Origin of the sequence: Mesorhizobium sp. M0317, assembly GCF_040321555.1 — a bacterium.
Classification (GTDB): Bacteria; Pseudomonadota; Alphaproteobacteria; order Rhizobiales; family Rhizobiaceae; genus Mesorhizobium.
Map to the genome: position 1 here is coordinate 1 of NZ_JAMYRV010000020.1, position 57,671 is coordinate 57,671.

Here is a 57,671-nt window from a genome sequence, read left to right on the forward strand (position 1 = left end):
AGCACTTCGTGCAATCCATCCGGGTTCGAAAGCAAAATGTCTTTGACGGCAGCGCTGGCGGTCTTAACTTCAGTCTTGGTCATGGCGGCGTTCCTTCGCGGGAATCAGTGACGTGAACAATCACCAGCCTGCCATGACCGCCCCCTCTCAGCGAATTTGCAGAACTCTCAGCACACTACCGACATCGCTTTGGATTGGTAGCCATTTCGGCGCTGAAGTCGGTTGGTGGCGGGCTCAGAATTTCCCTTGTCCCTGCCGTTGATTCTGGCAGCTGCACATGGAGGGCTGGCGACGCTATTCGGGCATGGCTCTACCTGAGCGATGCCTATGTGCCGCCGAAGCGCAAGAAACCGCCGCGGGACATGCCAGTCTCGCCAGCGCTAGTTAGGGTTGCCGGCGCGGATCTAGCGTTTCGTCGGCTTTGGCGTGATGTCCTGCGACCCGCGCCTTGTCGCCATTTTTCGCGAGAACACCAGATTTTGCCTTGTCCTTACTGGTCGGCAACTCTGGACCGCAGCGGCCGACGGCGCCGGGCGCCAGTGGCAGATCGGTCGTGGCCTTCAACGGCAAGCACTGCATGCGCGCGGGCATGACTTCTTCGTTGCCGTAGCAATCGCAATCGGCTGCCCAACGGCAGTGCCTGGCCGCTACGCGCCACTGAAGAATTGTTCCTCTCAAGCCTCTTGGCTGGAAAAGGGCTTCCGCAAGTTCAACAACAACGCGCAAAGCCCGTATTGGCTCACATCCAAACAATCGCACATAGTGCTCCTGCGCCATCTCGGTCGCGTTTTCGCATCTTGGGTGTGTGCGGCGCGTCTCGGCGAAGGGCTATGGAGAATTCGTATTTCGTTCCTTCGCCGCCTTGAATGAGACAAAGGGTTTCATGGCTGTCAGAAAACGACACGTACCAACCCGCTCAAGATGATCCATATGCGCCGCGATGATAGATCAACGCCGGGCCAGGCTCTCCGCTCACCACATGTCGGACGGTGCCGAGGATCAGCGCATGGCTGTGACGAATGATGGTGTCCTCGACCGTGCAGTCTACCGCGGCAAGCGCACCTTCGAGCGCCAATGCGCCGCTTGCAAGGGTGGACCAGCGTGCACCCTCGTAGCGAGCCTGCCCCTTGAGGCCGCCTCGACCAGCAAAACGGTCGGCAATCGCAATCTGGTCGGCGCGCAGCACATTCACGCAGAAGTGCCGATGCCGGCTGATGGCTGCCCATGTCGACGAACTCAGGTTGATGCTGACGACCATTACCTCCGGTTCGACCGACAGGGAATGGGCGGTGGTAATTGTTGCGCCTGTCCGCTCGTCGCCAATGCCTGCGGTGACCACGGACACGGCTCCGGCCAGGTGTCGCATCGCAAATTTCAGGGGGATCCGGGTTTCATCCGGCAGAATGCGTTCGGTTAGTGTCATCTGGATAGCCTCATCGTGTTTGCACCTTCACGACGCCCTGCGACGCAACGCCGTCTGGTATCCCAACCATTGGTGAATTTCGGTGGCGATGCTCTCGGCATGGGCGGTGACTTCAGGGATGCCCATCAGCTCGCCGACGCTGCCGCGCGCCAGCGGTCCGCTGATGAAAATAGTGTCGGCCGGGTGACCTGACTTACCGACCGCGCGGCCGTGGCTGTCGGTGTCGAGACCAAGGCCGGTTGGGTCAAGACGGACCAGGCCCAGATGTCCAAGGGCGGCAATCGCCGTGTTGGTGCGAAGAATGTCGGCATGCGCCGGCCCGGTCGTCACGATCACGCTGTCGAACGTCTCAACGATGAGATCGTGTCGGCGCCTTGACCGCTGTGTGACGCGGATACGTCCGTCGGCCTCTTCGGCCTCGACAATCGATCCGGCGCGATAAGCGAGCGTCCCCTCGTCAAGGCGGCGATCCAGCACGACTGCTACCTGTGGCGCGATGCGGAAACGATGCACGTCCCAGAGTGCGCGAAGATGGCGCACCACGCGGCGCTGCTCGGCGAGCGGCAAGGCCTGCCAGATCAACTGCCCCTGACGCCGGACAGCGTCGAGGACCGGATACCAGTCTTCGCCCTGTCGCGTCGCTGCCGCGATCGTGGCCCGGATGCGCCTGAGCAGCACCGTGGCGCTGCATAAAGGCAGGCTGGTGAAGTCGCCTATCGGGTCGCCCTGCATGGCGGCCTGCACATGCGAGCGATAGCCATGGCGCGACAGTGCCGTGATGCGGCCGCGATGACCTCTACGGTCGAGGGCTGCAATGACGTCCGCCGAGGTCAGACCGGTGCCAACAATGAGAACACGGTCGTCGCGGCCGATCGCCTGCAGCCGTTCGAGATCGTAGGGATTGGCCACCAATCCGGCGACTGAGGCCACGCTGCGCAGCGGCGCCGGGAGGGCCGGCAATGGATGCGTCGCGGCGATCACCACAGCATCGGCGGAAAGCGTTGCGCCATCGGACAGGACAAGCCGGTAGCCCTCGCCACTGCGCTCGACCCAAGCAACTTCGGCCCTGACATGGCGGATCGCCTTGCTTTGCAGGAAGGGCTGCAGGTGGGATTCGACATAGCGGCCGAAGACCCGACGCTGCGGGTAAATCGCGCCGCTGGCGGCGATGGCCTGCGTATCGTCCAGAATAGCGCCGGTCTGCTCCAGCCAGTCGGAAAAATGGCCCTCCTCACCTGAGATCAGCGTCATCCTGGACGCCCGCACGTTGATGCGGTGCGAGGGATCGGCCGTCGAATAGGCCAGACCATAGCCGAGCGCCTCGCGCGGTTCGACGACCACGATATCGGCTGCATCGGCGGGCAGCAGCCGCGCCAGGTGAAACGCGGTTGCGGCGCCGGAAAAGCCGCCGCCAATGATGGCGACCGTCAGTTTCCCAGCCCTGCGGGAAGCGCTCAAGACTGGCTCGCGCGCAGCGCCGATGGTCGATGATCTCCGGCCACCGTTTCGCCGAACGGTCCCATGTTCACCGTCGTCGGCCGGGTCGAGATTTCGTGATCGAGCGGCAGCAGCGGCAGCACCAGTTCGCCGAAGCGATAGGCTTCCTCCAGATGCGGATAGCCGGACAGGATGAAGGTATCGATGCCAATCCTTCGGTATTCGTCGATCCGTTCTGCCACGGTCGCCGCGTCACCGACCAAGGCGGTGCCGGCGCCGCCGCGCACGAGGCCAACGCCGGCCCAAAGGTTCGGGCTGATTTCGAGCTTGTCGCGGCTGCCGCCATGCAACCGGCTCATGCGCGACTGGCCAACCGAATCCATGCGGGCGAAAACCTTCTGTGCCTCGGCGATCGTCTTGTCGTCGAGGCGGCTGATCAGCCGATCGGCATCGGCCCAGGCCTCGTCATTGGTCTCGCGAACGATGACATGCAATCGGATGCCAAAGCTCACTTCGCGGCCGGCCTTTTCGGCAAGGCCGCGCACATGCTCGACCTTGGCGGCGACGTCCGCCGGCGGCTCGCCCCAGGTGAGGTATTTGTCGATCTGCTCGGCGGCGACCGCATTGGCCGCGTCCGACGAGCCGCCGAAATAGAGCGGCGGGTGCGGCGTCTGCACCGGCGGGAACAGCAACCTGCCATCTTCGATGTGGAAATGCTTGCCTTCGAAGGCTACGGTTTCGCCGCTGAGCACGGCCTTGTAGATGTCGAGGAATTCCCGCGTCACCTCATAACGCTCGTCATGGCTGAGGAATATGCCATCGCCCTTGTTCTCGACCGGATCGCCGCCCGTGACCACGTTGATCAGCAAGCGCCCGCCCGAAATGCGGTCGAGCGTCGAGGTCATGCGCGCGGCAAGCGTCGGCGACTGCAGCCCTGGACGGACCGCAACGAGAAAGCGAAGTCGTTGCGTCAGCGGCGCCAACGCCGACGCCACCACCCAGCTGTCTTCGCAACTGCGCCCGGTCGGCAGCAGCGCGCCATAATAGCCGATGGCGTCGGCCGCCTTGGCGACCTGGGTGAGATAGGGCAGGTCGACCGCCCTGCCGCCCTCGGAGGTGCCGAGATAGCGGCTGTCGCCATGGGTGGGCAAGAACCACAGGACCTTGATCCTGTCGGGGGTGGCAGTGCTCATGAATAGTCCTTTGTGACTTTACGGCGTTCCCGCTCAGCTCCAGGCGTGGAGGGGCGGGTTGACCTCGTTCAGGTAATAGTTGCCGAGGATCGCGTATTTCCAGCGCACCGGATCGTGCAGCGTGTGGGTGCGGGCATTGCGCCAGTGGCGGTCGAGATTGTGCTCGGCCAGCGTGGATCGCGTGCCGGCAAGTTCGAACAGTTTGTTGGTGGCGTTTATGGCGATCTCGGTGGTGAGGATCTTGGATTCGGCGACCGCGATCTGCGCTTCCGCGACCGTCTTCGCGTTAGGATCGGCCACGGCGCGGTCGACCGCAAGGCCGGCCTTTTCCAGAATAGCCTCGGCCGCATTGGCGCGCAGGCGAAGGTCGCCGATCGCCTGGATCGTATAGGGATCCTGCCAGGCATGATCGACGCCGCTGTCGATCCACGCGCGCGACCTGGTACGCACGAAGCTGACCGTCTCGTCGATCGCCGCCTTGGCGATGCCGAGATCGACCGCCGCCTGGATGATCTGGAAGATGGGTCCGTCGGCTGTCGGTTTGTCGTACCCCTTGTAGCCGGGGACGAGATGCGTCTTCGCCACCTTCACATTGTCGAGCAGGACCGTGCCGGAGAGCGTCGTCTTCTGGCCGAAGCTCGACCAGTCATCGATGACGGTCAGTCCGGGCGCGCCGCGATCGGCGATGGCATACCAGGCGCGCCCCTCGTCATCGAGCGCCACAATCGGCACCAGATGGGCGAGCAGGGCGCCGCTTGAATAGAATTTCTGGCCGTTGACCACGACATGGTCACCGGCATCGACGAACTTGGTCTCGAAGTCGGCGGCACGCTTGGAGCCGAACTCGGAAAACGCGTTGCCAAAGCGCGTGCCGGACAGTGCCTCGGCGAAGAGCAGCTTTTTCTGCGCCTCGTCCGAAACCGTGCGGATGGCGGCGACCACGCCGAGATGGTTCTGCGGAATCTGGCCAAGCGAGGGATCAGCCGTCGAGATGATGGTGATCACCTTCGACAGCGTCACATAGGACACCTCCGGCCCCCCATAGGCCTTCGGCACATTGATCGACCACAAGCCGCTCTGCGAAAACGCATCGAGCTCTTCCTTCGGCCAGATGCGCTCGCGGTCCCGCTTCGACGCTTCCCTGGCGAATTCAATGGCAAGTTTTTCGGCGATGGCGATCGCCTCGGCATCGGTCTTGATGATATGCGCCTTGGCCGACGGGCGCTCCACTGGAGGCACGGCGACGCGCGCGTCGGACGGCTGCTTGGATTGGATGGTCATGCTGCAGTCTCCTGGGGGAAGTGTTGCGATGGAAGCGGCGCGCCGCCGAGATAATAGGTCTTGATGTCGTCGCGCTGGCGCAGGTCGGCAGCCGACCCTTCCAGCACGCTTTTGCCGTTTTCGAGGACGGTGGCACGATCAGCATATTTCAGCGCCACCGCCGAATTCTGCTCGGCGACAAGGATCGAAAGATCTTCGTCCCGATTGAGCCGCTTCAAGGCGCTGAAGATCTCGTCGACGATCAGCGGCGCGAGCCCCATCGAGGGCTCGTCGAGCACGAAGAGTTTCGGCCGCGACATCAGTCCGCGACCGATCGCCGTCATCTGCTGCTCGCCGCCGGAGGTGAGGCCGGACCGCGTGCGCCGTTTCTCGAGAAGCCTCGGAAACAGCGCGTAGACACGCTCAAGGTCGGCCTTCACGCCAACGCGCGAGGATGAACGCCCGAGCGCCCCGGTCAGAAGGTTCTCCTCGACCGTCAGCGAGCGAAAGCAGTGCCGGGCCTCGAGAACCTGGACCAGGCCCTTGCGGACGAGGTGCGAGGGACTTGCCCTAGAAACATCCTCGCCATCGAAAATGATCCGGCCGGCAGTGACGGAGCCGCGCTCTGCCGGCAGAAGATTGGATGCGGCGCGCAACAGCGTCGTCTTGCCGGCGCCGTTGGAGCCGAGCAACGCCACGATCTCGCCCTTGCCGACCGAGAGGTCGACGCCATGCAGGGCGGCGATGGCGCCTTTGTAGACGGCCTCGACGCGGCTGATCGACAGGATCGGATTTTCCGGGCTGGACATCGATAACTCCGCTGCGAAGATGGATGGCACGGCCGGCCCGCGGGCCGGCCGTGAGCTCTTCAAACTCAGTTGCTGACCACCGCATCGGCGTCTTCGGCCGTGCGGATCTTGAGGCCCTTTTCCTTGGCATAGGCCTCGGACGACTTCTCGATGATCGGGCGCAGCAGCTTCCAGTCCGGCGCGATCCAGTCGGACACGACGTTCCACTTCTTGCCGTCCCACTGCTGGAAGGTCACGTAGCCATCACCCTCGTGATTGTCCCAGGAGACGTTGATCGAGTGGAACAGGTCCTTGGCACCGAGTGCCTCGACGCGCGCCGGGTCGAGCTTGAGATGTTCGAAGCCCCAGCGAACCTCGTCGCCGGTCAGCGTGCGATTGCCGAACGTGGCCTGGGCGATGCGGATGGCTTCGACATTGAGGATGCCGTTGACGATGCCGAGATTGTGGTAGACCGAGCCGATGCGGCTCTTGTCCTCGAGATTGCCCTTGCCGGCGTCGTAGACCGTCTTGACGATCTCCTTGACGACCGGATAGTCGGCGCCAGACGCCTGGGTGGTGATGGCGGTGTAGCCCTTGGCGGCGTCGCCGGCGGGGATGACGTCCTCTTCGGAGTTGGACCAGACATTGCCGACGATATGATCGGCCGGGAAGCCGGTCTTCTGCGCGGTCTTGAGCGCAACCGGGTTCATCACGCCCCAGCCGCGCAGCACGACATAGTCGGGACGATCGCGACGGATCGTCAGCCACTGCGCCTGCTGCTCGTTGCCCGGATGGGGAACTTCAATCTGCGACAGCTCGAAGCCGTATTTCTGCGACAGCAGCTCATAGATAGGGATCGTCTCCTTGCCGTAGGGCGAGCCGTGATAGAGCACGACGATCTTCTTGCCCTTGAGCTTATCGAGGCCGCCTTCCTTGGAGGCGATGTAGTTCACGATGCCCGACGTTTCGCTGTAGGGGTTGAGCAGCAGCGGGAAGACGTAAGGGAATACCCGGCCGTCGGTGGTGTCGGTGCGGCCGTGGTTGATGGTGATCAGCGGCACCTTGTCATCGGTGATGCGGTCGATCATGGCATAGGCGATGCCGACCGAGAGCGGGTTCCAGGCCGCGATGCCGGGATTGCTCTTCAACCGCTCGTAGACCTCGACGCCCTTCTCAACTTCGTACTGGGTTTCGCCCTCGCTCCAGGTCAGCTTGACGCCATTGACGCCGCCGTCGCGGATGTTGATCAGGTTGAGATAGTCGATGAAGCCGCCAAAGAAGCCGGTGCCGCCGGCGGCATATGGGCCAACGCGGTAGCTCTGCAGCGGGAAATATTGTTCGTCGGCATGCACGGCTGTCGCGCCGAGCACGAAAGCGGTGGCGATCGCCGCTTTCTTGAGGTGATTGAAGAAGGTCATGAGTTGCGTCTCCTGAGGTGAGTCCGTGAGAGAATGTCGAGCGGCGCTCAGCTGGACCTTGAGCCGATCCGTCGTTTCAGGCGGTCGAAGAGGGCCGACAGCCCGTTCGGTTCCGCGATGAGGAAAATGATGATGAGCGCGCCAAGCACAATGCGCTGGCTCATGTCGAGCACACCAGAATCGAACAGGCCGCCGAACACGAAGGCGCCGAGCCGAGACAGAACGAGCGGGAAGACGACGATGAATGCGGCGCCCAGAAACGCACCGCCTATCGAAGCCAGCCCGCCGATGATGATGATGAACAGGATCTGAAACGAGCGGTCTAGATTGAAGCCGGCCGGCTCGACCGTGCGCAGATAGGTGAAGGCCCACAGCACGCCGGCGACGCCGATGATGAAGGATGAAATGGCGAAGGCCAGCAGCTTGGTCCGCAGCACCGGCACGCCAATGACGCGCGCGGCGGTTTCATTGTCGCGCACGGCAATGAAGTTGCGGCCGGTCGCGCTGTTGACCAGCCGCCAAACCAGCGCCGTCAGCACGATGACGGTGGTGACGGAAAGCAAATAGCGTCCGGTGGCGCCGTCGAGCGAAAACCCGGCTACGGCAAGGTGCGGTGCAGAAATCACCCCGGACGGATTGTCGTTGGAGAACCAGCCGAACTTGGTCAGCGCCCACTGCACGAAAAACTGGGCGGCAAGCGTCGAGACAGCGAGATAGAAGCCGCGCAGGCGCAGGCTCGGCAATCCGAAGATGACGCCGATGCCGGCGGCCGAAATTCCGGCCAGGATCATGGTCGCCGCCAGCGGCAGTCCTTCGACCCGCAGGTTGAAATTGTAGGCAGCGAAGGCGCCTACCGCCATGAAGGCGGAAGAGCCAAGCGAAAGCTGGCCGCAATAGCCGGTCAAGAGGTTGAGGCCGACTGCCGCCAGGCTGAGCGCAAGGAACGGCAGCAGGATCGCCTCGACCAGATAGCTCGACGCAAAGGCCGGGACCAGGCCGTAGACGACGACGATCGCCACGGCCGGCAAAGCTAATTTCCGGGCGAAGCTCAGCCAGTCGATTGGAGCCCTTGCGGCATCGAGCGCTTGCACGGCCATGGTCAGACCCTTTCGACGGTTTTCTGGCCAAACAGGCCGGAGGGGCGCACCAGTAGGACAACCAGCGCCAGCGCATAGGCGAACCAGCCTTCGATGCCGCCGCCGACGAAGGGTCCGAGATAGACCTCAGCGAGCTTTTCGCTGGCGCCGATGACGAGGCCGCCGACGATGGCGCCAAGGATGGAATCGAAGCCGCCAAGCACCAGCACCGGCAGCGCCTTCAACACGATCAGCGATAGCGAGAACTGGACGCCGAGGCGTGCGCCCCACAGCAGTCCCGCGACCAGCGCCACGAAGCCTGCAGCCGTCCACACCGTTCCCCAGATCCGCGGCAGCCGCAGCCCGACGGCAAGTGCCGCGAACTGATCGTCGGCGACGGCGCGAAAAGCCAGCCCGATCCGCGTCCAGTAGAAGAATGCGCTCAAGCCGGCCACCATCGCCGCGGCAATGCCGGCCGCGAGCAGATCGAACGACGAGATGAGGATGCCGCCGACCTCGAAAGGCGTGTCGTCGATGCCGAGATCGAGCCCGTGCACCTGCGTTCCCCAGATCAGCTGGGCTGCACCCTCGATGATGTAGGACAGGCCAAGCGTGGCCATGAACAGTGTCATCGGCGAGCGGTTCACCAGCGGCCTGAGCACGGTTCGCTCGATGGTGAAACCCAGCGCGACCATGACTGCGAAGGTGATGAGCAGCGCAAGCGCAAACGGGATGCCGCGTTCGACCAGGCTGACAAAGGTGAGTGCCGCAAACAGCACCATCGACCCTTGCGCGAAGTTCAGCACACCCGACGTCTTGTAGATCAGCACGAAGCCGATGGCGACGAGCGAATACATGACTCCCGACAACAGGCCGCCGACCAGCACTTCGACAACGAAGAGAAAATCATAGTAGCTCATCAGATGCCCTCGCCATCCTCGCCCTCGGCGGTGCCGAGATAGGCCCGGATCACGTCCGGATCGGCGCGCACTTCGGCCGGCGTGCCGTCGGCGATCTTGCGGCCGTAATCGAGCACGGCGACGCGGTCGGATAGGCCCATGACGACCCCGATGTCGTGCTCGATCAGGATGATGGTGACGCCATGCCGGTCGCGCGCGGCGCGCACGAACCCGGCCATCTCGGCTTTCTCGGTCGCCGTCATGCCCGCCATCGGTTCGTCGAGCAGCAGGATCTTCGGCTCGGCAACCAGCGCTCGCGCCAGTTCGACCCGCTTCTGCAAGCCGTAGGGCAGCGTCGCGACCAGCTGATCGGCGACCGTTTCCAGATGCAGGAAGGCGATTGTCTGGTCGACCTTTTCGGCAATCGCAGCGTCTTCGCGCCTGGCGCGTGGCAGGCCGGCAATATGTTCGACAAAACTGGCGCGCCTGGTGTGGACGCGGCCCGACGCGATGTTGTCGCGCACCGAAAGCCCGGGAAAGAGCGCCAGGTTCTGGAAGGTGCGCGCGACGCCCAGACGTGCCAGACGGTTCGCGGGCACACGGGAGAATGACTGGCCGGCGATCGCGATCTTGCCGTGGTCGGCGTGATAGAGGCCGCTGATGATGTTGATCAGCGAGGATTTGCCTGCGCCGTTGGGGCCGATCACGGCGCGGATTTCGCCGCTCTTGACCTCGAGATCGACATCGCTCAGCGCCGTGACGCCGCCGAACGAAATGCCAATCCCGCTCAGGATCAGGATCGCATCGACCTTTGCCGACAGGCGCGCCGGGCGCGTGTCCGTGAGTGGACCAGCGCCAGCAAGAATGCCGGGGATTTCGGGCGCACGCTCGTATGCGGCGGCTCCCAGCGAAGCACCAATCATGACACGTTCCTGATTTTGGAGGAGTGCGCGGCCCGCAGGCCGCGCCCTGGCCTATTCGGCGGCGACAAGCTCCCTGTCACGCGCCGCTTCCAGTTCGCGCACCAGCGGGATGATGCGCTTGCCGAAGAACTCGACCTCTTCCTGGAAATGCAGGAAGCCGAGCAGGATCAGATCGGCGCCGGCATCCTTCAGCTTGAGGATGCGTTCGGCGATCTGTTCCGGCGTGCCAATCAGATTGCTGCGGAAGCCGTCATTGTATTGCACCAGATCCTCAAGGGACGACTTCGCCCAGTTGCCCTCGCCTTCCGGCGAGGCCTTGCCGGCATTCTTGACCTGGTCGGCAAAGCCCTGCACCGCTTCGGGATTGGCCTTGGCGACGATCTCGTCCAGCACGGCGCGTGCTTCCGCCTCGGTTTCGCGAGCAATGGCAAAGGCGTTGACGCCGATCTTCACCTTGTGGCCATTCGCCTTCGCCTTGGCCTGGATATCGTCGACCTGCTTCCTGATCTCTTCGGGCGTGTTGCCGTTGGTGAAATACCAGTCGGACACCCGCGAAGCCATGTCACGCGCGGCGCGCGACGAGCCGCCCTGGAAGATCTCGGGCTGCGGATCGATCGGCTTCGGCTTCATCGAGTAGTTGGTGAAGCGATAGAAGTCGCCCTTCAGCGTAAAATTGTCCTCGGTCCAGATGCCGCGCAACGCGCGGATGAACTCCTCCGAGCGGCGGTAGCGCTCGTCATGGTCGAGCCACATCTCGCCGATGGCGGCGAACTCGCCACGGAACCAGCCGCTGACGACATTGACGGCCACGCGGCCATTGGTCAGGTGGTTGATGGTGGCGATCTGCTTGGCCGCCAGCGCCGGGTTCCATGGACCGGGCAAGACGGCGGCAATCACTTTCAGCGTTGTGGTGGCGGCCAGCAGTGCGTGGCTGAACGACACGGATTCGTGCTGGTTGTCGGCGCCGTAGCCGGCGGTGAAGCGGATCTGGCTCAGTGCGTAGTCGAAGCCGTTGGCCTCTGCGATCTGGGCGAGCTTGCGGTTGTAGTCGATGTCCCAACCGGTCCGCTGCTCGATGTTGGAGATGACCAGGCCGCCGGAGACGTTCGGAACCCAGTAGGCGAATTTCAGGCCGTCGGAATGAGACGTCATGTCGTTGTTCCCTTTTTGGTTGGCTCAGCCGACGCGCGCTGCGGCGGCGGCATTTGCATGGTTGGAATTGAGCAGTGAAACCGCTTCGGATGCGGCCCGTGAAATGCGTTCGCGTATCGCCTCGCCGACGATTTCGGCGCCGATGAAATCGTCGGGCGCCCCATAGACGCCGGTCGGTACGGTGACGGCGCCGAAAAAGCCGAATAATGGCCGCAACTGATGTTCGAGAACCAGGCCATGGTATGGACTTCCGCCTGTCGCCGCGAGAAGCACGGTCTTGCCGGCGAGCGCGCGATAGTCGACGAGGTCGAACAGGTGCTTGAGGGCGCCGGTGTAGGAAGCCCGATAGACAGGCGTTCCGACCACGAGCAGATCGGCCTTCTCGACACGCTGGATAATCGCTTCGCCGGACGCGCCGAGGGCGCCACGGGACAGTCCGACAAAAAGCGAAGGCGCCGCCTCGGTGATTTCGATCAGGCCCGTGTCTGCCGGGACGCGCAGCGCCACGTCCTTGACCAGCGCGTTCACCACCGCGGTTGTGCGCGATGGCGTGCTTACGCCGCCGGATATTCCGAGAACCGATAGCCTTGCCAACTCATCAATCTCCCAGACCCTGCATGCGCATCGGTCATTTCCAAACCGGGGCAGACGATATTCGACAAAATCTATAGAGATAAGGAACGACGTTTCGATTTTTCGCCTTTGGCGAGAAAAATCCGGTTCTGCTAATGTGCGGTAGCAACGTCCATCTGGCGATGGCCGGGAAGGATCAAAACGGCTCGCAGTCATCTATCGACATTTTTGAAAGCGCCGATGCCTTTGGGCAATAAGGTTCGTGCCATGATGCCTGGCGTCGCCGTCGCGCAATACTACGAAACGGCTTCCCTTGCCGGCGACATCACTAGTTTCTGGGTGCCCAATCGGGATTGTCTCTTTCCATGGTGCGCGACATTGGCTTTAGGATTAGCCGCAGCGACAGTTGGGACACACGCATCCTTGTGGACGCTCGCCAGGCGGTACAGGAAAACCGAAAGAAGGCCTATGCTTGTGGGCTGCTGCCAGGCTGACTGGCTGACTGACAAAATGGCTCAGCGTATGAGCGCGACGACGTCCAGCAGCGCTGGACGGCTGGACGGCGCCAGTTGCTCGCGATCGACACGGGCAAGCTCTATGGCGGGCGTGGGGATTTCCTGCCGGTGGCCGAGGCGATAGCCTAGCAGATTCGTCACCGCCTATATCACCCACGGCGTCAATGACGGCCCAGGAATCTGGTGGGCTTTTCTGCTGGGTCAGGTGTTGAATGTGGGCCGATCGTACGTCCGCGATCAATCCGCCGCAGCTCGGCGGCCTTGACCACCCGTTGCAGCCCGCCGACGTCACGAAATGACGGACGGGCACCAGGAAGTCCCACGGGTTGCCTCTTCACGCCAGCACGCCTGTGCCACCGTCGCTGCCTAAGAGGCGGCGACGGTGGCCGCTTGAAGCAGAACCCGCGCGCCGGTAACCGCGTGGGCAGGCTCCACATATTCCGCCTCGTTGTGGCTCAGCCCGTCACGGCACGGCACAAAGATCATCACGGCAGGCGCCACCCGGGCGAGGAACAGCGCGTCATGGAATGCACCCGAGATCATCTGTTTGTGCGGCAGCTTTAGGCTATTGGCGGCCTCCTCGACGGTTTTGACCATATCGGGAGAGAATGCCGCCCCCGGCATGTCGAACGACCGACTGATCGTTACCGTGCAATGCTGAGCTTCTGCCTCCGCCGCGCACACCTGGCGCAGTTCTGCTTCGATGGCATCGAGCCGCTCTACCCGCGGATGCCTGATATCGACGGCGAAGACCACAGACTGCGGTATGGCGTTGATCGATCCCGGCTGGGCGGTCACCCGGCCCACCGTCAGCCTTGCCCTGCTGTCGAACGGCATGATCGTCGTCTGGAGCCTGTGAATCGCGGCAACGGCCGCGACCATCGGATCCCTACGGTAGGCGAGGCCGGTTGTACCGGCGTGACCGGCGGCGCCCTCAATGCAGACCTCCAGCCAGCGCGTACCTTGCACGGCTGTGACGATACCGATCGGAAACCGCTCCTTTTCCAGCGATGGTCCCTGTTCGATATGCAGCTCGATGTAGCCGGATATCGGCATGCCGAGGGGGCGAAGGGTTGCCTCTGGCAAGGCGGAGATCGTTGCCCCGAGCTCCTCTGCGAGGGACGCACCGTCGCTGCCGACTATGGACCGCCATGCGCAAATGTCGGCTCCGGTGAAGGCCATGGAGCCCATGACACCCGGCGTAAACCGGCTGCCCTCTTCATTGGCCCAGGCGACGACCTCGATCGGCATCCGAGTCTCGGCCCTCGCGTCCTCCAGCGCTTCGAGCGCCTCGAAGGCGGAAAGCGTGCCGAGCGCTCCATCGAAGCGCCCGCCGGTCGGCTGGCTGTCGAGGTGGCTGCCGATAAGCAGCGGCGGCAGGGTGGCATCCGTGCCCTCGCGGCGGATGAAAAGGTTTGCCATGGCGTCCTGGAAAACCGCGAAGCCGCGCGCGAGCGCCAATTCCGCCAACAGGCGCCGGGCGCCGCGATCCTCAATGCTGAACGCCTGTCGGTTTACGCCACCGGCTGGCGTCGCGCCGATCCGGGCGAAGGCATCGAGCCGGCCCAGCAGCCGCTCGCCGTCGATCTCCGGCACTGAAGTCACCGCTTGAGGCCGCGGATGAAGGCCTTCACCCGTTGCGGATCGACCTGATTCCACCACACTCCATCATGTTTCAGCGAGCTGGCGACAATGACGCCGTCGACGATGTCCAAGATATCGTTGGCGTTGTCGGGTGTCACCCCGCTGCCGACAAGCGTCGGCAGTCCGGCGGCGTCCTTGATCATCCTGATGTAGCTGAGGTCGGCGGCGTGGCCAGTGCGCTGGCCGGTGGCGATCACCGCGTCGGCATCGAAGAACACGAGGTCCTTGACCTGCTCCTCGATCGGCCGGTCGCCGACGATGGCGTGGGCGCCATGCTTGACATGCGCGTCGGCGAAGATGCGGATGCCGTTGGCCCGAAGCCTAGCGCGGAAACGCATGGCGCGCGCCGCTTCGCCTTCGATAAAGCCCTCGTTGGCGACATAGGCGTTGGCCCATTGATTGACGCGCACGAAGGAAGCACCGGAGGCACTGGCGATCGAAAGCGCGGGAATGGAGGCATTGGCAAGCACATTGATGCCGATCGGCCGGCCGAGTTCTCTGCGGATCCGGTCTGAGACGACAGACATGTAGGCGGAGGTTTCCGGCCCGATATCATCCGGCTTGGAAAACGGCACGTCACCATGGTTTTCGGCGATCACGCCGTCACACCCTCCCTGCAAATAGGCTTTGGCGTCGTCGAGGCCGCGCTGATAGATGGCCTCGATCGCCTCGCCATCGTAGCGCGGCGCACCCGGCAAGGGTGCAAGGTGAACAACGCCGATCACCACCTTGCTCCTGCCGAAGATCGACTGCAGCACATCATCCGCGACCTGGCCAATGGGTTTGGAGTTAGGGGAATTTGTCATGCGGTTTTCGCTTCCGTCGTTTCCATAAGCACTTTCATTTCCCGTCTGTCGGGGCAGGAACCGAGCGTGCCGGCGCGCCCGACCGAGATGGCTGCGGCGCGGACCGCAATCCGCGCTGCCGCGGGGAGCTCCATGCCGGCCGCAAGGCAACCAGCGAGGCAACCGCAAAAGACGTCGCCCGCGCCGCTGGTGTCTAGCACGGCCACGCTGGGCGCCGCGATCCGGTCGATCCGTCCTTCGCCATCGGCGACAAGGCAGCCGAGTGCGCCAAGCGTCACGATGGCAGCGCCGGCGCCCTGACGGATCAAGTCGCGGGCCGCCATGGCAGGGTCGCCAGCCCCGGTCAGTTGCGCCGCTTCGCCCGCGTTGGCGATGACGACGCTGACGTCGCTCAAGCCCGGTGTGTGGTCGGCCGCAAGCGGGCTCGGATTGAAGATCGTCATCGCTCCCGCGCCGCGCGCCACCTTCAGGCAAGTGGCCGTCATATCCGGAGCCAGATTGCCCTGAAATACCACGATATCGCCGCGTTCGATCGCTCGGGTAAAACCGCTGTCGGCCATAGGATTGTACGCGGCGGCGCAACTGGCTCCGGTGACGATCAGGTTCTCGCCCCGCGCATCGACCATGATCGTTGACCGATCGCTGGGCAGTGGCAGTACCGCCAGATGGCTGGCATCGAGATCGCGGCTCAACTGCTCTGCGATCCAGGCTCCGGCGGGATCGTTGCCGATCGCGGCACGGAAGCGAACATCGGCTCCGGTGCGCGCCGCGGCCACCGCCTGGTTCGCACCCTTGCCGCCAAGTCCGTCAGCATGTTCCGATGCGTTCAGCGTCTCGCCTGCCGCCGGAAACCGGTCCAACTGAAAGGTTGTATCGACGCAAACATTACCGACGACATGGACGCGCATGGCTAATCCCTGGCCGTTGCCCAGCCTAGCATCTGTTCGAACAACGTCTTGTAGCCATTCCAGGCGATGAAGCCCGGCGGCAGCCAGTGCGGGCCGACATCCGACGTCCAGGCGACGGTGCGGCCCTGGCCATATTTGCCGGTCACCAGCAGCGGCAGCGAACGGTAGTCGGAAGAGACGGTGGCGAGAACTTCCGCGCCGTCCTTGACCGTGACCTCGTTGAAGCCAAGCAGGATTGGCCAATCCTTGCCGAGGCCCTTGAGGATCGGATGGGTCTGCGGGCCGACGACGACCGGCGCATAGCCTTCTGGAACCTCGACACGGTCGTCCACCGGCAGGCAGATGACCGGCAAAACGTCCTCAACCGGCGTCTTGTGATAGCGCGCGCCACCATTGATGCCTTGGAAGCTGTAATACCCGCCGAACATCAACAGGCCGCCGCCATTGCCGACATAGTCGCGCAACAGGCGCAGCCGGTTCGGCGTCGGTTTGGAGTGGATCCAGGTATCGGGGTGAAGCAGCAGCGTGTTGGCTCCAAGATCGGAGAGCACGACCGCGTCATAGGCCGAAAGCGCTTCCATGGTCTGCGGGAAATTCCGCTGTGCCTCATGCGCCGGCATGAAGGTGACGTCGAATAGGCTGTCCTTCAGCGCGGCCAGCAACTCATCGGCACCGGTGTGATAGGTCACGGTGGGAAACTGATCGAAGCCTTTGATGTGGGTCGCGGTCGAGACCCAGGACTCGCCTGCGAGAAGAACCTTCCTCCTGGACATGTAGTCTCCCTATCTTGTTTTGGAGCCGCGGCTGAGGCCCTCGGCGAACACAGTCTTTGGATTGTCGATGAGCATCGTGTCGATTGCCGACTGCCCGACACCATGGCGCTTCAGTCTCGGCACGAAATGCTTGAGGATGAAGCCGTAGCCGAAACCGCCGAAGCGGGTCAGCATGATCTTGAGAAAGACGTCCTGCGACAGCAGAATCCTGTCGAGCAGTCCCATGTCGATCAGCGAGCGGATCGCCTGCGCATTCTGCTCGTCGGACGGCGATTGCGCGTCCTGGTCGGCATAATAGAAATCCATGCCGATCATGTCGTATTCCAGGAAGGCGCCACGCGCGGCGAGGCTTTGCTGGTAGGCAAGATCGTTGTGGCTGGGGTTCATGTGGCAAAGCACCGTATGCCGGAGATCGGCGCCTTCTGTCTCGACCACGTCAAGCACATCATGCGCCAGCCGCTCCCAGCCGGGCAGATGGATCGTCAGCGGCACGCCGGTCATCTTGGCCGCACGGGCGGAGGCCCGCAGCGACTTGCGCTCCTCGTCGGTAAAATCCTTGCTGACGCCAACCTCGCCGATGATGCCGGCAATGATTTCGGGCTGCGCCGACCCGCCGCCGACATCATTGACGAGGAATTCGGTGACATCGTCGACGTCCATCGCTTTCAGCCAGTCGGGGTGGGTGTGTTGCAGATAGAAGCCAGTGCCCATGACGATGCGCAGTCCCGACGCGCGGGCAATGCGCGCCAGCTTCGCCGGATCGCGGCCAATGCCGATATTGGTTGCATCGACCACGGTATGGCCGCCGAGCGCCCGGTACTTCGCCAGTTCCGACAGCGCCAGGTCGCTGTCGTCGAGCGAGACGTTGTCGCGGTTCATGTAGGGGTTCATCCGCAACTCGCCGATGATCTCCATGCTGACCGGCTGCTCGGCGATCTTCTTCTCGTCGGGATGGCAAGGGCATTTCCACGATGTCGCGCCATCGAGCAGGATATGCTCGTGCATCAGCGTCACGCCCATATCGGCGATCGCAACCGGGCCGGTGACGGTCATCACCGTGCCGGAGCGAACACCGATCGGCGCCCGTTCCCTTGGCTTGTCGTCGAACAGATGATCCATGTCAGCGGCTCCGCGTTGCGCCCTTGAACAGGCGGAAATTCAGCCAGATGGCAACGAGGATGATTGTGCCGGTAACGATCGGCGTCAGGAATGGGGACATGTGCGCCAGGATCAAGCCGTTGCCGATGACCGCGACGGTCAACGCGCCGAGCACAGTGCCGATGATCGTACCGCGCCCGCCGAACAGACTGGTGCCGCCAAGCACCACGGCGGCGATGACATCGAGCTCGAAACCCTGGCCGGCATTCGACGAGCCGGAACCGAGCCGGGCGGCGAGGATGATGCCGGCCACCGCCGCCGCCATGCCCGACAGGATGTAGACGAAGAGCGTCATGAAGCGCGTATCGACACCGGCTCGGCGCACGGCCTCTGTATTGGCGCCGATGCCGGTGACATAGCGGCCGAACGGCGTCTGGTTGAAGGCGAGATAGGCAATGATCAGCACGACAAGGGCGAGCAGCGCCGGTACCGGCACGCCGAGAAACCAGGCCCTGCCGATGTTGACGAAGAAGCTGGTCGGTTCGACCGGGATCGAATAGCCGCCGGTGATCAGCAACGCCACGCCGCGGATGACGGAGAGCCCGGCAAGGGTGACGATGAAGGGCGGTATCCGCTCGTAGGCGATGAAGAAGCCGTGCAAGGCGCCGATCGCAGCACCAAGCGCCAGCATGGCGATGACGACCAGCGGCCATGGCAGGTCGGCCTGCAGGAAAACCGCCGACAGCGTTGCCGTCAGCGCCAGCACGGAGCCGACCGAGAGGTCGATGCCGCCGGTGGTGATGACGAAGGTCATCGCGGCCGCAACGATCAGCAGCGGCGCCGACTGGCGCGCGATGTTGAGCAGATTGGGCGTCGTCAGGAAGGAACCGGTGATCAGCGAGAAGACCGCGCAGACGACGATGAAGAACAGCGCAATCGAGACGACGCTGCCATTGGCTAACGCCACATCCTTCCACGTGCTGTTGTGAGCGCGTTTGGGCGAGGCGCCAACACCGGCGGAGGTAACGTTCATGGTTGGACCCCCTCATCGCGGCTTGCGCGGGCCGAGCGCGCGGTGAATTTGCGGCCGACGATCAGGTTGACGACCTCCTCGATGCTGGTCTCGCCGATCTTGCGCTCGGCGACATTGCGGCCTTCGTACATGACCTGGATACGATCGCAGACCAGGAACAGATCCTGCAGCCGATGGGTGATGAGGATGACGCTGACGCCCCGGGCGCTGACGGCGCGGATGAGTTCCAGAACCGCCTCCACTTCCGCCACCGCAAGGGCGGCCGTCGGCTCGTCCATGATCAGCACCGACGGATCGAAGGAAGCGGCGCGGCCGATGGCGATCGACTGGCGCTGGCCACCGGAGAGGTTTTCGACCTTGAGCCTGGTGTCGGTGATGACGATGCCGAGCCGGTCGAGCATCTGGCGCGTCTCGCCATGCATGCGCTTGTTGTCGAGAAAGGGGACGCCGAGAACGCGGCGACGCGGCTCGCGGCCGAGGAAGAGATTGCCCGCCACATCCACCGTGTCGCAGAGCGAAAGGTCCTGGTAGACCATCTCCACCCGCGCGGCGCGGGCATCGGCCGGCGACGAGAAAGACGCCGCCTTGCCATCGATCTCGATGGTGCCGGCATCAGGAATGACCGCACCGGACAGCACCTTGCTCAAGGTGGATTTGCCGGCGCCATTGTCGCCGACCAGACCGAGCACTTCGCCAGGCTTCAGGTTCAGCGAGACATCGTCCAGCGTCTGGATAGGGCCGTACCGTTTGGAAATACCGGTCATCCTGACGCGGTAGGTCTCGCCATCGCTCATCATGGTTCCAATTCTCTGGGCGCGACATGTTCAATCGGTCGCCGGGCCGCGCAGGCAACCCTCGGGTCAATGCGCAGCCCAGCGGTCCGGGGAGGATACTACTTGAACATGTCCTTGAACTGGCCGACATTTTCCTTGGTCACGATGGTGATCGGAACGTTGATGATCGGGTCGATCTTCTCGCCCTTCTTGAGCTTGACGAAAGCTTCGATGGCAGCCTTGCCTTCACCGGCCGGATCCTGCTGGACGACAGCGACCACCCAGCCCTCTTCGAGACCCTGCACCGCCGACTTGGTCAGGTCCCAGCCGAACACCTTGACGTCGCCCGTACGGACCTGGCTGGAGACGGCGGAAACCGCGCCGAGCAGAGCCGGCTCGCCGGTCGCGTAAAGCGTCGTCATGTCAGGATTGGCGGTCATCAGGTTTTCGGAGGCGGACAGGGCGACGTCCTGGACGTTCTGGCCGTCGACCGTGTCGAGGAAGGTGACCTTCTGGCCGCTGTCGGTGACAGCCTTCTTGAAGCCGTCGAGGCGCTGGTTCTGGATAAACGAATTGAGCGCGCCAACGACGCCGATCTTGGCGGTGCCGCTCAGCTTAGTCTTCACGTATTCGGCGTAGAACTTGCCGATATCCTCGCCTGCCTTCGTGTTGTCAACGCCGACGAAGGCGACGTTGTCGCCATTTGGGATCTGCGCGTCAATGGCGATGACCGGAATGCCGGCGGCTTTGGCCGCGGTGATGGCCGGCTTCACACCGTTGACATCGATGGCGACGAGAATGATGCCGTCGACCTTCTGGGTGATGTAGTTCTCGATGGCGTCGTTCTGCGCGCTTGGTACATTGTTGGCGTTGAAGATGACGAGGTCCACGCCGGCAGCCTTTGCGGCAGCCGTTGCGCCGTCATTGATCTGGTTGAAGAACAGGGCCTGCTGGTTGATGGTCACCAGCGCATAGGTCTCGGCCATGGCGGAAGCAGAGCCGAGGGCGAGGGTCATGGCGATGGCTGCGGCGCAGCCTGAAAGGATCTTGGTAAGACGCATTCCGGTTCCCCTTGGTTTTCTCGAAAAGGCCCTTGATCGGGCTCACCTGGCGCCTGAGCGCAGAGCATATTTCAAGATGCTTGATTTCTTGTCAAGTGACTTGAATTGGCATCAACGAAGAGAAATGAGGGGCTCGCCCGATCAGAATGTTGCCGGCGTGTTCACCCAGAAAATGCTGGCGCGTTCGTCGCCGACATTGCGGTACCAGTGCGGCAGTTCGGAATTGAAGACGAAGGAATCGCCGGCCGACAGGCGAAACGTCTTTTCGCCGACCATCAATTCGATCGCACCTTCCAGGAGGTAGCCGACTTCCTCGCCAGCGTGCTGGATCGGGCCGGCGCTCTCACCTCCCGCCTCGATGTGATGGATGTTGCACTGCAGGAGATGGCCGGGCGAATACGGAATGACGCGCTCGAGCGAAATGCCTTCGCCGCGCCGAAGCGGATCGAGCGCGATCAACGGCCGCGATCCAGCCCGAAAGACGATCCCTTCCTCACCATCGGATTCCTCGAACATCCAGCCAATGTTGGTGCCAAGCACCTCGACAAGCCGGTGCAGCATGGGAAGCGAGGGCGAGACCTTGCCGTTCTCGACCTTGGAAAGCAGGCTTTCAGAGCAGTTCGCGGCGGCAGCTAGCGCCTTCAAGGTCAGCCCACGCGTCTGCCGGGAGAGTTTCAACCGTATGCCGAGCCGCAGAAGGCTGGTGGCGGTCGAGCGCTCGTCGCCGCCCTTGCTGTTTTGGGTGTCCATCTTGTTCATTTGGGGACGCGAACATCTCCGCTGGTTGGGCTGACTCGTAAAACTGATCCCAGGCGTTGTCCATCCTGTGAAAAACGGACGATGCATCCAATCGACTCGGCTGGGCTTTTCAAAACCATCATCCCCGACCAAACGCTACGACGCCTTCGTGATTCATTGCGGTTGAAAGGAGACCGCGATGGGCAAGCCGCTCCGCTTGAGTTGCGTCAGCGCGTTGTGCGTATGTCGATGAGGGGCATGGTCACCGCGAGGCAGCGCGCCATTTCCGCGTTTCGCCTCGCTTGTCAACAAGACGCACTCTGCCAAGCTCTCGGCGATATCTGCCACCTGTTCGAGCCAGCTGAATGCAGAAACTTCTTCAAGGTTGCCGGATACGAGGCTAATTAATCGTGACACGCTTTAGCTGAGCGTGAGCAAGGACGGAGGCTGGTTCAACCCATCGGGACGGCGGCGACCACCCATCTCCTGAAGCCGCAGATCGGCCGGCTGCCGAACGGCATCGATCTCTCCAACAGCGTCGAGAACGAGTATCTGTGCCTTAAGCTACTGCAAGCGTTTGGCGTTTCCGCCGCCCAGGCGCAGATCGCTGACTTACCGATGGTGATGTGGCGGGTGCTCCGATCGTGCGCTCGACCCTCTGCAGGATCGTGTCGAGCGGCTCGGCGACCAGAATCTCGGCAAGCGGCCGATAAACGAACCCCAGCGATTCGGCGCGCTTGATCGCTTGGCGGTATCGGGCGCGCGCCCCGTGTGGATTTTCGCCCAGCATCAAAGCGCAACCAGGACGAAGCGTTCGCCAAAGTTTTCCAGTGAATTCAAACACTTATCGGGAAAGTCGGTGGTACCGTTGGCTGGGATCGAACCAGCGACCTCCGGATCCACAATCCGGCGCTCTAACCATCTGAGCTACAACGGCACGTTCGCCTGAGCCAGATCGTGGTGAAAATTCATTCTCCGAGATCCGCTCTGTCGTTCGGCGATGCGTCCAATACGGTCTATCAGAGACTAATTCAAGGCCTTTGATAAGGCAAAGCCGGTCTGCCAACAGACGCCCGTTTCTTCGCAAAAGAAAAAGGCCGGCGGGAGGAGGTGCCGGCCTTTTCCTGTTACGAGCCAGCGGGAGGAGGTGCTGGCTGGTCACCCCGGAGAGCAGAGGGAGGAGGTTCCACTCGCCGGGTATTCATTTGGACAACTCTATCGCACACCTATTTGTCTGACGAAATGCGACGTTTTGATGCATCGCAGAGTTGTGCGCAATTATTAGGCGGCCTTGATGTCCTTCAGGGCCTTCTCGAAAGCGGTCTTGACCGGCTTGGAGACGTCTTCGGCAGCCTTCGAAGCAACAGCCTGGAAGTCCTTGGCCTGCTCGACCGTGGTCTCGACGCGCTTGCGCAGGAAGGCGGTCTGCAGTTCGACCACTTCCGACAGCGACTTGGCGCCGATGAGGGCCTCGAGATGCGAGAAGCCGGCTTCGGCATTGGCGCGCAGAGCGGCGATGGTCTTGAGCGACAGGTCGCTGGAAACGGTCTTGGCAGTCTCGAAGGTCGATTCCAGGACTTTCTGGGTCTCTTCGGCGCCGGTCTTCAGCTTGGAGTAGGCTTCCTTCGACTGCTCGACGCCCTTTTCGGCGAAAGCGCGGATCTGGTCGGTTGCCTTGGAAGCGTCGAAGCTCGGGAATTCGACGTTTTCGATGGTCTCAGCGGTCTTGGCCTTGGTCATTTTCCATCCTTTCGGGGTAGCGGCTTTGACAAAAAGCCGTCTCGTTCATGTATGATGGCAATATAGCGGTTTTTTTGTGCGATGCAATATCTTTGTTGCAGTGCACCATAAATTTCTTCCCATGCGTCACCCAAGAGGTTATCCAGGGACATTCCGAGAGCTGTTAACCAAGTGGCCAGAGATTCCACCTGCTTCCCGCCATGGCTTGTGGACCTTCGCCGCGCGGGCTTTTATTAACAAAGCGTTAACTGCAAATTGCCCGCCTTGTAGGTTCGCCAAGAGGGGTTCGCCAAGAGGTTACACCGAAAGGGTCCGCCAAGCGCATGCCTTCCGAGAACTACTCTTTCCTCGATGTCGCCGTGCTTGATGCGGTTCGCCAGCGCTTCGCCGCCGGCGACGCGATCGCGATTCTGTCGGCCGACCTCGAACAGGTGATCTGGGCCAACGGCCCGGGCGCTGCGGTGTTCGGCTATCCCGATATCGAGGCCATCATCGGCGCCTCGGCTCAGCTGCCGCTGATCGCCAGGCGTCAGATCATGGCGACCGCGGGCTTCCCGCAGATCGGCAGCGACCGCGCCATTACGGTACGGCTGGCGACCGGCATCACCAGCCGCGCCGTCGGCTTCCTGGCCAGTGCGGTGACTATGCCGGACGGCGAAAGCGCCATTATGCTGGTGGTGCCGGCAGCGCAGGCCGGCTCGCGCAGTGCTGCCGACATTGCGGCCCGCGCGATCAGCGGCTTTACCGAAGACGGCCATTTCATCGCCTTTGTCGACGCCGCCGGCACTGTCGAAGCGGCTTCGGATGGCTTTGGCGCGCTCGCCATCCGGCCTGAGACGCTGGCCGCGCTTGTCGCCGACGTGGCGAGCCAGGGCGACCGCATCGTCAAGCGGCTGGTCCCCGGCGGCGCCACGTCCTATCCGGCCGGCTTCGCGCGCCTGACCGAGTCCAGGCATCTGCTGGTGGTCATCGACGAGGATCAGCTCGGTGAGGAAAATCCTGTCGGCGAGCTGGATGCCGAACCTGCTGCAACGCAGGTCGACGATGGCCCGGCGCAAGCCGCCGCGGAGAACGCGGTAACGGTGGATGCGGTGGCTGACCACCCCACCGCAAGCGGGAATCAGGGCGCCCCACTCGCGGCCGCGCCTGATGTCGGGGAGACAGGTCCGGCTGCCACCAAGCATGATGCTTCGGCGTCAACCGATACAAAGGCGGACCATCGCGAGCAGACGACCTGCCGCGAGCAGGCGGCGAATGACAGCGCGCCGGCGCAACATGATCATTGGTACTTCCATGCCGGCGAAGAGCCGCAGGCGGGCGAGCCGGACAGCCCGGCGCAGGCCGAGCCGGACTCTGTTTCCCCGGCCGAGAGTGCGCAGTTGGACAGCAGTGCCGCTGCGCCCGCCCTGCCGTCTGACGCAGCCCCACCGGCTGCGCCTCCCGCCAAACGTGAGATCGACCGCTCGGCGCCGCCGCTGCGCTTCGTCTGGCGCACCGACGCCGAGGGCAAGTTCAGCGCGCTGTCGCCGGAATTCGGCGACATTGTCGGCAAAGCCGCCGCCGACGTGATCGGCCGCCGCTTCAAGGACGTCGCGACAATTTTCGGCCTCGACGCCTCGGGCGAGATCGCCGGCCTGCTTGAACGGCGCGACACCTGGTCGGGCCGCTCGGTACTGTGGCCGGTTGCCGGCTCCGACCTGAAGATACCGGTCGATCTGGCAGCACTGCCTGTCTATGGCCGCAGCCGCGCCTTCGAAGGTTTTCGTGGTTTCGGCGTCGCCCGCGCCGGCGATGCGGTGGTCGATCCGGAAGCAATCGGCATGGCGCTGGTCCCCAATGGCGCGCCAGCGGCAGCAGCTGAGCCGGCCCCGGAACAGCCCGTGGCGGAAGCTCCCAAGGCGGCCGATCCGTTCGAGGGCGAAGTGCCGGCACTGACCATCGTGCCGAAGCAGGAACGTCGTTTTGCCGACAAGGTCATCCGGCTGGCCGAGCATCGGCAGCCCGCCAACGACAAGCAGCCGACAAGCGAGAGGGGCCTGTCGACGCTGGAGCGCAGCGCTTTCCGCGAAATCGGCGAGCGGCTGAAGAAGGACAATCCCCCGCCGGAGCAGCCGGAGACTGCCAAGCAGGCCGAACCGGCCAATCCGGATCAGGTAATGCCAGACCAGGCCAAGGCAGATGAGCCCAAGCCGGATCATGTCGAGGCGGACCAGCCTGAAACAGCCGCGCCAGCCCGACAACCCGCCGAGGTCTCGAGTCCGGACAAAGCCGGCCTGGCTGCCGTGGCTGAACCATCGGCAGCCGCACCCGAAAGCGAAACGGCTGAGGCCGAACCGCCGGAAAGCGATGCCGAGGACGAAAAGGACCTGACGCGGCTTGACGGCGAGCAGCCGGACGACGGCCTTGCGGACAGCGAAGCAGGCGAGGCGAAGGCGCCGACAGTGTCGCGCTCCCTGCTCGACTATGCCGATCCCGAACCAGGCTCCGTCACCGAAGACAGTACGGAAGCAACGTCGTCCAACGACGAACTTGCGCCGGCTTCCGAACCGGATGATACGCAAGCCCAAGAGATCGTCGAGGCCGCAGAGCCACAGCCGGTTGTTGCCGAGACGCCGGCCAATGCCGGTGAAGACGACAGCATGACGTCGGCCGACTTCCGCGATGCCGAGGACAATGAGGATTGGGCGCCGTCCGACGAGGCGACCGATTCCGCCGTGGAAGACGGGGACAAGGCCGGCGATGCGGACACAGTGCCGGCAGAACCACAGCGCCTGAAAGTGCCGCCGCTCAAGCTTGAGGGGTTCATGCCTTCGGCATTCTCGGCCGGAGATGAACACAAGGCCCCTGACACGTCGATCCTCGGCAAGCTGCCGGTGCCGCTGCTCATCCATTCGGGCGACGAGCTTCATTACGCCAATGAGGAATTCCTCGGCCTGACCGGCTATGACACGCTTGAGGACCTGAGCGACGCCGGCGGGCTCGACGCGCTGTTTGCCGATCCCTATTCAGAAACGGCCGGCGAAAGCGACCACACACTCAAACTGAAGACGCGCGAGGGCCAGGAATTTCCGATCGAAGCCATTTTGCGTTCGGTGCCGTGGCGCGCCGGCAAGGCGCTGATGCTGGTGGTGCGACGTACCGGCGACAACGAGCCGCCGATGGTTGCGCATCTCGCAGCCGAGGAGCAGACGCAGCCCGATGTCTCCGAACTCAAAGCGCGCATTGCCGAGATGCGCACCATCATCGACACCGCGACCGATGGTGTGGTGTTGATCGGCCGCGACGGCGACATCCGCTCGATCAGCCGGCCGGCCGAGGCGCTGTTCGGCTTCGACAGCGACGACGTCACCGGTAAACCGTTCGCCTCGCTGTTTGCCATCGAAAGCCAGCGCGCGGCGCGCGACTATCTGAACGGCCTGTCCGAGCCCGGCGTGGCGAGTGTGATGAACGATGGCCGCGAGGTGATCGGGCGCGAGGCGCAAGGGCGCTTCATCCCGCTGTTCATGACCATCGGCAAGCTGCCCAATGACAGCGGCTTCTGCGCCGTGGTGCGCGACATCACGCAGTGGAAGCGGGCCGAAGAGGATCTGACCCAGGCGCGCGCGGTGGCCGAGCGCGCCTCCTCGCAGAAGACCGATTTCCTCGCCCGCATCAGCCACGAGATCCGCACGCCGCTCAACGCCATTATCGGCTTTTCCGAGCTGATGGTGGACGAGAAGTTCGGCCCGGTAGCCAATGACCGCTACCGCGACTATCTCAGAGACATCAACCGCTCGGGCAACCATGTGCTCGATCTCGTCAATGACCTCCTCGACATTTCGAAGATCGAGGCCGGCCAGCAGGAAATGGACTACGAGGCGGTGTCGCTCAACGATACGCTGGCGGAGACGGTGGCGATGATGCAGCCGCAGGCCAACCGCGAGCGTGTCATCATCCGCTCCAGCTTCGCCTCGCGACTGCCGGAAGTCGTCGCCGACCTCAGAAGCGTGCGCCAGATCGCGCTCAACATCCTGTCCAATGCCATTCGCTATACGCAAGCCGGCGGACAGGTGATCGTGTCGACCGCCTATGAAACCTCCGGCGACGTTGTCATGCGGGTGCGCGATACCGGCATTGGCATGAGCCATGCCGAGATCGAGCAGGCGCTTAAGCCATTCAAGCAGATCAATGCGCTGAAGCGCGGGCGTGGCGACGGCACCGGTCTCGGCCTGCCGCTGACCAAGGCGATGGTGGAAGCCAACCGCGCCCGCTTCACCATCACCTCGACGCCGGGCGAAGGGACGCTGGTCGAGGTCGCCTTCCCGTCGACGCGGGTGCTGGCCGAATAGGGCCGGCCATTCCCGGGCGAGAATCCCGGACAAAGAAAAGGCGTCCAACAGGACGCCTTAAATGGGATTTGCTGTCACAACGGGGGCTTGAGCGAATCTGATCCTCAGGGGACGAGGAGCGGGATTTCTCCCTCAAGTTACGTGCGACTATCGACGCCGGGCCTTAACAACTCCTTACCGGCCGTCCAAAAAATTTACGAATGTGTACCACTCATGAAATCTAGGTAAATTCGACCGACATATCTGGTTAACCATCCCGGCCGCGTCAATCAGCCAGCTGCGGCAGGTTCCTGAACAGCTCCAGCGCCTCTGGATTGGCCAACGCTTCCTTGTTCTTGATGGCGCGGCCATGCACCACGTCGCGCACTGCAAGCTCGGTGATCTTGCCCGATTTTGTGCGCGGAATGTCGCTGACGGCGACGATCCTTGCCGGCACGTGGCGCGGGCTGGCGCCGCTGCGGATCTTGGAACGAATGCGCTTTTCCAGATCCTCGTCCAGCGTCACGCCGGCGGCCAGCCGCACGAACAGCACGACGCGGACGTCATTGTCGAAATCCTGACCGATGCACAGCGCCTCAAGGATCTCCGGCATCTGTTCGACCTGATTGTAGATCTCCGCCGTGCCGATGCGCACACCGCCCGGATTGAGCGTCGCGTCGGAACGGCCGTGGATGATCATGCCGCCATGCGCGGTCCATTCGGCGAAGTCGCCGTGGCACCAGACATTGTCGAAGCGCTCGAAATAGGCGGCCTGGTATTTCTTGCCCTCAGGATCGTTCCAGAAGCCGATCGGCATCGACGGGAACGCTTTTGTGCAGACCAGCTCACCCTTTTGCTCGCGGATCGGCTTGCCGTCATCGTCCCATACATCGACGGCAAGGCCGAGGCCGGGACCCTGGATCTCGCCGGTCCAGACCGGTTGCGTCGGTACGCCGAGCACGAAACAGGAGACGATGTCGGTGCCGCCGGAAACCGAGGCGAGATGTACGTCTTTCTTGATGCCGTCATAGACGAAGCGGAAATCCTCCGGCGACAACGGTGAGCCGGTGGAGGAAATAGCCCGCACACTCGACAGATCATGGCTGCGGATCGGCTTGAGCCCGGCCTTGCGTACGGAATCGATGAATTTGGCCGAGGTGCCGAAAAAGGTCATCTTATCGGCATCTGCGAAGCTGAACAGCACATTGCCGTCGGGGTGGAAGGGCGAGCCGTCATAGAGCAGCAGCGTGGCGCCCGAGGCCAGGCCCGCCACCAGCCAGTTCCACATCATCCAGCCGCAGGTGGTGAAGTAGAAGAAGCGGTCGCCTTCAACGAGCCCGGCATGCAGCCGGTGTTCCTTGACGTGCTGGACCAGCGTGCCGCCGGCCGAATGGACGATGCATTTGGGAATGCCGGTGGTACCTGACGAAAACAGGATGTAGAGCGGATGCGCAAACGGCAGCCGCTCGAACGTGACCGCTTTGGCGGCAAAGGGTGACAGCGCCTCTTCGAGCGCCACGGCCTTGTCGATGACCGCGGCGATGTCACGCGACGTACCGAGATAGTCGACGATCAGGACCTTGGCTACTGTTTCGAGCTTCGCTGCAACGGCAGCGATCTTGTCGGCGACCTCGATTGCCTTGCCATTGTACCAATAGCCATCCGGCGCAATGAATATGACCGGCTCGATCTGGCCGAAACGGTCGAGCACGCCCTGCTCGCCGAAATCGGGGGAACAGGACGACCAGACCGCGCCGATGGAGGCGGCCGCCAGCATGGCGGCGACGGTTTCCGGCATGTTGGGCATCATCGCCGCGATGCGGTCGCCCTTTTTCACCTTGAGCGACAGGAAAAGCTGCTGAAAGCGCGAGGTCAGCTGGTGCAGTTCGCTCCACGACAGCCGCCGCTCGATCTTGTCCTCGCCGCGAAAGACGATCGCGTCACCGGAACCGGTCTTCTTCAGCAGGTTCTCGGCGAAGTTCAGCGTCGCTTCGGGAAAGAACGATGCGCCGGGCATCTTGTCGCCATCGACGAGCACCGGCCCATCGGTCCCTTTGTCGCCGACAATGCCGCAAAAGTCCCACAGCAGGCTCCAGAAGCCTTCGCGATCCTCGACCGACCAGCGGTGCAGGTCGGCGTAGGAGGCGAAGGATGTGCCGCTTTTGGCCGCTGCTGCCTTCATGAACGCGGTCAGTGGTGCTGCGTCGATCTGGTCTTGCGTCGGGGTCCAGAGCGGTGCTTCGGCAGCCATTATCGATCCTCCTTGAAGCCCGTCGCGTCGCAAGATAGATATGCTTTTGTTTTGATGCACGTCGTTGTCCCGGAACCGCTGCACTCTTCCGGGCGACATGCACTAGCCTCAGCTTTACAGGCGCGCTGTCCCAAAAACGCCGCGCCTCGTAGCAGGCTGAAGCTGCATCGCTTATGCCTACCACCGTGCGGCAGAGCAAGATTTTGTTCCGCTAAACTCGGTCATGTGTGCGCAATTGCCATCGCCGGGCCATAAAGACTTGAAATGCCTCAGCCCTAAGTCGTAGTGACGACTGGAAGGCGTGGTGACAACTGGCGGTTACACCCGTCAGGCGATTTTTATCGGAATGAAAGCAACCGGGGCAATATGCCATCACCTTTGATCCGGCGCGGAATATGGGCGATCGGCGTTGCCGTGCTCGTCATCGCGCTGGTCGTCGCCGCTCTGCCGCTGATTGCCTCGACCCGGATCGTGCGCGATCGCATTGCCTGGGAGATGAGCGCGTGGAGCGGATTCAGGGTCACCATCGCCGGTTCGCCGCGCATCGAGGTGTGGCCGAAGTTCCGCGCCATATTGAGCGACGTCACGCTGTCGCAGTGGACCGAGACCGACGCGCCGCCGGTGATCGAGGCCGAACGGGTCGAGGTCGACCTTTCGGCCATGGCGGCGCTGCAGGGCGATGTGGTGTTTTCGACGGCGCGGCTGGTGCGGCCGACGATCCGGGTCCAGCGCGCCGCAAACGGCATATTCCTGCCCGCCATACCAACGGGCGGACGCATCACCCGCTCCATCGACACGGCGCGCGGCGTGGTCAACGCCGATCCGACGAAGCCGGATCTGAGCAAGCTGCCCGCCGATCCGTTCGGCACCGTGGAATTCAGGGACGGCCGTATGGTCGCCTCCGTCGGCGGCAAGGACGTCGAATTGCTGACCAGCCTGTCCGGCCAGGCGAGCTGGGCAGCGATGAACAGCAACGCGACCTTGTCGGCGACCGGAATCTGGCGCGGCGAGAGCGTCACCGTCGATGCCGCCTCGCCCAAGCCGCTGGTGCTGTTTGCCGGCGGCGCCGCACCGGTCACGTTTTCGTTCAAGGCAGCGCCGGCCAGCTTCTCGTTCGACGGCACGGCCAGCATGTCGCAAAACGCCTATTTCGATGGCCAGGCGAAATTCGCCGCGCCCTCGCTGCGGCGCGTGCTGGAATGGTCGCAGGCCGGCATTGCTCCTGGTACGGCGATCGGTTCGGTCTCGATTTCGAGCAAGATCACGGCGACCGCCGGCCGCGTCAAATTCGAAAACACCGCGGTGACGCTCGACAACAACCCGGGAATGGGGGCGCTGGATTTTTCGTTCGGCGACGCCTTGCCGGTGATATCAGGCACACTCGCCTTCGATACGCTCGACCTCAGGTCGCTGTTTTCGGCCTTCACGCCGCTGGCGCCGACCGGCGAGACCGGTCCCGGCGAAATCGACACCAGCTTCGCCGACCGGATCAATCTCGATCTGAGGCTGTCAGCGGCACATGCCTCGGCCGGCGCAATCCAGCTTGCCGACGTCGCCGCTACAGCGCAGGTGAAGAACGGGCTTGCCGTCTTCGATATCTCCGATGCGTCGGCCTTTGGCGGCAACGTGCAAAGTAGCCTGCGTTTCGACCGTAAACCGGAGGGCTCGCAGGTCGAGATCCGGCTGCTCGCCTCCGACATTGACGGCGCCGCTTTCGGCACCGCGGCCGGAATGACGCGGCTGGTGCCGGCCAGCACCGGCACTGTCTCGGTCATTCTCAAAGGGCCGGGCAAATCCTGGGACTCGATCTTCGAGAACGCGGACGGCTCGGTCTCTGCGACGTTCGGGCCGGGCGCGCTGAGCGGGCTCAATTTGCCGGCATTTCTGAAGCACACGGAACAGGGCGGCTTCTTCGCGCTCGACGACGTCTCGGACGGGACACTGCCGATGGACGGCGCCGAGCTCAAGGCCACCATCTCGAAGGGTGTGGCAAGGCTGGACAAGGCCGAGGCCAATTCGGCGAAATACAAGGTCTGGCTGTCCGGCATCGCCTCTTACGGCGGACGCGGGCTGGCGCTTTCGGGGGGTGTCACCCAGGCCGACCCGGCAGCGGCACCGGTCAATGGCCAGCAGGGATCCAACCAGTCGTCATTCTTCGTCGGCGGCACCTGGAGCACGCCGTTCATCTCGCCGATCAGCCGCGGCGTCTCAGGCGAATAGCCGGACCCTTACCGGGACCGCCCTATCCCTCGTTTGACGCAATCAACCGCGCTGCGCGGCCTGTTCGTCGAGCTGGCGCTGCACCTCACGCCGCTTGTTGGCGACCGAAGCGATGATGACGCCTACCGCCACGACGGCGATCAGGATGGTGCAGGCGGCGTTGATTTCCGGCGTCACGCCGAGACGCACCTGGCTGTAGATCTTCATCGGCAGCGTGGTGGCGCCAGGCCCGGAGGTGAAGGAGGCGATGACCAGGTCGTCAAGCGACAGGGTGAAGGCCAGCATCCAGCCGGAGACGATGGCCGGCATGATGACCGGCAGCGTGATCTGAAAGAAGGTCTTTACCGGCGTTGCGCCGAGGTCCAAGGCAGCTTCTTCCAGCGAACGATCGAACGACACCAGGCGCGACTGCACGACGACGGCCACGAAGCACATGGTCAAGGTGATGTGAGCAAGCGTCACGGTCAGGAAGCCACGGTCGAGACCGACGGCGACGAACAGCAGCAGCAGCGACAGGCCGGTGATGACTTCCGGCATGACCAGCGGCGCAAACACCATGCCGGAAAACAGGATGCGGCCGCGGAAGCGGGTGTAGCGGGTCAAGGTCAGTGCTGCCAGCGTGCCGAGCACGGTTGCCACAGTGGCGGAGATGACACCCACACGCGCGGTCACCCAGGTGGCGTCCATCAGCCCCTGATTGTGGAACAGCGAGGCATACCATTTGGTCGAGAAGCCGCCCCAGACGGTGACCAGCTTCGACTCGTTGAAGGAGAAGACGATGAGCAGCACGATCGGCAGATAGAGAAAGGCAAAGCCCAGCACGACCGAGGTGACGTTGAAGCGGCTCCAGGTGGCGTTCATTTGTCCTGCTCCTGGGCGCGTGCCTGGGCCTGCTGGAAGAGCATGATCGGCACGATCAGGAGCAGCAGCAGGATGACGGCGACGGCCGACGACACCGGCCAGTCACGGTTGGCGAAGAATTCATTCCACAAGGTCTTGCCGATCATCAGCGTCTGCGAGCCGCCGAGCAGATCGGGAATGACGAACTCGCCAACCGCTGGAATGAACACCAGCAGGCAGCCGGCGATGACCCCGGGCAGCGACAGCGGGAACGTGATCTTCCAGAAGGCTGATGTCGGCGGGCAGCCGAGATCCTTTGCCGCCTCGATCAGCGAGTAATCCATCTTTTCCAGCGACGAATAGAGCGGCAGCACCATGAATGGCAGGTAGGAATAGACGATGCCGATGAAGATCGCCGTGTAAGTGTTGAGGATGATCAGTGGCTGATTGATGATGTGCAGCGACAACAGCAGCTGATTGAGCAGACCCTCGGGCTTGAGGATGCCGATCCAGGCATAGACGCGGATCAGGAACGACGTCCAGAACGGCAGGATCACCAGCATCAGCAAGGTCGGACGGATCGTCGCCGGCGCGCGGGCCATGCCGTAGGCGATCGGGAAGCCGACGAGCAAGGTCAGGATCGTCGAGACAGCAGCGATGATAACACTGGTCACGTAGGCTTTGAAGTAAAGCGCGTCCTGCGTTAGCCAGACATAATTGTCGACGCTGAGTTCGCGGAAGCGGACAAAGAACCCGGACATGCCGTCCCTGAAATCGAGCGCCGGCGTGTAGGGCGGCATGGCGATCGCCGACTGCGACAGCGAAATCTTGAAGACGATGATGAACGGGATGAAGAAGAAGAACAGCAGCCAGAGATAAGGCACGATGATGACGAGCCGGCTGACAAAGCCGGCACCGAGCCGCATCAGGAACGGTTTGGCCGCGGCCGATGGACCGGCGTCGGTGAGTGCAATGTTGGACATGGCCGCCCCCTACCGTGTCAGCACGACGCCGGCATCCGGCCGGAAGGAGACCCAGGCGCGGTCGTTCCAGGTCAGCGGGTCCTCGGTGACTCGCGCCGCGTTGAGCGCGCTTGCCCTGATGATCTGCCCGTCGTCCAGCCGGATGTGGTAGACGGTCATGTCGCCGAGATAGGCAACGTCGTAGACCTCGCCCTCAAGCGCATTGACGGCGTCGGCCGGTTTCGTCGACGACACCTTGATCTTCTCCGGCCTGATGGCGAAGACGATGTCGGAACCGGCCTTTGTATCGGTGCTGTTTTCGACGACGATCTGGGCCCCTGTCGCGCCGGTGATGCGCGTGGTGTTTGCCGCACGCTCGGCGACCTTGCCCTCGAACATGTTCACATTGCCGACGAAGTGGGCAACGAAGCGCGAACTGGGGGCTTCATAGACTTCCGCCGGCGTCGCCACCTGCATCACCTCGCCCTTGTCGATGATGGCGATGCGGTCGGCCATGGTCATCGCCTCTTCCTGGTCGTGGGTAACGACGACGAAGGTAAGGCCGAGATTTTGCTGCAGGTCCATCAGCTCGAACTGCGTTTCCTCGCGCAGCTTCTTGTCAAGCGCGCCGAGCGGCTCATCGAGCAGCAAGACTTTTGGCCGCTTGGCAACCGAGCGGGCGAGCGCGACCCGCTGGCGCTGGCCGCCCGACAATTGGTGCGGCTTGCGCTTGGCGAACTGCTCTAGCTTCACCAGCTTCAGCATCTCGGCGACGCGCTTTTCGATATCCGGTCCCGGCATGCCTTCCTGCTTGAGGCCGAAGGCAATGTTCTTTTCCACGCTCATATGCGGGAACAGCGCATAGGACTGGAACATCATGTTGACCGGGCGGCGGTAGGGCGGGATGCCGCGCAGATCCTGGCCGTCGAGAAGGATACGGCCGGCGGTCGGCTCCTCGAAGCCGGCAAGCATCCGCAGCAACGTCGACTTTCCGCAGCCCGACGCGCCGAGCAGGGCGAAGAACTCGCGCTCGAAAATCGTCAGCGACAGATTGTTGACGGCGGTGAAGTCACCGAACTTCTTGGTGACGTTCTCGAATTGAATATATGGCTTGGCGTTCGGGTCGTTCCATGGCGCGAAATCCCTGCGGATGCTGCCAAGCGATTTCATGTCCCACTCCGTCCTGTTTTTTTGCTTCTTGCCCCAGAGAAGAATGGTCCCGGCAGATGACTGCCGGGACCATGTCGCATTGCTTACTGGCCGGTGACGATCTTGGTCCAGCTGCGCGTGATCAGGCGCTGGGTCTTGGGATCGTAGGGCTGGACCGTATAGAGCTTTTTCAAGGTCTCGGCGTCCGGATAGACCGCCGGATCATCCAGCAGCGCCTTGTCGACGAACTGCTGCGAAGCCTTGTTGCCGTTGGCGTACAGCACATAGTTGGACGACTTGGCGATCACTTCCGGCTTCATCATGTAGTTGAGAAATTCGAGTGCCTCGGCGGCATGCGGCGCATCGGCGGGAATCGCCATCTGGTCGAACCACATCTGGGCGCCTTCCTTGGGCACGGAATAGCCGATCTCGACGCCTTGCTTGGCCTCGACCGCGCGGTTGCGCGCCTGGAAGACGTCACCCGACCAGCCGACCGCCAGGCAAATATCGCCGTTGGCGAGCGCGTTGATGTATTCGGACGAATGGAATTTGCGGATATACGGCCGCACCTTCAGCAACGTCTCCTCGGCCTTCGCGATGTCGTCAGGTGAGGTGCTGTTCGGATCGAGGCCGAGATATTTGAGCGCCGCCGGGATGATGTCGGCCGGCGAGTCCAGCACATAGACGCCGCAGTCCTTCAGCTTGGCCAGGCTGTCGGGATTGAAGAACACATCCCAGCTGTCGATCTTGTCGGTGCCGAGTGCTGCCTTCACCTTCTTGATGTTGTAGCCGATGCCGACCGTGCCCCACATGTAGTTGATCGAATATTCGTTGCCCGGATCGTATTTGGCGGTGCGCTCCGAAACCGTGTCCCACATGTTGGAAATGTTGGGCAGCTTCGACTTGTCGAGCTTCTGGAACACGCCGGCCTGGATCTGGCGGGCCAGGAAGTTGCCGCTGGGCACGACGACGTCATAGCCGCTGCCGCCGGCAAGCAGCTTGGTTTCGAGGATTTCATTGGAATCGAAGGTGTCGTAGACGACCTTGATGCCGGTCTCCTTGGTGAAGTCGTCAATGATCGAACTGTCGATGTAATCCGACCAGTTGAAGACGTTGACGACGCGATCCTCGGCATGGCCGCCGACGGCGAAAAGCGTCAGAAATGCCGAGGTTGCCGAAAGCCAGAGCGCTTTGCGGATCATGCTGTTCTCCTTTGATGAGTGTTCCTTCGCCAAGTCGTCGCTGTTCGAGCGCGATTGGGCATTTGCTTCAGAGTATTGAGCTTTCCGGGCAGCCACAAGCGTGAACTGCCGGCGCCATCCGGGCGGTTCGACAAGCGGCAGATCATGGCTCTGTGTGCCCGCATGGCGGGCGCGCTGACGCAGTCAGAGGCTTTCGCCGTGGCGCGGGCAGGGATACGACGCTGTGGTCCGGTCTTGGTCCGACCGGCGGGGACACTTGGCAAGATAAGCCTGTCTTGTTGTTGCCGTGCCCCAGCCTGCCCGTGCCGCAGCAAGGTTGTCAATGGCCCGCGCGGGGCAAGCCCGGTCAATATGGCGTGCGGCTTCGTTAATTAGGAAAGACGAGCCTAATAGGGAAAGACGTTGTCAACCAAGGGAAAGGCGGTCAATTAGGCGATGGCAGGCCGCTGGTCCCCGGCCGTGCAGGCCTCGCCTGGCGCTTGAATTCAAGCCCGATATGGACGAGCAGCGCGGCGACCACCACCGCGCCGCCGATGATGGTGCGCACCGAGGGCACCTCGCCATGGACGAGCCAGACCCAGATCGGTCCGAGGATCGGCTCGAACGTGCCGAGGAGTGCTGCGATCGCCGCCGGAACCAGCCTCGCGCCGGTGGCGAAGAAGGCAAGGCCCAGCCCGAGATTGATGACGCCGAAGGCAAACAGGAAAGCAATGTCGTGGGCCGACGTGGCAAACTGCGTGGCTTGCGATGCGGCGAAAGCCGCTGCCAGCATCGTGCCGAGGCACGTCGCCGGCGTCATGCGCACATGGGCGAAGCGCCGGGTGATGACAGTGGCGATCGAGAACATGACGGCGATCAGCAGCGACAGCCCGTCGCCGATGGGCGATACGGCGCCGTCGAGCGATTCCGACACCATGATGGCGACGCCGGTGATGACGGCGGCGATCGCCACCCAGGTCGCGATGGCGACGCGTTCGCGAAACAGCACCCAGGCAAGCAATGCCGCCAGCAGCGGCACACCGGCCTGCATCAACAGGATATTGGCAACGGTGGTGTAGGCGAGCGCGACAACGAAGCACGTCGACGCCGTGGCGAAACAGACGGCCACGGCAAGGCCGGGCAGGCCCATGTCGCGAAACAGCCGCAACATGCCGCGCCAGCCGTCGCGCCAGGCCATGAAGCAAATCAGGAACACAGCCGCCCACAGCGATCGCCAGAACACCACGGTCCAACTGTCAGCGGTGTCGATGAAGCGGGCGATGGTGCCGCCAAAGCTCCACATCAGCGCCGACAGGAACACCAGCAGCAAGCCGACCCGCTCTTCGCGCGGCGAGACGATCGGCGGTGCGGCGATTGGAGAAGATGCGGTATCGGTCATGGGGTGCGACTGTCGGCTATCTCGGGGTGGCATGATGCACAATGGACGACAGAAACGTGCCGTATTCGCCTAGCGCATAGGCTACCCCCGGACGTGATCCAGCCCGGCATTCCCTTTGGCGCACCGCCAACCGGCAGCCATACGGGCGAACACCGCCGTTTCTAGGACATGCCCTTGTTGCCGCGGATAAAGCGCCAAAGACCGGCCAACGGTACCAGCAGCAGAATGCCGAACTTTTTCAGGGCGATGAGCGCGACCGCAATCAGGCCGGCCTTTGCCGCGAGTTTTCCGGCGATGAGGCCGCCAATGCCAACCGCGGCGACCGTGTCGGTGCCTGGCAGAAAATCGGTGTATTTCTTGCCGGTGTTGAAGTCCGCCACGCCCAGCACTTCGTCCAGGCTCTGCTTGATCTCCGGCAATTGTTCGACCGTAGCGATGTAGCTCATCACGAAGACGCCTTCCCGGCCGAGGAAACGGACGTCGTAATTGAGCGTGTGGACGGTATCGTCTCCGAACTGCAGTTCCTTGGCCCAGTGCAGCCGCTTGTGGACGAAATCATAGACCGGCGGCGAGGCCCAGCCGATCAGCTTGATCGGGGGAAAGCCGTCCTTTACCCGCTGATCGTTGGCCGACAATGTGTCCGCCTGCATGCTGCTCAGCAGTTCGGTGTAGTCGATGGATGCGGCGTCGGCGTCATCGACATGGCCGATCTTTTCATAGCGCAATTCGATGCCCCAACCGTTGCCGGCGATGGGCTCGTACTTGGCCGGGAAGATCATGCCGATTGCTTCGGACGCGGTATCAGGCGGATTGCCCCAGGCCTCGGTCAGGACGGACGTCGCGTCCTTCTTGCCCAGAAAATAGAACTTGTCCTTGAGATCGAGATGGATGCCTTCGGGAAGGTCGACCGCGCCGGTCTTTGGATCGATCTTGTCCAGGAATGCCTTGCCGTCGTCACTATACTGTTGATAGTCCTTGAAGAATTCCGAGGATTTTTCTGCCAGAACAGGCCCCGCCAAAAGGGCAAGCGCCACGCCAAGCCACAAAGCTTTCCTGTTCATAAGCCGTCCCCCCTTGGCTGCCCTGCAGCTCACCTTCGATAGCGCAGCGCCGATGCTTAATCAATATTTGGTTCGGCGAGGGTTCGGGCCGCGCTCTATTGCGCAAACAGCTGCAGTCTTCCGCGACCTCCAGCCCGAGAAGCATCACTGGAAATCGAAGGCGCTCAGGCCCGTCACCATCTCGTCGAGGCCCAGCGGGCGGGTCACCGGCGGCTCGGCGCGGGCGAGGCAGCCGATGCGTTCGCACAGCCGGCAAGCGGGACCGACCGGCGTGGCGGCGCCCTGTCCGGCCTTTGCCGGCAGCCCGGCGCCATAGACGATCTCGTCGCGAAAGCCGATATCGCAGCCCAACAGCAGCGCGGTGCGGCGCGGGCGCTCGGAGAACGAACCCTGCGGCCCCTCGAGCGTGCGTGCGATGCAGAGGAACTCGGCGCCGTCGGGCATTTCCACCGCCTCGACCAGGATTTGGCCAGGCGAAGCGAAAGCGGCATGGACCGGCAGTTTCGGGCAGCCGCCGCCAAAGCGGCTTTGCGGAAAGCCCTGGCCGCCGGCCTTGCGGAAGCGGTTGCCGGCATTGTCGACCTCGAGCATGAAGAACGGGACCCCGGACAAGCCAGGACGCTGCAGCATGGTCAGGCGGTTCGCCGCCTGTTCGAAGGAGACGCCGAAACGCGAGCGCAGCACATCGATGTCGTAACGAGCCCGCACGGCGGCGGCATGAAAGGCCTGATAGGGCATCATCAAGGCATGGGCGGCGTAGCGGCCGAACTCGAAGCGGGCGAGCCGGCGGGCTTCGTCCGTACCGAGCTTCAGCGCCTGAATTTCGCCGGCGACAGCGACCGTCATGCGGATCAGGCAGGCCTCCATGGCGACTTCGCGCAACTGGTCGAACGGCGACAGCCGCTCCGATAGAAAAAGACGCTGCGAATGACGGTCATAACGGCGGCGCCAGTTCGGCATGGTGGCCACCGGCAGCACCTTGACGACGATGCCATACTCGCGCTTCAGCCACGCCTTCAGCGCGCCGAACAGATCGTCGCCGGGGTCGAGCACCGAGGTGAAGGCCTCGGCCTCCTCCTCGAGTGCTGCAAAATGGTTCGGCCGGCGCTCGAAAATCTCGTGCACTTCGTCGATCGGCAGCCGCGCACCGGACAGCGCCGTGGCGCGGCCCTCGCGCGCCAGAAGCTCGTTGAGATCGGACAGCCGCTCGACCTGCTCGCGGTAAGCGCGAAACAGTTTTATCATCGCAGCCGATGCGTTGGGGGCCGCCTCGGCCAGTTCGATCAGTTCCTGGTCCCCCGGCAATTCACCGGCAAGCAGCGGGTCGCCGAACACTTCTTTCAAGGCCGAGATCGACCCTCTCGCCTCACCCTGCAATTCATGCGGGTCGACCTTGTAGACAGAGGCCAGCTTTAGGATCAGCTGCACCGTCAGCGGCCGCTGGTTGCGCTCGATCAGGTTGAGATAGGACGGCGAGATGCCGAGCCCCTCTGCCATCGCTGTCTGGGTCAGGCCTTTGGCGATGCGGATGCGGCGGATGCGCGGCCCGGCAAAGATCTTCTGGTCGGCCATCGGCTTTCCTTGACAGGAAATTTACACGACTTGCGAGCGATGAACGGCGCACCTTTACAATCATGACAGATTTACAGCGGCAGGCAGTCAAACACAACACAGGTTTTCTCTTATTTTCTACAGGAAATAGCGGTTTTCCTCGCTCTCGTCGCGGCGCAATGTAAATGATGTCACACACAGACGACGCACACTATCCCAGGGCGCGGCGTTTCAAGACACTAGCATCGATTCGTCTGGAGTGACCAATGACTGATTTTTACAATCTTGTCCCATCCGCGCCCGAAGGCCGCTTCGACGGCATCGAACGACCCTATTCGCCGGACGATGTGAAGCGGCTGCGCGGGTCGGTCCAGATACGCCAGAGTCTTGCCGAAATGGGCGCCAACCGGCTGTGGAAGCTCATCCACGAGGAAGACTTCGTCAATGCACTCGGCGCCATGTCGGGCAACCAGGCGATGCAGCAGGTGCGTGCCGGGCTGAAGGCAATCTATCTCTCGGGCTGGCAGGTAGCCGCCGACGCCAACACCGCGTCGGCCATGTATCCGGACCAGTCGCTCTATCCCGCCAATGCGGCGCCCGAACTGGTCAAGCGCATCAACCGCACGCTGCAGCGCGCCGATCAGATCGAGACCTCGGAAGGCAACGGCCTGTCGGTCGACACCTGGTTCGCGCCGATCGTCGCCGATGCCGAGGCCGGCTTCGGCGGACCGCTCAACGCCTTCGAGATCATGAAGGCGTTCATCGAGGCCGGCGCTGCCGGCGTCCACTATGAGGACCAGCTGGCCTCTGAGAAGAAGTGCGGCCATCTCGGCGGCAAAGTGCTGATCCCGACCGCCGCGCATATCCGCAACCTCAACGCGGCGCGTCTGGCGGCCGACGTGATGGGCACGCCGACGCTAGTCGTGGCACGCACCGATGCGGAAGCGGCAAAGCTTCTGACCTCCGACATTGACGAGCGCGACCAGCCTTTCGTCGACTACGATGCCGGCCGCACGGTTGAAGGCTTCTACCAGGTCAGGAACGGCATCGAACCGTGCATAGCGCGCGCCGTTGCCTATGCGCCGCATGCCGACCTGATCTGGTGCGAAACATCCAAGCCCGATCTGGCGCAGGCCAAGAAATTCGCCGAAGGCGTGCGCAGGCATCATCCGGGCAAGCTGCTCGCCTATAATTGCTCGCCGTCGTTCAACTGGAAGAAGAACCTCGACGACGCGACGATCGCCAAGTTCCAGCGCGAGCTCGGCGCCATGGGCTACAAGTTCCAATTCATCACATTGGCCGGGTTCCACCAGCTCAACTTCGGCATGTTCGAACTGGCCCGCGGCTACAAGGCGCGGCAAATGGCGGCTTACTCCGAACTGCAGGAAGCCGAGTTCGCGGCGGAAGTCCACGGCTACACCGCGACCAAGCACCAGCGCGAGGTCGGCACCGGCTATTTCGACGCCGTGTCGATGGCGATCAGCGGCGGCCAGTCGTCGACCACCGCCATGCATGAATCCACCGAGCACGCCCAGTTCAAGCCGGCAGCGGAATGAACCGATCGACATAACCAACAGAGGAAACGCCCGAAGGGCAAGGGAGAAGAAAATGGCATCGATAAGCCGCGTCAAGGAACGTGCAGACGAGCAGTCCACCACGATGAGTGTCGACCAACAGGCGACCATCCGCATGCTGGCCAACGACCTGCACAGGCTCAATCAATCGGTGATGAAGGCAGTCGAGGCCGGCGTCTCGGTGGAACTGGTGCGCTCGGCCCGGCATCATGGCGGCGACGGCAATTGGGGCGACCTGCTGATCCCGGTGATCGTCACGCAGAAGAGTCACGGCTGATCTTTCCCTTACGGAAGCTTTGTGCTTGTGGAACTTATGGGCCCCGCCGCTCACTGGCCGATTTCAACGTCGCCCGCGGGTTTTCAGCACGGGTGACTTTCGCTTTTGAGCGTAAACTTAACTACAGTTCGAAAACAGACCTTATCTCCGAGGTTTAATATTTCCGGCTATATTTCGCAGGTCCGTCATTTCAGCTTGACATGGCGGGCGATCTCACGCCAATTGGCTCTCGGATTTCAACCCTGCATTGAAGCAGCGCCGAGTGCCCGCCCCGCCCATGTGCCCTGTGAACCGCGAGACCGACACCGCCAAACATCTGAATTCGTCAAGCAGGGACGCGAACTCCGAGATATCAACGGATTTCTCCCACGTGCTGGTCGTTGGAAAATCGCCGATCAACCGGGTGGTGGTGTCGAAGATCGTCGAGAAGTCCGGACTGAAGCCGATCTCCGAGTCGCCCGAAATGGCGGCCAAGACATTGCGAACCCTCATTCCGGGCGCCGTCGTTCTCGATGGCGGCCCCGACAACGAGGACTGCCGCGCGCTGATGGCGGCCATCGACGCCTTGCGGCGGAGATATGGGCGGTCGCTCCCCAAGGTGATCCTGCTTTCAACCAAGACCGGCACGCCCGACAGCCTGGGTCTGTCGAGCGTGGTCGATGTGGTGGTAACCAAGCCGATCACCACCGAAAGGCTGCAGCCGGTGGTCGACCGGCTGATCAGTCTCGGGCGCGGCTGATCGCAATCCGCCCGAACGCGTGCGGGGCGGTCAGCCTTCCTTGCCGATGCTCTCGATCAAAGCCGGCAGTTCGCCAAGATCGACAAGCTGACGAAATCGCGGTGCCTCGACCGGCGGCTCGACGTGTTCGAGCACCCAGGTCAGCTCGTGCGGCACATACACACCCCAACTCCCGGCCTCGATGGCCGGCACCACGTCCGACTTGAGCGAATTGCCGACCATCATGCTGTCCTGCGGGCTGCCGTGGCGGCCAAAGATCCTGGCATAGGTGGCGGCGCTCTTGTCGCTGACGATCTCGACGGCATCGAACAGGTCGCCAAGGCCGGACGCCGCCAGCTTGCGCTCCTGGTCGAACAGATCGCCCTTGGTGATCAGCACCAGATGGTAGGCGCCGGCGAGCCTTTCCACGGTCTCACGCGCATGCGGCAAAGCCTCGACCGGATGTCCCAGCATGTCGCGGCCGGCGGCAAGGATTTCGGCAATGGTCGACCCCGGCACACGGCCCTCGGTCACTTCTATTGCCGTCTCGATCATCGACAAGGTAAAGCCCTTGATGCCGAAGCCGTAGACGGCAAGGTTGCGCTTCTCGGCCTCCAGCAGCCGTGCCGAAATGTGCTCGGCATCGCCATGGTCGGCGAGCAGGGTTGCAAAATGCTTCTCGGTCAGGCGGAAGAACTGTTCGTTCTGCCATAGGGTATCGTCGGCGTCGAAGCCGATCGTGGTCAATTTGCCTGGCATACGGTGTCTTCTGCTGCTCGATCTGCGGGAGGTTGACCCTAATCTGCGTGGCGCGATTTTCAACCAGGAAGGCGAAGACAGGCAGCTCCCCTTCCCTTCCATCACCGGCAACAGCTATACTGTGATAATTGCAACCCAAACTGGTGAATGATGCCGCCTGCGAAAAAGGAAGTCCGTCCGTCGACCCGCGGAGGACGCGTCCGAACGCCTGCCTTCGTGAAAAATCAACGCGGCGTGAAGAACTGGAAGGAAGTCAGCGCCTGGCTGGAATGGCGCGGCATCGAAGACATAGAATGCATCACGCCTGATCAGGCTGGCGTCGCGCGCGGCAAGATGATGCCGTCAAAGAAATTCACTTCCAACACCTCGCTGGCGCTGCCATCGGCAGTGTTCATGACGACGATTTCGGGCGGTTATCCCGAGGACGGCAACGGTTTCCACTATCCGGAGGATGATGGCGACCTGAAGCTGATGCCGGATCTGTCGACGTTGACCGTCGTGCCGTGGGAAGAAGACCCGACGGCCGCCGTCATCTGCGACCTCGTCCATCAGGATGGCCGTTCGGTCGAGTTCACGCCGCGCAACGTCCTGAAGCGCGTGGTAGCAGCCTATGACAAGCGCGGGCTGAAGCCGGTGGTGGCGCCCGAGATCGAATTCTACCTGGTGCGCAAGAACCCCGACCCGGATTACCCATTGACGCCACCAGTCGGGCGTTCCGGGCGGCCAATCGGCGGCGGAGCCGGCTATTCGATCGCCGGCGTCAACGAGTTCGACGAACTGATCGACGACATCTACCATTTCTCCGAAAGCCAGGGCCTGGAGATCGACACGCTGATCCACGAGGAAGGCGCCGGCCAGCTCGAGATCAATCTGCGTCACGGCGATCCGGTCGAGCTCGCCGACCAGGTGTTCATGTTCAAACGCACCATTCGCGAGGCAGCGCTGAAGCATGAGATCTATGCCACCTTCATGGCCAAGCCGATCCAGGGCCAGCCAGGTTCTGCCATGCACATCCACCAGTCGATCATCGACAAGAAGACCGGGCTGAACATCTTTTCGGCGAAGGACGGCTCGGAAACCGACGACTTCTTCCATTTCATCGGCGGCATGCAGAAGCATGTGCCGAACGCACTGGTGATGTTTGCTCCCTACGTCAATTCCTACCGCCGGCTGACGCAGTCGGCCTCGGCGCCGGTCAACAACAAATGGGGCTATGACAATCGCACCACGGCGTTCCGCGTGCCGCGCTCGGATCCGGCGGCGCGGCGTGTCGAAAACCGCATCCCGTCTTCCGACGCCAACCCCTATCTGGCGCTGGCGGCCTCACTTGCCTGCGGGCTGATCGGCATCACCAACAAGATCAAGGCCGAGCCTCCGGTGCTGACCACCGCAAACGCCGATGAGATCGACCTGCCGCGCGGCCTGCTCGAAGCCGTCGATCTTTTCGAAGGCGACGAGGAACTATGCGCTCTTCTGGGCAAGTCCTTCGCCGCAACCTATGCAGCGATCAAGCGGGCGGAGTTCGAGACCTTCATGGAAGTGATCAGCCCGTGGGAGCGGGAGTATCTGTTGCTCAACGTGTGAGCGGCGACTTCGTCGTGTGAATGGTGAATAGTGAATGGTGAGTAGTTTCATATTGGATGGATGAGCGCAGACGTCGTGCGTCTCGCAGCCATTCACCATTCACCATTCACCATTGGCTGGTGTCCCCATGCCTTACCAATCACCTATCTCCCCCGGTCGCTCCTGGTACGAAGACACAGCCGGACCACGCCCTGAGTACCCTGCCCTGGAGGGCGACCGCAGCTGCGACGTCGTCGTCGTCGGCGGTGGCTTCACCGGGCTGTCGGCGGCCGCTCATTTGGCGAAGGCGGGAGCCGACGTCGTTCTGATCGAGGCGCATCGCTTCGGCGACGGCGCTTCAGGGCGCAATGGCGGCCAGCTCGGCACGGGCCAGCGCGCCTGGGCCGAAGAGATGGAGGCCGAATACGGCTTCTCCCGCGCCAAGGCGCTGTTCGACCTTGCCGAGGAGGCGAAAGCGCACCTGCTCGAATTCGCCGCCGTCAACCAGATCGACATCGACTATATGCCCGGCCAGTTGTCCGTGGCGCACAAGCCGCGTTATCTCGACGACTACAAGGCGCATGCCGAGATCATGGCGGGCCGCTTCAATTATCCGCACATCGCCTTCATGGATGCCAGGGAAACGGCCGAACGGCTGGGCTCCACACGCTACTTCGGCGGCACCCGCGACACCGGCACCGGACACATCCACCCGATGAAGCTGGTGATCGGCACGGCAAAGGTCGCGGCAGCGGCCGGCGCGCACCTGTTCGAGCAGACACTATCGACCGGTGTTACCTCCAGCGGCGGCAAGGTCAGGGTGACGACTTCGAGAGGAACCATCACCGCCCAGAAATGCCTGATCGGTGTAAATGCCTATGGCGGCACGCTCGAGCCGGTGAGTGCCGCGCACATCATGCCCATCGGTTCCTTCATCGGCGCGACGGTGCCGCTGGGCGTCGATTCGAAAGTGCTGCCGGGCGGCGAGGCGGTCGACGATTCGCGTTTCGTCGTGCGTTATTTCCGCAAATCCAGGGATGGAAGGCTGCTGTTCGGCGGGCGCGAGGTCTATGGCGTCAACGATCCGAAGGACATCCATGTCCATATCCGCCGGCAGATAGCCGAGCTTTATCCGGAACTGAGCGATGTCGAGATCACCCATGGCTGGGGCGGCTATGTCGGCATCACCATGCCCAGGAAACCGTTCGTGCGCGAGGTGATGCCCAATGTGATCTCGGCCGGAGGCTATTCCGGCCACGGCGTGATGCTGTCGAACTTCTTCGGCAAGCTCTATGCCCAGACCGTCGCCGGCAACCGCGACAGACTGAAGCTGATCGAGGACCTGAACATCCCGGCTTTTCCCGGCGGCCGGCGATTTAGAACGCCATTATTGTTCTTGGCACTGAACTGGTTTTCCCTGAGGGACCGAATATAGAGAAAGTATCTCATATCGGCCGTGGCTGGTACTGAGCTGATTCTATTGAGCTGTTGGTTGCCGCAGCGAGACGTTGCAGAATCCTTAACAAGAGCGCACAATTCCTCTGAGGGCGCACTGATGCCACAATCAAGGGCAAAGGATGCCGGTTCTGGGCGATTGAACGGGGATTTCTGCGGGCCTGCCCGCTTTGTTGTTGGGACCGATGCCGATCGAATGCCGGGCTGCCGGCGCCGATCGAAAGAACACCGGCTCATCTTTTGGAGGTGGCAAGAGTGAACGAGCCCTTCAGTTTCGGCGCGCCGGAACGTCGGCGCTTCGCCATGCAATTCGGCTATGACATGCGGCCCTCCTTCTGGCAGGGGGTGCGCACGAATTCGCATCTGGTGATCGCCGCGGTCGGCACCGCAGCGCTGCTTGGCGTGGCGGGCATAGCGCTTTGGCTGGCGTTGCCGGCCAGCGACCGGCAAGCGGTCGCCAGCACACAGCAGAACGTTCCGACTTTTCCGGTCAAGACGACCAAGATTGCCCCGGTCGCGGCCACGGCTGCCGCGGTAGCGGCGCCACAAGCCGCGCGCAAGGGCGATGCGGTTTCATCGACGGTCGCTGCCGGTGGGGCTGCCATGCCGCCGCTGTCGGCGAACGATCCGCGCTGGACTGCGGCGCAATCCAACAGCGACCCTGCCGCGACGCCATCCGATCAGGCGCCTGCCGAGCAGGCTGCCGCCAAACCGTCTGATGCCGCGGCATTCGAAGAACCGGCGGCGCAGAGCGACGCCACGACGCAGCTGTCAAAGGTCGCTGCTCCCGCCAATGACGACGACGCCGAGACCGCCGCCATACCGACGCCAAAACCGCAACTTCCAAACGAGCAATCTTCCGCCGCAACGGACGATACCCAGGCCAAGGCCAAGCCACAGAAGGTGGCTGCTGCCGCCGGCACCGGACGCATCCTCAGGGCGGTGACAATGCGCAGCGGTCCGCAGAAAAACGCCGCCGCCATGGGGACCGTGCCCGCCAAGTCGTCGGTGCAGGTGATGAGTTGCAAGAAATGGTGCCAGATCGTCTACAACGGCAAGCGCGGCTGGATCTACAAGAGCTACATCAAGACCGGGGATTGAGACGCAAGCCGCCAGATCTGGTCAGCCGCCGAGCAACCACCTGAAACGGTGTCTCCTGCGAGCAAGTTTGCGCTTCGCCAGGAAATCCCGCTGTTCCTCGAACGGCACCTCGTAGAGGCCGCACATTTGGCAGCTTTCCGACTTGCGGCATATCGGGACCCAGCATTTGACGTCGTGTGTCCAGGCGAGCGCGATCCTTTCCAGATGAAGGTTGGACGAACTTTTCAGCAGAATCAGTTCTCCTGGGACTGCCGTCCGTTTGATATGATCCGAAACTTCCTTGGCAGTGCGAAGCTCAATGAAACGGCCGCTGTCGCGGTCGGCCTGGCTGGCGCGCGAGCGATGCGCATTGTCGCCGGTATAAATGACCTCATCGGCGATTTCGCGCGCGATGTTGTAGGCGGCGCCGTATTTCCTCGACGAGCCGGCGTAGTCGGATATCTGCCCCAGCACAATGCGCTTGCGAGCACCCTTGGCCTTTGCAATCATCTCCAGAGCAATGTTGAGCGAATGCCAGGGCGCTTTGGCCGTATCGACCAGGAATTTCGGGCCCGCGGATACCTCTTGCACCGTAGAGCGGTTGGGCAGTGGTGCAAACGATGCCGTTCTCGCTACGACTTGCTCTGGCGGGACGCCAAGTTCCAAGGCGGCGGCAACAGCCGCTGCAGTCGGCAGCCAGAATTGCTCGCCGGGAAAAGGCGCTTGAATATTCAGGCTGCCACCGCGCCAATGAAGGGTGAACCGCAGCAATTCCGGATACGCGGCATGCACGTCACTCACGCGGTAGTCTGCCTCGCCGGACTGGCCGAAGGTCGCAATCCGGCATTTCGCGCCAGACGCCATGCCGATCACCAGTGGGTCATCGCAATTGAGAACCGCAAGTCCATCAGGTTGGAGTGCCCCGACCAGCGCCCGCTTCTCTCCCGCCACAGCTTCCAGAGTCTTGAACTTGCCGAAATGCTCCAGACGGATCATCGTAACCACCGCCACACTCGGCTTCAGCATCTGCGCCATGGCGCTGATCGTGCCGAAGTCGGAAGCGCCGGCTTCGAAAACGACGTAATCGACTTTGCCGGCCTTCCTCAGGCGCTTGTAAAGCGTTCGGATGAGCGCAGGCATTGTATTGGCCTGGGCCTGTAGATGCACCTTGCCTTGGGCGGCCAGTATGTGTGCAAGCAGGCTGGTGGATGTGGATTTGCCGGAGCTGCCGGTAATGCCGATGAACGTCGCCTTGTTACGCGCCCGCACCCAGCGCGCCTGCAGCCGTCGCAGCGCCCAGCCCAAGTCCTTGCGAATTATCAGCAATTCCAGTTTCACACCCCGCCAGCTTTTAGCCCAGCCTAATATGCGTCGTGCCAAGTTCCAGAGTCAAACGGGCGCTGGCGTGCTTCAGCCAAAGATTCTAGCGGCCGAGGAGCCGCAGCAGTCTGTGCTTGCGGCGCTTCGATTTTCTCTGCGCCACAAACTCACGGTGCTGCTCAAACGGCACTTCATAGAGGCCGCATTGCTCGCATCCCTCGGTCTTGCCGCATACCGAAACCCAGCACTGGACGTCGTGGGTCCAGGCAAGAGCGACACGCTCGAGGTGCAGATTGGACGAGCTCTTGAGCAGGATCAACTCGTCAGGCTGCGCGGTTTGGGCGATGTAGTCCGACACTTCCCTGGCCGTGCGCAATTCGATGAAGCGGCCGCTGTCGCGATCTGCCTGGTTCGCCTTGGAGCGATGGGCATGATCGCCGGCATAAATCACCTGGTCTGCAATCTCGCGCGCGCTGCTGTAGGCTTGGGCATATCTGTTATTCGAGCCGGAAAAATCCGATAGCTGGCCAAGAACGATACGTTTTCGCCCGAATGTCGATCCGGCTACCATGTCGAAGGCAAGGCTCAGCGAATGCCAGGGCGCCTTTGCGGCATCCACGATGAAGTGGGGGCCGCCCGCGGGGACGAGCACCTGGCCGCGATTTTCCAGAGGCTGGAACGTCGCGGTTCTGTCCTTGACCATCTGCGCAGGCACGCCCAGTTCAAGAGCGGTTGCAACCGCCGCTGACGTCGGCAGCCAGAAATGCTGGCCGGGGAACGACGTCTCGATATCGAGCACACCGCCGCGCCAGTGGAGCGAGAACCGCAACGGCTTGGGATAGGCTGCCTCGATATCGCTGACGCGATAATCCGCCTGCTCCGATGTGCCGAATGTGACGGAACGGCAATAGCTCGCCGAGGCCATGCCCATCACAAGAGGGTCATCGGCATTGAGCATCGCGAAGCCGCCCGGCTCCAGCGCCGCGACTAGGGCGCTCTTTTCTCGAGCGACGTTTTCCACAGTCTTGAAACTGGCCCGATGCTCCAGCCGGACCATTGTGACAACAGCCACGTCGGGGCGAAGCAACTCGGCCATGGGCTTCATTGTATCCGGGCCGAATGCAGCAGCCTCGAAGACGACGTAGTCGGTTTTGCCGCCCTTTCCCATTCGCCTGGATAGGGTCGAGACCAACAGTTTCATAGTGTTGGCCAGAACCTGTGTGTGGACCGAACCATGACCGGCCAGGATGTGTCCAAGCAGGCTTCCCGCCGTGGTCTTGCCGGAGCTTCCGGTAATGCCGATGAAAATCGCCTTGCTTTGTGCCCGCGCACGCGTGGCCAGGTAAAGCCGCAGCCGCCATCCCAGATCGTAGCGACTTTTCTGCTGCCTGATCTTCATCACCCGCCAACACTATCCACGATCCCGTTATGCCTTTTGGGGGATCGAGAAGTCAAACGGGGGTCCGGCGTGACGACGTCAACTGTTCGTTCCTCGGCTGGCCGGCGCACCGATGCGAACTCTTGCCGATGTGGCTCTGCCTGCCATGCATTGCGAACAGCGAGGTACTTCCCGAATTGCTCAAATGCAGCGGCCGCCGTCGACCTCCAGCGCCACACCGGTGATGAAGGCGGCTTCGTCCGACGCAAGCCAAAGCGCAGCGTTGGCGATATCGAGCGGCGTCGACAGACGGCCGAGCGGTATCGAGGCACGGAATTTCTCGCGGATCTCGGGCGTGTCAGTGCCCATGAATTTCTCCAGCATGCCGGTCTCGCCGGCGACCGGGCAAAGGCAGTTCACGCGGATGTTCTTGGGCGCGAGTTCGACCGCCATCGACTTGGTCGCGGTGATCGCCCAGCCCTTCGAGGCATTGTACCAGGTGAGCCCCGGACGCGGCCGCAAACCGGCGGTCGAAGCCGTGGTCAGGATGACGCCGCCGCCCTGCCGCTCCATGATCGGCACCACGGCAAGTGCGGCGTGATAGATCGCCTTCATGTTGACTGAAGTGATCAGGTCGAAGGTCGCCTCGTCGACCTCGAGCATGTCGCCATTGCGATGGGTGTAGCCGGCATTGTTGACCATGATATCGATGCGGCCGAAGGCGCTTTCTGCGGCATGGACCATCTCGTCGAATTCGGAACGCTGCGAAACGTCGGTCTGGGTCCAGATCGCGGCCTGGCCGATCTCTGCTGCAACGCGCTTCGCGCCCTTGGCGTTGAGGTCGGCGACGACGACCTTGGCGCCCTCTTCGGCAAAGCGCCTGGCCATGCCTTCGCCGAAACCTGACGCAGCACCCGTGATGACGGCAACCTTGTTTTCCAGACGCATGCTTTTTCCGCTCATTGAAGACCCACCTCGCAAGCGCATTTTCCTTTTTGTTTGATGCGTGTCTGTCTCCCAGAACCGCTTCGCACTTCTGGGCGACACGCATTAGCTTTCGTCACATTCCCGCTTTATGTTGCAGGCGCGAAAGCCCCGGGACCATCGCTTGACGAAAGGCCTCCGGGTGCAAGCCAGTGTCAAGGCACATTTGGACCGAATCAATATGCAGTGATTTGTCCTTATGTGACACCATGGCACTGGATAATTTAAATCGATTAGATTATATCCAGCCGCGTCACAGCGAGCGGCGTCAAAGCGGACAGACCATGACCAGCCAGATCATTCCCGTCGAGCCTTTCGACTTCATCATTTTCGGTGGCACCGGCGACCTGTCGGAACGCAAGCTGCTGCCCTCGCTCTACCACCGCCAGCGCGACCACCAGTTTTCCGAGCCGACCCGCATCATCGGCACCTCGCGCTCCAAGATGAGCGACGAGGAATTCCAGGCTTTCGCCAAGCAGGCGATTTCCCAGCATGTTAAGCCGGCCGACATCGACGCCGAGGAACTCAAGACATTTCTTGCCCGGCTGTCCTACGTATCGGCCGACGCGACGACGGGTGCCGGCTTCGACAAGCTGAAAAAGGCGATCGGCGAAAGCGACCGCATTCGCGCTTTCTATCTGGCGGTTGCGCCGGCGCTGTTCGGCGACATCTCGCACCAGCTGAAAGCCCACAATCTCATCACGCCGAATTCGCGCATCGTGCTGGAGAAGCCGATCGGCCGCGACCTCGATTCGGCGCGCAAGCTCAACGACGTGGTTGGAGACGACTTCCACGAAAGCCAGATCTTCCGCATCGACCACTATCTCGGAAAGGAGACGGTGCAGAATCTGATGGCGCTGCGCTTTGCCAACGCGCTCTATGAGCCGCTTTGGAATTCTGCCCATATCGACCATGTGCAGATCACGGTGGCCGAGACCGTCGGTCTTGAAGACCGCGTCACCTACTACGACAAGGCCGGCGCGCTGCGCGACATGGTGCAGAACCACATGCTGCAGCTGCTCTGCCTGGTTGCCATGGAGGCGCCATCGTCGATGGATGCCGATGCCGTGCGCGACGAGAAGCTGAAGGTGCTGCGGGCGCTGAAGCGCATCAACGGCAATGAGGCACCCAAGCACACCGTGCGCGGGCAGTACCGCGCCGGCGCCTCTGCAGGCGGCGCGGTGAAAGGCTATGTCGAGGAACTCGGCAAAGACAGCTCCACCGAGACCTTCGTCGCCATCAAGGCCGAGATCGGCAATTGGCGCTGGGCCGGCGTGCCGTTCTATCTCCGGACCGGCAAAAGGCTGGCGACCCGCGTTTCGGAAATCGTCATCGAGTTCAAGCCGATCCCGCATTCGATCTTCGGCGACAGCGCCGGGCCGATCTCAGCCAACCAACTGGTGATCCGGCTGCAGCCCGACGAAGGCGTCAAGCAGTTCATCATGATCAAGGATCCAGGCCCGGGCGGCATGCGGCTGCGCCAGATCCCGCTCGACATGAGCTTTGCAACATCTTTCGACGGTCGCGCGCCGGACGCCTATGAACGGCTGATCATGGATGTTATCCGCGGCAACCAGACGCTGTTCATGCGCCGCGACGAAGTCGAGGCGGCATGGAAGTGGATCGACCCGATCCAGAACGCCTGGGAAAGCGCCAGGCAGGAGGCGCAAGGCTATACGGCCGGCACATGGGGTCCCTCGGCCTCGATTGCGCTGATCGAACGCGACGGGCGGACATGGCACGAAAGCAATTGAGCGAGCCCGTCTATAACTGGAACGGCTTTGCCGGGCGCCAGGATCTGGCGGCAGCCCTTGCCGGCAATGTCGCGGCGCGCCTGACCAAGGCCATCGACGAGCGCGGCACGGCCCTGCTTGCCGTTTCCGGCGGCACCACGCCGGCAAAGTTCTTTGCAGCACTTTCGGCCATTCCGATCGCCTGGAACAAGGTGACGGTGACGCTGGTCGACGAACGGTTCGTGCCGGCCTCCTCGCCGCGCTCGAATGCGGGGCTGGTGGCGGCCAACCTGCTGCAGAACAAGGCGGCTGCCGCGCACTTCGTGCCGCTCTACCATGAGGCGGCAAGCATCGAGACCGCCGCGGCGGCCGACGATGCGGCGCTGAAGGCTCTGCCCTGGCCCCTCGATGTCGTCGTGCTCGGCATGGGCGGCGACGGCCACACCGCCTCGTTCTTTCCCGACGCCGAGAATCTCGGCGATTTGCTCGACCCAGCCTCATCAAGGATCGTGCTGCCGGTTCACGCGGCAAGCGCCGGCGAACCCCGGTTGACGCTGCCGCTGGCGCGGATCGTCGACGCCGGCTTCATCGCGCTGCATATAGAAGGCGAGGACAAGCGCACCGCCTTCGACGATGCGATGGGACCGGGCGCGAAAAAGCCCATCCGCAAAGTGCTCGAAGCGGCACCCACCCCGGTAGAGGTGTTCTGGGCACCCTGATTTCACGCAAAGTAGTCCCGGCAGACGGTGGAGGACGTTCTTCCGGGGCTCGAAAGGACCGACCATGACAGCCAGACGCGACATCGAAGCCATCACGGAACGCATCCGCCAACGCTCGAAAGCCGGCCGCGAGCGCTATCTCGGCCGCATCGCCGAGGCCTCCAGCCGCACCGCCAACCGCGGCGTCCTGTCTTGCGGCAACCTCGCGCATGGCTTTGCCGTCTGCAGCCCGTCTGAAAAGCTGGCGCTCGGCGCCGACAAGGTGCCGAACCTCGGCGTCATCACCTCCTACAATGACATGCTGTCGGCGCATCAGCCCTTCGAAACCTTCCCGGCGCTAATCAAGGAAGCCGCGAAGGAAGTTGGCGGCATCGCGCAAGTGGCCGGCGGCGTGCCCGCCATGTGCGACGGCGTGACCCAGGGACAGCCCGGCATGGAGCTGTCGCTGTTTTCGCGCGACGTCATCGCCATGTCGGCGGCGATCGGCCTGTCGCACAACATGTTCGACGCCGCCGTCTATCTCGGCGTCTGCGACAAGATCGTGCCGGGGCTGGTGATCGCGGCTCTCACGTTCGGCCATCTGCCGGCGGTGTTCGTGCCGGCCGGGCCGATGACGACGGGCCTGCCCAACGACGAGAAGGCCAAGGTTCGCCAGCTCTATGCCGAGGGCAAGGCCGGACGCGCAGAACTGCTCGAAGCGGAGTCCAAATCCTATCACGGGCCGGGCACCTGCACGTTCTATGGCACCGCCAATTCCAACCAGATGCTGATGGAGATCATGGGCCTGCATACGCCCGGCGCGTCCTTCGTCAATCCAGGCACGCCGCTGCGCGACGCGCTGACGCGCGAGGCGACCAGGCGAGCCCTGGCGATCACCGCGCTCGGCAACGCCTACACGCCGGTCGGCCGCATGATCGACGAGCGCTCTTTCGTCAATGGCGTCGTCGGCCTGCACGCCACCGGCGGCTCTACCAACCACACCATCCATCTCATCGCCATGGCCGCGGCGGCCGGCATCACGCTTACCTGGCAGGACATTTCCGACCTGTCGGAAGCGGTGCCGCTTCTCGCGCGCGTCTATCCGAACGGGCTTGCCGACGTGAACCATTTCCATGCCGCCGGCGGGCTCGGCTTCCTGATCCGCGAATTGCTCGACGAAGGCATCCTGCATGAGGATGTGCAGACGGTATGGGGCGAAGGCCTGAGGCCCTATGCGGTCGAGGCCCGGCTCGGCGAAGATGGCGGCGTCGTGCGTGAAGCCTCGCCGCTGCAGAGCGGCGACGAGAAGGTGCTGGCGCCGTTCAAGAAGGCCTTCCAGCCGACCGGCGGCCTGAAAGTGCTCGCCGGCAATCTCGGCCACGCCGTCATCAAGACGTCCGCCGTGAAGCCGGAACGCCGCGTCATCGAGGCGCCGGCCAAGGTGTTCGACAGCCAGCAGGGACTGAACGAAGCCTTCAAGGCCGGCACGCTGACCGGCGACTTCATCGCCGTCATCCGCTTCCAGGGCCCAAAGGCAAACGGCATGCCGGAACTGCACAAGCTGACCACCGTGCTCGGCATCCTGCAGGATCGTGGCCAGCGCGTCGCGCTGGTCACGGACGGGCGCATGTCTGGCGCTTCCGGCAAGGTGCCGGCGGCGATCCATGTAACGCCGGAAGCGGTCGAGGAAGGGCCGATCGCCAGGATCCATGACGGCGACATCATCCGGCTCGACGCCGATGCCGGCACGCTGGAAGTGCTGGTGCCGGGGCCCGAGCTCGCGCTGCGCCGCACGGCCGACATTGATCTCATCGGCAACGAGTTCGGTTTCGGCCGCGAGCTGTTCGCCGGTTTCCGCCAGCTGGTCGGCCGCGCCGACCACGGCGCCAGTGCTTTCGGCACGGCCTGAGGCATCATTGCCTATTTTGTAAAAAGGGCGGCTCGAGCTCGGTTTGAGGCCGCCCTTTGGTGAGGGATGGATGGCGATTACGGCTGAACCGTAATCTCGCTCCGTTCGCCGGCCTTGACCGTCACCGGCATTTCCTTGTCATGGCCTTGATCGGGCATGTGGCGGAGGACGACATAGTCGCCGGCCGGGATAGTCTGCTGCCAGGTGTCGCCATAGTTCAGGCCGAGCGCCTTGCGGTTGCCCTGGATATCCTTCTTCGACGACAGCACCTCGATCGAATAGGCGCCCGGCGCCGACATCACCAGCACGCCGGCATCGAGCGTCACCTTGACGTCCTTGACGTCGCCAACCTTGACGCTGAAAGGCTGCTCGACGGTTGCGAGCTCAAGCGAGGTGACCGCGACATAATCGTCCGGCGGCAGCCAGAATTTGCTGTCGGGCCCATAGGAGTGGGCGACATCGTCACGCGAGCCGTCGATCTTTTTCTTGGCCTTGACGATCTGGACGCTGATGCCCGAGGAGTCGGCCTTGTCGCCACCTGCAGTGTAGTAGGCGTTGACGGCGGCATGGCCGACGCCGACGACTATGTCTTTTTCCACAGTCTGCCCGGCGGCGAGCTGGATGTTCTCGGTCACCGAGCCGCTGCCGATCGCAACCGTCACCTTCTGCTCACCAGCCGGCACGATGATCCTGGTGTCGCCATAGTGGGTGGTGCTGCCGCCCGGGAAGGCGAAGTCGACATGGGCTTCGTCACTGATCTCGGCGCCCTGGCTTGGCTTCGGATGGATGAGCATGGTGCCGGCGTTCAAGGTGAAGAGCGGCTTGTAGACCTGGCCCGCCTCGATCTTGACCTTCTGTTCCGCCCGAGCTTCGTCGGCGCGCGCGACGACGACATAGTCGCCCGGCTCGAGATTGGCCTCGTAGTTGTTGTACTGGGTGGTGACGGCCTCGCCGTGCGTGCCATCGGCCTTGGCCTTGTAGACCTCCCAGGCATTGCCGTCGGTGATCGGATCGCCGCCTTCGGCCATGACCACGCTCGGGATGAAATTGAATTCGGGCTTTGCCGGTTCAGGGGCTGGAGCTGGGGCTGGCGCCGGTGCGGGTTCAGGTGCCGGAGCCGGCGCGGCGACGGTTTCGACCAGTGCTTCCTGCAGCGCCTTCTCGTCCGAGGCCTGGATATATTTGCCGCCGGTGTTGTCGGCAAGGCAGGCGATCTGCTTGCCCTCGTCAGCGGTCAGGCCGAAGCCGACGACGTCGACTGTGAAATCGACGCCTGAGGCCTCCAGTTCCTTGCCCAGCGCGCACGGGTCACCTTCGCAGGTTTCAAGCCCATCGGTGATGAGGACCACGGTCGCCTTGTCCTCGGTGTATTTCAGAGCTTCGGCCGCCTGCTTGACGGCTGCGGTCAGCGGCGTCTTGCCGAGGAATTTCAGGCTGTCGGCAGCGGCCGAAATGGCGCTAGCCGAGCCGGCTTGCGGCGGCACGATCAGTTCGATGTCGTCGCAGCTGCCCTTTTCGCGGTGGCCATAGGCCATGAAGCCGATCTCGTCGTCGCCCGGGACCGACTGCAGCACGGTCCTCAGCGATTCGCGCGCGATCTCGAGCTTCGGCTTGCCGTCGATCTGGGCCCACATCGAGCCTGAAGCGTCAAGAATGATGATAACCTTGTTGGCGGCGAAGCCGAGCGAAGTCATCGACAAAAGGAGCAGCGACGCAGCGACGCTCCGCAAAAGTCCCGCCATGGAAATCTCCTTGAGGCCGCCCTCTTATATGCGGCGGCAAGCTATTTGACGCCGCGTCCGGGCACAAGCCCCGGAGCGGGTCACGAACGGTTGCCGTGTAACAGGATCGGCGCCGGCCGAGGCCTGTTCCGAGGCCGGCTAAGCACCGCGTCAGTACGTGGTGCGGCGCTCTTCGGAAGGGGGCCGGCCGAATTGCAGCCGATAGCTCTGCGCGAAATAGGAGTGCGAGGTAAAGCCGGTGGCAATGGCCACGTCGAGGATCGGCATGTTGGTCTGGCGCAGCAGTTCGCGCGCCCGCTCAAGCCTGAGCCGCATGTAGTAACGACCGG

The 57,671-nt window shown here is 62.8% G+C and carries 49 protein-coding genes and 1 tRNA gene (1 of these 50 running past the window's edge); 12 read left to right on the forward strand and 38 right to left on the reverse strand.

Annotated elements, in window-relative coordinates; genetic code table 11:
* Positions 1–384 precede the first annotated feature (384 nt).
* From NKI88_RS15745 to NKI88_RS15850, 22 genes are all read right to left on the reverse strand, one after another.
* On the reverse strand, positions 385–777 hold the full coding sequence (locus NKI88_RS15745; protein ID WP_352656018.1) for a hypothetical protein: 393 nt from the start codon (positions 775–777) through the stop codon (positions 385–387).
* A gap of 139 nt (positions 778–916) precedes the next feature.
* Positions 917–1,423 carry a flavin reductase family protein gene (locus tag NKI88_RS15750; protein WP_352656020.1) on the reverse strand — a complete coding sequence of 169 codons (507 nt, stop codon included), beginning with the start codon at positions 1,421–1,423 and terminating at the stop codon, positions 917–919.
* A gap of 27 nt (positions 1,424–1,450) precedes the next feature.
* The gene (locus NKI88_RS15755) at positions 1,451–2,881 is read right to left on the reverse strand and encodes an FAD/NAD(P)-binding protein (protein ID WP_352656022.1); all 1,431 of its coding nucleotides are present in this window, start codon (positions 2,879–2,881) and stop codon (positions 1,451–1,453) included.
* Entirely contained in the window at positions 2,878–4,053 is a 1,176-nt protein-coding gene (gene ssuD, locus NKI88_RS15760) for an FMNH2-dependent alkanesulfonate monooxygenase (protein WP_023686773.1), read from the reverse strand. Before ssuD ends, NKI88_RS15755 begins: the two co-directional genes overlap by 4 nt.
* 33 nt (positions 4,054–4,086) lie before the next feature.
* Positions 4,087–5,334, reverse strand: coding sequence for an SfnB family sulfur acquisition oxidoreductase (locus NKI88_RS15765; RefSeq protein ID WP_023746466.1), 1,248 nt, complete (start codon positions 5,332–5,334; stop codon positions 4,087–4,089).
* Entirely contained in the window at positions 5,331–6,122 is a 792-nt protein-coding gene (locus NKI88_RS15770) for an ABC transporter ATP-binding protein (RefSeq protein ID WP_352656024.1), read from the reverse strand. The genes NKI88_RS15765 and NKI88_RS15770 overlap by 4 nt, the downstream gene beginning before the upstream one ends.
* A 65-nt stretch (positions 6,123–6,187) precedes the next feature.
* A complete protein-coding gene (locus tag NKI88_RS15775) occupies positions 6,188–7,519 on the reverse strand; it encodes an ABC transporter substrate-binding protein (protein WP_352656026.1) in 1,332 nt (443 codons plus the stop codon).
* Between the two features lie 47 nt (positions 7,520–7,566).
* A complete protein-coding gene (locus tag NKI88_RS15780; protein WP_352656028.1) occupies positions 7,567–8,616 on the reverse strand; it encodes a branched-chain amino acid ABC transporter permease in 1,050 nt (349 codons plus the stop codon).
* Between the two features lie 2 nt (positions 8,617–8,618).
* Positions 8,619–9,515 carry a branched-chain amino acid ABC transporter permease gene (locus NKI88_RS15785; RefSeq protein WP_023727744.1) on the reverse strand — a complete coding sequence of 299 codons (897 nt, stop codon included), beginning with the start codon at positions 9,513–9,515 and terminating at the stop codon, positions 8,619–8,621.
* The gene (locus NKI88_RS15790; protein WP_352656030.1) at positions 9,515–10,417 is read right to left on the reverse strand and encodes an ABC transporter ATP-binding protein; all 903 of its coding nucleotides are present in this window, start codon (positions 10,415–10,417) and stop codon (positions 9,515–9,517) included. The genes NKI88_RS15785 and NKI88_RS15790 overlap by 1 nt, the downstream gene beginning before the upstream one ends.
* Before the next feature lie 51 nt (positions 10,418–10,468).
* On the reverse strand, positions 10,469–11,569 hold the full coding sequence (sfnG, locus tag NKI88_RS15795; RefSeq protein WP_023709130.1) for a dimethylsulfone monooxygenase SfnG: 1,101 nt from the start codon (positions 11,567–11,569) through the stop codon (positions 10,469–10,471).
* A gap of 24 nt (positions 11,570–11,593) precedes the next feature.
* Positions 11,594–12,163 carry an FMN reductase gene (msuE, locus tag NKI88_RS15800; protein WP_023670623.1) on the reverse strand — a complete coding sequence of 190 codons (570 nt, stop codon included), beginning with the start codon at positions 12,161–12,163 and terminating at the stop codon, positions 11,594–11,596.
* Between the two features lie 494 nt (positions 12,164–12,657).
* Positions 12,658–12,798 (reverse strand): hypothetical protein, encoded by a 141-nt coding sequence (locus tag NKI88_RS15805; protein ID WP_352656032.1) that lies wholly within the window; start codon positions 12,796–12,798, stop codon positions 12,658–12,660.
* A 225-nt stretch (positions 12,799–13,023) separates the two neighbouring features.
* Positions 13,024–14,262, reverse strand: coding sequence for a Zn-dependent hydrolase (locus NKI88_RS15810; protein WP_352656034.1), 1,239 nt, complete (start codon positions 14,260–14,262; stop codon positions 13,024–13,026).
* A complete protein-coding gene (locus tag NKI88_RS15815; protein ID WP_352656036.1) occupies positions 14,259–15,107 on the reverse strand; it encodes a BtpA/SgcQ family protein in 849 nt (282 codons plus the stop codon). The genes NKI88_RS15810 and NKI88_RS15815 overlap by 4 nt, the downstream gene beginning before the upstream one ends.
* Positions 15,104–16,015, reverse strand: coding sequence for a ribokinase (locus NKI88_RS15820; protein WP_352459481.1), 912 nt, complete (start codon positions 16,013–16,015; stop codon positions 15,104–15,106). Before NKI88_RS15820 ends, NKI88_RS15815 begins: the two co-directional genes overlap by 4 nt.
* Positions 16,016–16,017: 2 nt before the next feature.
* The gene (locus tag NKI88_RS15825) at positions 16,018–16,788 is read right to left on the reverse strand and encodes a glutamine amidotransferase (RefSeq protein ID WP_352459480.1); all 771 of its coding nucleotides are present in this window, start codon (positions 16,786–16,788) and stop codon (positions 16,018–16,020) included.
* 9 nt (positions 16,789–16,797) lie between these two features.
* Positions 16,798–17,907 (reverse strand): phosphotriesterase family protein, encoded by a 1,110-nt coding sequence (locus NKI88_RS15830; protein WP_352459479.1) that lies wholly within the window; start codon positions 17,905–17,907, stop codon positions 16,798–16,800.
* Between the two features lies 1 nt (position 17,908).
* Positions 17,909–18,919, reverse strand: coding sequence for an ABC transporter permease (locus NKI88_RS15835; RefSeq protein WP_352459478.1), 1,011 nt, complete (start codon positions 18,917–18,919; stop codon positions 17,909–17,911).
* On the reverse strand, positions 18,916–19,716 hold the full coding sequence (locus tag NKI88_RS15840) for an ATP-binding cassette domain-containing protein (protein ID WP_502896817.1): 801 nt from the start codon (positions 19,714–19,716) through the stop codon (positions 18,916–18,918). The genes NKI88_RS15835 and NKI88_RS15840 overlap by 4 nt, the downstream gene beginning before the upstream one ends.
* A 95-nt stretch (positions 19,717–19,811) precedes the next feature.
* Positions 19,812–20,753, reverse strand: a complete 942-nt coding sequence (locus NKI88_RS15845; RefSeq protein ID WP_023739627.1) for an ABC transporter substrate-binding protein — start codon at positions 20,751–20,753, stop codon at positions 19,812–19,814.
* A 141-nt stretch (positions 20,754–20,894) separates the two neighbouring features.
* Positions 20,895–21,512, reverse strand: a complete 618-nt coding sequence (locus tag NKI88_RS15850; RefSeq protein ID WP_023672469.1) for a cupin domain-containing protein — start codon at positions 21,510–21,512, stop codon at positions 20,895–20,897.
* An 81-nt stretch (positions 21,513–21,593) separates the two neighbouring features.
* Here NKI88_RS15850 and NKI88_RS15855 point away from each other — a divergent pair, with 81 nt between their 5' ends.
* Positions 21,594–21,899, forward strand: a complete 306-nt coding sequence (locus NKI88_RS15855; protein WP_352656038.1) for a hypothetical protein — start codon at positions 21,594–21,596, stop codon at positions 21,897–21,899.
* Between the two features lie 452 nt (positions 21,900–22,351).
* Here NKI88_RS15855 and NKI88_RS15860 read toward each other — a convergent pair.
* Together NKI88_RS15860 and NKI88_RS15865 are read right to left on the reverse strand one after the other, a co-directional pair.
* Positions 22,352–22,428 (reverse strand) — tRNA-His (locus NKI88_RS15860).
* 344 nt (positions 22,429–22,772) lie between these two features.
* Positions 22,773–23,231 (reverse strand): phasin, encoded by a 459-nt coding sequence (locus NKI88_RS15865; RefSeq protein WP_023669330.1) that lies wholly within the window; start codon positions 23,229–23,231, stop codon positions 22,773–22,775.
* A gap of 323 nt (positions 23,232–23,554) precedes the next feature.
* Here NKI88_RS15865 and NKI88_RS15870 point away from each other — a divergent pair, with 323 nt between their 5' ends.
* Positions 23,555–27,559, forward strand: a complete 4,005-nt coding sequence (locus tag NKI88_RS15870; RefSeq protein ID WP_352656040.1) for a PAS domain S-box protein — start codon at positions 23,555–23,557, stop codon at positions 27,557–27,559.
* Positions 27,560–27,824: 265 nt separating this feature from the next.
* On the opposite strand, the gene NKI88_RS15875 is transcribed toward NKI88_RS15870, so the two are convergent.
* The gene (locus tag NKI88_RS15875; protein WP_352656042.1) at positions 27,825–29,789 is read right to left on the reverse strand and encodes an acetoacetate--CoA ligase; all 1,965 of its coding nucleotides are present in this window, start codon (positions 29,787–29,789) and stop codon (positions 27,825–27,827) included.
* Positions 29,790–30,155: 366 nt separating this feature from the next.
* Here NKI88_RS15875 and NKI88_RS15880 point away from each other — a divergent pair, with 366 nt between their 5' ends.
* Positions 30,156–32,009: an AsmA family protein gene (locus NKI88_RS15880; RefSeq protein ID WP_023681868.1), complete on the forward strand. Its 1,854-nt coding sequence runs from the start codon at positions 30,156–30,158 to the stop codon at positions 32,007–32,009.
* A gap of 42 nt (positions 32,010–32,051) precedes the next feature.
* On the opposite strand, the gene NKI88_RS15885 is transcribed toward NKI88_RS15880, so the two are convergent.
* The 7 genes from NKI88_RS15885 to NKI88_RS15915 all read right to left on the reverse strand — a co-directional run bounded on the left by NKI88_RS15885 (position 32,052) and on the right by NKI88_RS15915 (position 40,173).
* Entirely contained in the window at positions 32,052–32,870 is an 819-nt protein-coding gene (locus tag NKI88_RS15885; protein ID WP_023669326.1) for an ABC transporter permease, read from the reverse strand.
* Entirely contained in the window at positions 32,867–33,832 is a 966-nt protein-coding gene (locus tag NKI88_RS15890) for an ABC transporter permease subunit (protein WP_027049422.1), read from the reverse strand. The genes NKI88_RS15885 and NKI88_RS15890 overlap by 4 nt, the downstream gene beginning before the upstream one ends.
* 9 nt (positions 33,833–33,841) lie before the next feature.
* A complete protein-coding gene (locus NKI88_RS15895; protein WP_023689322.1) occupies positions 33,842–34,981 on the reverse strand; it encodes an ABC transporter ATP-binding protein in 1,140 nt (379 codons plus the stop codon).
* An 83-nt stretch (positions 34,982–35,064) separates the two neighbouring features.
* Positions 35,065–36,162 (reverse strand): polyamine ABC transporter substrate-binding protein, encoded by a 1,098-nt coding sequence (locus NKI88_RS15900; protein WP_023681872.1) that lies wholly within the window; start codon positions 36,160–36,162, stop codon positions 35,065–35,067.
* Positions 36,163–36,586: 424 nt separating this feature from the next.
* Entirely contained in the window at positions 36,587–37,540 is a 954-nt protein-coding gene (locus tag NKI88_RS15905) for a DMT family transporter (RefSeq protein ID WP_352656044.1), read from the reverse strand.
* A 161-nt stretch (positions 37,541–37,701) separates the two neighbouring features.
* Positions 37,702–38,601, reverse strand: a complete 900-nt coding sequence (locus tag NKI88_RS15910; protein WP_031244436.1) for a DUF2167 domain-containing protein — start codon at positions 38,599–38,601, stop codon at positions 37,702–37,704.
* A 144-nt stretch (positions 38,602–38,745) separates the two neighbouring features.
* Positions 38,746–40,173 (reverse strand): helix-turn-helix domain-containing protein, encoded by a 1,428-nt coding sequence (locus NKI88_RS15915; protein WP_352656046.1) that lies wholly within the window; start codon positions 40,171–40,173, stop codon positions 38,746–38,748.
* Positions 40,174–40,418: 245 nt separating this feature from the next.
* Here NKI88_RS15915 and aceA point away from each other — a divergent pair, with 245 nt between their 5' ends.
* The 3 genes from aceA to NKI88_RS15930 all read left to right on the forward strand — a co-directional run bounded on the left by aceA (position 40,419) and on the right by NKI88_RS15930 (position 42,742).
* Entirely contained in the window at positions 40,419–41,708 is a 1,290-nt protein-coding gene (gene aceA, locus NKI88_RS15920; RefSeq protein WP_352656048.1) for an isocitrate lyase, read from the forward strand.
* 52 nt (positions 41,709–41,760) lie between these two features.
* On the forward strand, positions 41,761–42,003 hold the full coding sequence (locus NKI88_RS15925; RefSeq protein ID WP_352513154.1) for an SMc00767 family acetate metabolism repressor: 243 nt from the start codon (positions 41,761–41,763) through the stop codon (positions 42,001–42,003).
* Positions 42,004–42,280: 277 nt separating this feature from the next.
* Entirely contained in the window at positions 42,281–42,742 is a 462-nt protein-coding gene (locus tag NKI88_RS15930) for a response regulator (RefSeq protein ID WP_352656098.1), read from the forward strand.
* 30 nt (positions 42,743–42,772) lie between these two features.
* Here the strand turns inward: NKI88_RS15930 and NKI88_RS15935 are convergent, their stop codons facing one another.
* Positions 42,773–43,480, reverse strand: a complete 708-nt coding sequence (locus tag NKI88_RS15935) for an HAD family hydrolase (protein ID WP_352656050.1) — start codon at positions 43,478–43,480, stop codon at positions 42,773–42,775.
* A 147-nt stretch (positions 43,481–43,627) separates the two neighbouring features.
* Here NKI88_RS15935 and NKI88_RS15940 point away from each other — a divergent pair, with 147 nt between their 5' ends.
* From NKI88_RS15940 to NKI88_RS15950, 3 genes are all read left to right on the forward strand, one after another.
* Complete coding sequence (locus NKI88_RS15940) at positions 43,628–45,064, forward strand: glutamine synthetase family protein (RefSeq protein ID WP_023681878.1); 1,437 nt, start codon at positions 43,628–43,630, stop codon at positions 45,062–45,064.
* Between the two features lie 127 nt (positions 45,065–45,191).
* The gene (locus tag NKI88_RS15945; RefSeq protein WP_352656052.1) at positions 45,192–46,478 is read left to right on the forward strand and encodes an NAD(P)/FAD-dependent oxidoreductase; all 1,287 of its coding nucleotides are present in this window, start codon (positions 45,192–45,194) and stop codon (positions 46,476–46,478) included.
* A gap of 275 nt (positions 46,479–46,753) precedes the next feature.
* On the forward strand, positions 46,754–47,599 hold the full coding sequence (locus NKI88_RS15950; RefSeq protein ID WP_352656054.1) for an SH3 domain-containing protein: 846 nt from the start codon (positions 46,754–46,756) through the stop codon (positions 47,597–47,599).
* A gap of 21 nt (positions 47,600–47,620) precedes the next feature.
* On the opposite strand, the gene NKI88_RS15955 is transcribed toward NKI88_RS15950, so the two are convergent.
* From NKI88_RS15955 to NKI88_RS15965, 3 genes are all read right to left on the reverse strand, one after another.
* A complete protein-coding gene (locus tag NKI88_RS15955) occupies positions 47,621–48,916 on the reverse strand; it encodes a Mur ligase family protein (RefSeq protein WP_352656056.1) in 1,296 nt (431 codons plus the stop codon).
* 85 nt (positions 48,917–49,001) lie between these two features.
* The gene (locus tag NKI88_RS15960; protein WP_023815093.1) at positions 49,002–50,297 is read right to left on the reverse strand and encodes a Mur ligase family protein; all 1,296 of its coding nucleotides are present in this window, start codon (positions 50,295–50,297) and stop codon (positions 49,002–49,004) included.
* 180 nt (positions 50,298–50,477) lie between these two features.
* Positions 50,478–51,224: an SDR family oxidoreductase gene (locus tag NKI88_RS15965; protein WP_031205266.1), complete on the reverse strand. Its 747-nt coding sequence runs from the start codon at positions 51,222–51,224 to the stop codon at positions 50,478–50,480.
* 320 nt (positions 51,225–51,544) lie between these two features.
* Here NKI88_RS15965 and zwf point away from each other — a divergent pair, with 320 nt between their 5' ends.
* The 3 genes from zwf to edd all read left to right on the forward strand — a co-directional run bounded on the left by zwf (position 51,545) and on the right by edd (position 55,600).
* Positions 51,545–53,014: a glucose-6-phosphate dehydrogenase gene (gene zwf, locus NKI88_RS15970; RefSeq protein WP_023669307.1), complete on the forward strand. Its 1,470-nt coding sequence runs from the start codon at positions 51,545–51,547 to the stop codon at positions 53,012–53,014.
* On the forward strand, positions 52,996–53,712 hold the full coding sequence (pgl, locus tag NKI88_RS15975; protein WP_023701816.1) for a 6-phosphogluconolactonase: 717 nt from the start codon (positions 52,996–52,998) through the stop codon (positions 53,710–53,712). Before zwf ends, pgl begins: the two co-directional genes overlap by 19 nt.
* Before the next feature lie 64 nt (positions 53,713–53,776).
* A complete protein-coding gene (gene edd / locus NKI88_RS15980; protein WP_023747208.1) occupies positions 53,777–55,600 on the forward strand; it encodes a phosphogluconate dehydratase in 1,824 nt (607 codons plus the stop codon).
* Positions 55,601–55,677: 77 nt separating this feature from the next.
* On the opposite strand, the gene NKI88_RS15985 is transcribed toward edd, so the two are convergent.
* Complete coding sequence (locus NKI88_RS15985) at positions 55,678–57,342, reverse strand: vWA domain-containing protein (protein WP_352656059.1); 1,665 nt, start codon at positions 57,340–57,342, stop codon at positions 55,678–55,680.
* Between the two features lie 150 nt (positions 57,343–57,492).
* Positions 57,493–57,671 carry the end of a GlxA family transcriptional regulator gene (locus NKI88_RS15990; RefSeq protein WP_032888631.1) on the reverse strand. It continues 820 nt past the right edge of the window, so 179 of the gene's 999 nt are visible here — the last part of the coding sequence; its start codon lies off the right edge, out of view; its stop codon occupies positions 57,493–57,495.

Coding starts and splice junctions, on each gene's coding strand:
- NKI88_RS15745 (WP_352656018.1), bottom strand. CDS start 777: ATGGCGCAGGAGCACTATGTGCGATTGTTTGGATGTGAGCCAATACGG.
- NKI88_RS15750 (WP_352656020.1), bottom strand. CDS start 1,423: ATGACACTAACCGAACGCATTCTGCCGGATGAAACCCGGATCCCCCTG.
- ssuD (WP_023686773.1), bottom strand. CDS start 4,053: ATGAGCACTGCCACCCCCGACAGGATCAAGGTCCTGTGGTTCTTGCCC.
- NKI88_RS15765 (WP_023746466.1), bottom strand. CDS start 5,334: ATGACCATCCAATCCAAGCAGCCGTCCGACGCGCGCGTCGCCGTGCCT.
- NKI88_RS15770 (WP_352656024.1), bottom strand. CDS start 6,122: ATGTCCAGCCCGGAAAATCCGATCCTGTCGATCAGCCGCGTCGAGGCC.
- NKI88_RS15775 (WP_352656026.1), bottom strand. CDS start 7,519: ATGACCTTCTTCAATCACCTCAAGAAAGCGGCGATCGCCACCGCTTTC.
- NKI88_RS15780 (WP_352656028.1), bottom strand. CDS start 8,616: ATGGCCGTGCAAGCGCTCGATGCCGCAAGGGCTCCAATCGACTGGCTG.
- NKI88_RS15785 (WP_023727744.1), bottom strand. CDS start 9,515: ATGAGCTACTATGATTTTCTCTTCGTTGTCGAAGTGCTGGTCGGCGGC.
- NKI88_RS15790 (WP_352656030.1), bottom strand. CDS start 10,417: ATGATTGGTGCTTCGCTGGGAGCCGCCGCATACGAGCGTGCGCCCGAA.
- sfnG (WP_023709130.1), bottom strand. CDS start 11,569: ATGACGTCTCATTCCGACGGCCTGAAATTCGCCTACTGGGTTCCGAAC.
- NKI88_RS15815 (WP_352656036.1), bottom strand. CDS start 15,107: ATGACAAATTCCCCTAACTCCAAACCCATTGGCCAGGTCGCGGATGAT.
- NKI88_RS15820 (WP_352459481.1), bottom strand. CDS start 16,015: ATGCGCGTCCATGTCGTCGGTAATGTTTGCGTCGATACAACCTTTCAG.
- NKI88_RS15825 (WP_352459480.1), bottom strand. CDS start 16,788: ATGTCCAGGAGGAAGGTTCTTCTCGCAGGCGAGTCCTGGGTCTCGACC.
- NKI88_RS15830 (WP_352459479.1), bottom strand. CDS start 17,907: ATGGATCATCTGTTCGACGACAAGCCAAGGGAACGGGCGCCGATCGGT.
- NKI88_RS15835 (WP_352459478.1), bottom strand. CDS start 18,919: ATGAACGTTACCTCCGCCGGTGTTGGCGCCTCGCCCAAACGCGCTCAC.
- NKI88_RS15840 (WP_502896817.1), bottom strand. CDS start 19,716: ATGATGAGCGATGGCGAGACCTACCGCGTCAGGATGACCGGTATTTCC.
- NKI88_RS15845 (WP_023739627.1), bottom strand. CDS start 20,753: ATGCGTCTTACCAAGATCCTTTCAGGCTGCGCCGCAGCCATCGCCATG.
- NKI88_RS15850 (WP_023672469.1), bottom strand. CDS start 21,512: ATGAACAAGATGGACACCCAAAACAGCAAGGGCGGCGACGAGCGCTCG.
- NKI88_RS15855 (WP_352656038.1), top strand. CDS start 21,594: ATGCATCCAATCGACTCGGCTGGGCTTTTCAAAACCATCATCCCCGAC.
- NKI88_RS15865 (WP_023669330.1), bottom strand. CDS start 23,231: ATGACCAAGGCCAAGACCGCTGAGACCATCGAAAACGTCGAATTCCCG.
- NKI88_RS15870 (WP_352656040.1), top strand. CDS start 23,555: ATGCCTTCCGAGAACTACTCTTTCCTCGATGTCGCCGTGCTTGATGCG.
- NKI88_RS15875 (WP_352656042.1), bottom strand. CDS start 29,789: ATGGCTGCCGAAGCACCGCTCTGGACCCCGACGCAAGACCAGATCGAC.
- NKI88_RS15880 (WP_023681868.1), top strand. CDS start 30,156: ATGCCATCACCTTTGATCCGGCGCGGAATATGGGCGATCGGCGTTGCC.
- NKI88_RS15885 (WP_023669326.1), bottom strand. CDS start 32,870: ATGAACGCCACCTGGAGCCGCTTCAACGTCACCTCGGTCGTGCTGGGC.
- NKI88_RS15890 (WP_027049422.1), bottom strand. CDS start 33,832: ATGTCCAACATTGCACTCACCGACGCCGGTCCATCGGCCGCGGCCAAA.
- NKI88_RS15895 (WP_023689322.1), bottom strand. CDS start 34,981: ATGAAATCGCTTGGCAGCATCCGCAGGGATTTCGCGCCATGGAACGAC.
- NKI88_RS15900 (WP_023681872.1), bottom strand. CDS start 36,162: ATGATCCGCAAAGCGCTCTGGCTTTCGGCAACCTCGGCATTTCTGACG.
- NKI88_RS15905 (WP_352656044.1), bottom strand. CDS start 37,540: ATGACCGATACCGCATCTTCTCCAATCGCCGCACCGCCGATCGTCTCG.
- NKI88_RS15910 (WP_031244436.1), bottom strand. CDS start 38,601: ATGAACAGGAAAGCTTTGTGGCTTGGCGTGGCGCTTGCCCTTTTGGCG.
- NKI88_RS15915 (WP_352656046.1), bottom strand. CDS start 40,173: ATGGCCGACCAGAAGATCTTTGCCGGGCCGCGCATCCGCCGCATCCGC.
- aceA (WP_352656048.1), top strand. CDS start 40,419: ATGACTGATTTTTACAATCTTGTCCCATCCGCGCCCGAAGGCCGCTTC.
- NKI88_RS15925 (WP_352513154.1), top strand. CDS start 41,761: ATGGCATCGATAAGCCGCGTCAAGGAACGTGCAGACGAGCAGTCCACC.
- NKI88_RS15930 (WP_352656098.1), top strand. CDS start 42,281: ATGTGCCCTGTGAACCGCGAGACCGACACCGCCAAACATCTGAATTCG.
- NKI88_RS15935 (WP_352656050.1), bottom strand. CDS start 43,480: ATGCCAGGCAAATTGACCACGATCGGCTTCGACGCCGACGATACCCTA.
- NKI88_RS15940 (WP_023681878.1), top strand. CDS start 43,628: ATGATGCCGCCTGCGAAAAAGGAAGTCCGTCCGTCGACCCGCGGAGGA.
- NKI88_RS15945 (WP_352656052.1), top strand. CDS start 45,192: ATGCCTTACCAATCACCTATCTCCCCCGGTCGCTCCTGGTACGAAGAC.
- NKI88_RS15960 (WP_023815093.1), bottom strand. CDS start 50,297: ATGAAGATCAGGCAGCAGAAAAGTCGCTACGATCTGGGATGGCGGCTG.
- NKI88_RS15965 (WP_031205266.1), bottom strand. CDS start 51,224: ATGCGTCTGGAAAACAAGGTTGCCGTCATCACGGGTGCTGCGTCAGGT.
- zwf (WP_023669307.1), top strand. CDS start 51,545: ATGACCAGCCAGATCATTCCCGTCGAGCCTTTCGACTTCATCATTTTC.
- pgl (WP_023701816.1), top strand. CDS start 52,996: ATGGCACGAAAGCAATTGAGCGAGCCCGTCTATAACTGGAACGGCTTT.
- edd (WP_023747208.1), top strand. CDS start 53,777: ATGACAGCCAGACGCGACATCGAAGCCATCACGGAACGCATCCGCCAA.
- NKI88_RS15985 (WP_352656059.1), bottom strand. CDS start 57,342: ATGGCGGGACTTTTGCGGAGCGTCGCTGCGTCGCTGCTCCTTTTGTCG.